Below are 57671 nucleotides of genomic sequence, written 5' to 3'. Positions count from 1 at the left end.
GACATGGCACCCCGTCATTCGTGGGACGCCGGAACGGACGGGCGGAGGGTGTTGAACACGGTCTGCGCAATCGCCCCGCACCTGTTGGCTCCCGGCGGAACCCTGCTGGTGGTCCAGTCCGAGTTCGCGAACATCGAGGCCACACTGGAGTCGTTGCGGTTCAGCGGATTGCGCTCCGAGGTCGTCGCGACCAAGTCCATTCCGTTCGGGCCCGTCCTGAGGCGGCAGAGCGCCTGGCTCGAGGCGCGCACCCTGCTCGAACCCGGACGCCGGACCGAAAAGCTCGCTGTCATCGCCGCACAGCGCCTGGTGGCGGCGGACGGGCCGGGCAGATGAGCGACCGTTCGGCCAGTGACCCGTCGAGGAGTGCTCGGCCGGATGCCGTGCGCGTGCGGGTGAACCGTGGCGGACCAATGATGATCCCCGGTCCCGTCAACATCGAACTACCCGACGGCACGCACGTGACCTCCGACCGGTTCCAGGTCGCGGTGTGCGCCTGCGGTCGGAGTCGCACGTACCCGCTGTGCGACACCAGTCACCGACGACGTCGACCGTCCCCCTCTGCGTAGCGGGGCCCGCGGAGCCGGTTCAGCCGACGGTATCGCCACCTGCCCAGACCTGTTTCAGCCCGGCATCGAAGGCATCTTCGACCAACAGGAATCCGCGGATACCCAGAACCACGTCCGGTTCGAGTTCCGGCTCCGCCGTGAGGAGATCGCCGACGACGTCCGTGCGCAGGACCTGCTCGTGCACCGCGTCGGCCTCCACGTGTTCTGAGTAGAAGTATCGGCATGGCGCGGGAGCGTCGAGGCGCGTCAGTCCCGCGAGGAGTCGCGCAGACCCGGGTGACGAGGTGATCTCGGTTGCTGCCAGGTGACCGACCGCTGCGGCCCGCAGCGCGCGATGTAACCCGAACATCGACATGAGGTTCACCGGCGCGATCGCCCAGCCCGGCGCGCTGTCCAGATAGTGCAGATGGTCGGTGCACAATCCGGCTGCGTCCATCAGGTCGGCGAAGAGTTCCTGGTGCACGGACTCGCCGCGACCGCCGCCGAACTCGTCGAACTCCACGGCGACGAAGGCGGCCTTCGCCGTACGGCGCAGCCGCGGGATGGCCCACGCGTGGGGATCGGCTTCTTTCAGATGGTAGATCGAGCGCATCGCGAAGAGATCCTGGAATTTCTCCCATTCGGGTTCGTCGCGGAGTAGGTACGAGACGCCGTCACCATCCGGAGGGGTGACGCTGAGTGCGTCCATCTCGTCATCGGCAGTCACACCGTCGAGATCACCGACGTCCCGCCGGACGGCATCGAGGAACACCTGCTCGAGCCGACGGCGGAATGCCAGCACCGACACGTCCCATTCGCGCTCGTCGTCGACGCCCTCGAAACCCGCGTAGTGCAACTCGTAGGCGACATAGAGCGCAAGTTGCAGATCGTCACCGTAGGGGTCGGCGTCGAGTCCCTGCTGCACAACGGCCGACACCTCGGCGCCTTCTGCTAGCGCGGTGATCAGTTGTTCCGACAGCGGCCCACGCGGACGCGGCAATCGCGCCCGCGTGGGGGTCCTACTCCCGGCCTCGAGCCCGCGGGCTGGGGCATCGAACCCACGGGCATGCTGCGCGGTAACGGTCACGTCGTCCTCCTGGCATCGGGCAGCGGCATCCTGCCCTCCGTACCAGGCGTACCCCGCGGCACGCAGGATCAAACATCGCGGACACTCAGGCGGGCACCGCCCTGGAACCGAAGCTTCCGACGGGCTCGAATCTGCCCAGCACGTCGTCGGCCGGTTCGCCTGCCACCGCGGAGATGAAACCGAGGACGTCGTCACGATCGCCGAGCGTCAGCAGCGGGTTGGGATCCGACAGCAGCCCGAACTGCGCCGACGCAACATCGGTGTTGACCGCCGCAGCCGGGAACGCCAACTCGAGATGGGTCGCGTAGTCGGGATCGCCGAGATAGAGCCGCGTCACCTCGACAGCGGCGCGGCCCCTTCTCTCCCAATGCTTCTCGAACTCATCGGTCAACCATTGCGCCGTGAACGTGGCCGACGGATCGTCGTCGAGCCGTGTCTTGGCGGCCCGCACCAACTCGGCGACCTGGATCAATGAGTTCTGCGCGCCCTGACCGGCCACGGGGTCGACGGCGATCGCGGTGTCGCCGATCGCCGCCACGACGTGCCCGTTGCGCGTGGTCCCGACGGGCTTGCGAACGGTCGGGGTGACCCCACCCGTCAACCACGAGTACGGATCGGATTCGATGACGCGTAGCTCATGGATCGCAGGCGCGTCGGCCGGGAACCATGTGTCGAAGATGTCGACGATCGCTTGCCGCGCCGACGCCGCGTCGGTGACGGTGTCGATCAGGGGCGCCCACGCGCCGTCGGGTTTGGCGAAGACGATGAACGACCATGTCGCGCCAGCGTCCTTGTGCAAGAAGGGACCGACGAAGATCTCGCCGTTGTCGCTGTCGAGGTTGAACAGTGACTGACGTCCACCCTCGGCTGCGCGGTAGGCGAAGGTGTCGGGGCCGTGGTCGAGCCCGGTCAGCGTGACCTGCAATAGCCGACGCTGTGGCCGGCGATAGTGCGTGCGTTCGTCGTCGACGGGGAAGAAGGAGGCCAACCCGCCCTTGCCCGTGGCGACCAGGGTCAGATCGCTCGCCGCCGCGATCTCGTCGAGACGGTCGGGGTCGACCGCCTCGACCTGGAAGTGTCCGCCGCGTTCGAGGAATCGGCCGAGCCTGTCGTCGGCGCGCAGTCGTAGGTCGACGGCCTGTGCGACATAGCCGTAGTCGGGATTGAACTCGAGGACGTCGACGCGTTCGGCACCCTCCCCCGACGACAGTCGGACGCTGATGCCGGTGGTATTGCCCACCTCGTACAGGTCGTCGATGATCTGTGCGTCCCAGTCGCGGGAACTGCCGAACAAGACTCCGACGCCGGTCGGTGGGACCTTGTCGCGCAACGATTCCCGGTCGCGATCGCTGTAGAGGGTGACGTCGAATCCCGCGTCGAGGAAGCCGAGTGCCGCGCTCGTGCCGGTCACGCCTGCGCCGACGACCGCGACGGACGGGCGGGCGTCGGACCCGCGATTTCGCTCTGCCATGTGTACTCCTTGCTGTGTGGACAACCGGTCGGATCGATGAGCACAGCGTGCGCGACGCACTGTGGCGGGAGAAGGTTTAGAAGCACGACGGCGCAAACCTCCCACGTCGGAGGGGTCCACGGCGTGGGCGTTATGTCGCAGTACCATCGCTGCCTGTGAGTTCCACGCTGTCCGACGCCGGAGTCGCTTCCGGAACCCCGAACGAGGACGCCGCGACCGGCAACACCTCGGGGTACCGGCTCGACCTCGACGGTCTGCGCGGCATCGCGATCGCGCTCGTCGCGATCTTCCACGTGTGGTTCGGCCGGGTGTCCGGCGGTGTCGACGTGTTCCTCACGCTGTCGGGCTATTTCTTCATCGCGTCGTTGCTCAAGCACGTCATTGCGACGAACCCGTCGTCTGTGTCGTGGCGACGTGCGGTCGACCCGTGGCCCAGGTTCTGGCGGCTGGTGCGTCGTCTGCTGCCCGCGCTGCTCGTCGTACTGGTCGTCGTCACCGCACTGATCGCGCTGATCATGCCCAGAACCCGTTGGGGCCCTTTAGCTTCGGAGATCCAGGCGAGTGCGCTGTACTACCAGAACTGGCATCTAGCGTTCGACTCGCAGGATTATGCGGCGGCCGATTCGGCGAACAGCCCGATGCAGCACCTGTGGTCGATGTCGATGCAGGGACAGTTCTTCGTTCTCACGCTGGTCTGCATGCTCGCGCTCGGGGGCGTCCTGAAGCTGCTCGCCCGCCGCTTCACGGTGTTCGCTGAGGCCAGAGTCATCCGCGGTGTCGTCGGTGTCGCACTGTTTGCCGTTGCCGTCGGGTCGTTCGTCTGGGCCGTGTACCGCCACGACGTCAATCAGCCCTTCAACTACTACGACACGGTCGCGCGCTTGTGGGAGCCGCTGGCGGGCGGGCTGCTGGCGGTCGCGATCCCGCAGCGGGTGACGCGTCGCGCCCCCGGGCGCCCGCGACTGTCGATGCCTGTCTGGCTCCGCGACGTCGTCGGAATCGCGGCGCTCGCCCTGATCGTGGGCTGCGGCTGGTGGATCAGCGGGGTGTCGGAGTATCCGGGCGTCTGGGCGTGGGTGCCCGTCGGTGCGACGCTCGCACTCATCTGGACCGGTTCGCCCGCTGCCCGCGACGCGGCGTCGAGCGAGGCGGGCTTTGTCAGCCGCGGGCTCGCGCACCCGAGGCTGGTGTGGCTCGGTTCGGTGGCCTATGCGCTCTACCTCTGGCACTGGCCACTGCTCATCTTCTACCTCGCATGGCGCTACCGCGACGACGTGAGCTGGTATGAGGGTGCGGCGATCCTGGCGGTGTCACTGCTCCTGGCGTGGCTGACGACCCGATTCGTCGAAGCTCCCCTGCGGTCCGGTCGGGACGCAGGTTTCTCCCGCGCCTATCGCGTCACACTCGCCGCCGTGATCGTGGTCGCGACGATCATCGCGGGCACGACAGCCGTTGTGTGGCAACGCAATGCCGCCAATGCGACGGTCAACACCGACAACCTCGACCCTCGGCTCTATCCCGGGGCGCGCGCCTACCTCGACGGCGCACCGACGCCTCACGTCGACCCGCAGCCGAGTCCGGAAGTCGTCGACAAGGACTGGCCGATCACTTCCTACGACTCGGTGATCAGCGGCTGGAAGGACCCGTCGATCAAGGTCGGCGTCTACGGTGACGCATCGGCGACGCGCACGATCGCGCTGGTCGGGGGATCGCACGCGGAGCAGTGGATCACCGCTCTCGACGCCGTCGGCAAGCAGCGCGGATTCCGCGTGACCACCTACCTCAAGGTCGGTTGCGCACTGACCACCTCCCACGTGTTCACCTGGTTCGGGCAGAAGTACTACCAGTGCAACGACTGGTCGCGACGCGTGATGGACCGCCTTGCCGTCGACAAGCCCGACGTCGTATTCACCAACAGCACCCGGCCGGTCGAGAACGGCCCCGGCGACACCGTCCCGACCGACTACACCGACATCTTCACCCAGTTCCGCGATCGAGGGCAGCGGGTCGTCGCGGTGCGCGACAACCCCTGGGCACATGGAAAGCTCAAGCCACCCGAATGCCTGGCGCAGGGCAAGAAACCGCAGGTCTGCGGTGTCGACCGCGATGTGGCGATGGCGCAGTCCGATCCGGCACGAGCGATCGCTCCGCGGTATCCCAACATGTCGTTCCTGGACTACACGGATGCCATGTGCACCGCGATCTACTGCCCGGCTGTCGTCGGGAACATTCTCGTGTGGCACGACTACCACCATCTGTCGGCGACGTTCGTCCGCAGTCTCATCCCCGCCGTCGACGCCGATCTGAGCCGTGCGCTGCAGTGGTGGTGAGGATGGGCACCGATGAGACCCGCTGACAGCGATGTCTCAGGGGGCGTCCAGGCTCCGCTGCTAAGCTCAGACGCGATAACGGAAGGATCACGGCTCATCGACACGATGATGCCGGAGCGCTGAAGCAGGGGCGGGCATCGAGGCTCGGCTACCCCCGGCGGCGACACGGGATCTGGTCCGCGCACTGTCCACGAGAGCTGTCAGGGGCTGAATCTGAGTATGGCGACGACGTTGGTTTCGCGTGCAAACGAGGCGGCTGCCGGTGCCGTCGCCTCGAATCCGCGACCGACGCGCCGCCCCTACCTGCACCACGTCGACCTGATCCGAACGGTCACGTTCTCCCTGGTCATCTTCGTGCACTGCCTGACGCAGACCACCGACGAGTTCACCAGCCTGCCGGTGAACACCACGTCGCTGCTGCTGCACTTCACCCGCAACACGTTCTTCGCTCTGACCGGATTCGTGTTGATGTACCAGAACTTCGACAAGACCGACTTCAGTGCGCTGTCGTTCTGGCAACGTCGGATCAAGCTGGTGATCTACCCATACGTGATCTGGTCGGCGGTCTACTGGGTGGTCAACATGTGGCTGGCGGGCAAGCTGACCGAGATTCCGACGAGCCTGACGAACTTCTTCTACCAGCTCGGCTGGGGCCTGTCCGGATTCCAGATGTACTTCCTGTTCGTCATGCTGCAGGTCTATCTGGTCTTCCCGCTGGTGGTGTGGCTGCTGCGCGCCACTGCCGGACACCACCTGATCGTGGTGGGCGTGAGCCTTGTGCTGCAGTTCGCGATCACCGCGACCATCACTCACTGGAATCCGCCCGCATCGGTGGCGACACACTGGTGGCACCACTACGCCACGTTCATTCCGTATCAGTTCTACATCTTGTACGGAGCCGTGGCGGCGGTACATCGTCAGCGAATCGGCACCTGGCTGCGCGGCAAGGGTTGGTGGTTGTTCGGCGCGCTGATCGTGACCGCCGCGATCGCTGTCGGCTCGTATCTCGGGGGTGTCTGGTTCGCGGGCAAGCCCGTGCACGACAACAACTCCGCGTTCTACCCGACACTGGTCCCGTTCCTGATCGTCGCCATGACCTGTCTGTACGCGGTTGGCCTGCACTGGGCCGAGAATCGACGCGAGCACGCACCTCGATTCGCGCGTGCCGTGAAGTATGCATCGAACCGCTCGTTCCCGGTGTTCCTCGTGCACGTGTTGGTGCTGACGCTGATCATGTACCCGCAGTCGGGCGGTACGTCGTGGGTTCGCGACGTGATCCCCCAGCCGTGGGCGACGCTCGTCGTCTACCTCGCAACGCTCGCGGGTTCGCTGCTGCTGGTCGAGATTCTGCGTCGCCTTCCCGGCGCGCTGTATCTCACCGGGAGGCCGCGGATCCCGTTTCGCAAGGCGCGCACGGATCGCCGGGTCGCATCGGCCCCCTCCACCGAACGTCCGCGTCGCGAGGACGCCGTCGTCAGCTGATCGTCGACCACCCCCACCGGTCGAACACAGGAGCCGTCACGGCCACACAGCGTCGATCAACGCCCGCGGCCGGGCCAGTAATGCCTCACGAAAGTGGTTGCGCGCCAACGTCACGATCGAGCAGTCGCCGCATTGCGCCTCGATGCCGACCGCGTCGACGCCCCGCGACCTGCACAACGCGATCGCACGCCCGAGATGGAAATCCTGGGTCACGATGACGACGTCGCGCGAGGCCTCATCCCGGCCGATCACGTCGGGCAGTCGTCGACAACTGCGCTCGGTGTCGTAGCCTGCAGGGTCGTCGACGATCACGCTCGACGGCACACCGCGCGCACGCAGATAGCTCCGCATGACGGTCGGCTCGTCTCCGGCATCCGCGTCGCCGTTCCCCGAGACGACGATGCGCGTGACCTTGCCGGTCCGGTACGCATCGAGGGCTGTGTCGAGGCGTCCACGCACGTAGGAACCCGGCTCGCCGTCGGACACCAGTGAGCCGAGGACGAGGAGCGTCGAATGTGGAGGCATGCCCTGCGCGTCGACGACCCGCCCGTACGACATCTCATACACACAGGTCGCAGCGATCGTCACCACGAGTTCGACGAGCACGAGGAGCATCAGTACGCACCTGCCGACCATCGTTCTCGTCGCCGTCATCGTCCTCACCGCTCACACCGTAACGACCACCGATGCGTCGAACCCCGATGTGGTCGACCCCGGGTGTGGCTGCCGGGTGCGGTGGATGCCGATGTGATCACCGACGATGCGGCGCGTAGTGTGACCATCATCACCGAGCAGCAACAGGGGGCCTCATGCCATACATGCCCGTCACCGAATCGATGTTCCTGTTCGCCGAGACGCGAGAACAGCCGATGCACGTCGGAGGACTCCAACTGTTCGTGCCGCCGGAAGGGACATCGGCGAGCGAACTCGCCGAGGAGATGGTCGAGCGATTCACCGCTTCCTCCGACGTCCACCCACGGTTTCGCAGGCGCCCGGCGTCGCCTGCGTCGCTGTTCGGACTCGTCGCCTGGACTCACGATGACGAGATCGACTTCGACTATCACGTTCGACGCACCGTGCTTCCCCGCCCGGGACGCATCCGTGAACTGCTGCGCTATGTCTCTCTGCAGCACTCGGCCCTCCTCGATCGCAACAGGCCGATGTGGGAGGCACACATCGTCGAGGGTCTCGCCGATGGCCGGGTGGCGCTGTACACCAAGATCCATCACTCGCTCGTCGACGGCGTGTCCGCACTTCGACTGCTCGAACGCACGCTGACGGCGGACCCGGACGACCGCACGGGTACCGCGCCGTGGGACCCGCGCTTGTTCCGGTCCTCGCGCACACGCACCGAGGATTCTGACGCCGCCTCGGGCGCCGGCTTCTCGATCCCGGGCGTCTCCGCATTGACGGGTGCGCTCGGCGGGGCCGTCGACGTGACGCGTCAGGTCATGGGCGTCGGACCGGCGGCTGCGCGCATCGCGTGGACGGCACTGACCGACCCCGACATCGCCGTTCCGTTCCAGCCGGCACCCAAGACGATCCTCGACGTCCCGGTCGGCGCCGCACGTCGCTTCGCGGCGCAGCAGTGGGAGACCAGCAGACTCCGGGAGGTGTCCGGCGGACTCGGCATCACTCTCAACGACGTCATCGTCGCCATGTGCTCGGGTGCGCTGCGCTCGTATCTCATCGATCGCGACGAACTACCCGAGGCCCCACTCGTCGCGGCCCTTCCGGTGTCGCTGCACTCCGACAACTCCAACTACGGCAACCAGATCACGATGATTCTCGCGAATCTGGCGACAAACCAACCGGATCCGGAGCGTCGGCTGACAACCCTGGTGAAGTCGACGCGCGAATCCAAACGTGTCATCCGCGGACTCTCGCCGCTGCAGTCGCTGGCGTACGGCGCCGCGGCCATCGCGCCGCTCGCACTGGCAACCGTGCCCGGTTTCGTGCGCTACACGCCGCCGCAGTTCAACCTGATCATCAGCAACGTGCCCGGGCCGAGCGAGCATCTGTACTGGAACGGAGCACGACTCGACGGCGTGTACCCGGTGTCGATACCGATGAGCGGGTCGGCGCTCAACATCACTGTGACATCGACGGCCGAGCACGTGAACTTCGGACTGATCGGCGCGCGCAAGGAGTTGCCGAGCCTGCAGCGTCTACTCACCCACCTCGACACCGCGCTCGAGGAGTTGGAGAAGCTCGCGGCCACCGAGGGCGTCTCCCTCTGACCGCCGATCCGTGACCGATTGCTCACGGAGATCTGCTCACGGAGATCAGCCGACTTGGCGTCTCAGCACGGATGAACGTTGTCGGCATAGTCCAACCAGTCCGGTAGGTCACGCACGAACGCCTTTGCGACACCCGGCGCTCCGGCGGCACGCCAATCGACGACGTCCTTGATCTCGACCTCGTACTTTCGCCACTCGAACCAGTTGATCATCTTCACCATGGGATACCTACGCGGGATCTCCGGCGAGAAGACCTGTCGCCACCACGCACTCTTCACCGCCATCTCGGAGGCGCCCTGCGAGGCACGCGAGGGGGTGTAAATCGCCGCGGTCTCCACTATCGCAACCGGCTTGGCATGTTGCACCCCGTAGACCTGGTAGAAGTCGGGAACCCGCCTGTCGTCGCCCGCCGTGCCGTTGTAGGTGCCGGTCAGCATCGCCTGGAACTTGCCGGGCTCGGCGACCTCGTTGTCGCCCCACGGACGCTTGTTTCCCCAGTGGTAGAGCGAGATTCCCACCCAATCGACCGCATCGTCGCCCGGATAGTACGGCGCATAGGAATCGTCGGTCTTGGTCAGCCGTCCGTCGTGGTTGGTGTCGGCGGCAGCGAATTCCGCACTCCCCCTGCGTGCTACATACCTGCCTCCGAGGAAGGGATAGCCGCCTCCGTAGTTCGGCGCCCACATCATCGCCGTACCGGGAGCCTTGCGATGGACCATCGCGGCGACCTCCCGGAACTTGGTGACGTACTTCTCGGGTTGCTGGCCCCATGCGTACCAGGAACCGTTCATCTCGTGGGCGAAGCGGACAATCACCGGGACGCCCGAGTCGTTGAGGCGGTGCAGGTCATCGCCGAGGCGGCCGATGACACCTGCGTCGACGGCGTCGAGTCCGGCGTGGGGCTCCAGCGTCAGCACCATCACGCCACCATTCTCTGCGACCTGCCCGGCCGCATCGATCGTGTGCTGCCAGGTGTCGTTGCTGTACGGAATGTCGGAGAACTGCACGGCAACCGCGGGCGCGTGGCCGAGGTTGGTCGCGTGCTCGGAGAGCTTCTCGGTCTGCCAATCCAGATTGACCCCGAAGAGAGCGCCGGACTTCGGGATCACTCGCTTCGCATCGCTGACCGCGCACGCCGCGACAGGTTCCGGCAGGAAGTGGTGATAGCCGAAACCCGCTGCGGCAACGCCTGCCACCATCGCCGCCGTGGGTATGAGAACCGACCGTCGACGTCGACGACGCTTCGACCAACGAGAAGCGAACTCCTCGTGATCTTCCCGGCCCTCGTCCCTCAACTCGGACGGCATCAATCGATTTGCCATGTCAGACTTTCCCCACGTCTCTTCAGGAGTTGACTTATGCCATTCGGAGAATCACCCTCACGACGTCGACACGCGAGCCTCATGGCGATCCTCGCGGCGGTCACGGTGGTGACCGCCGTAGCCTGTGATTCGCCAGCCGAAACATCGACACCACACCACATCCGTTGGGGCACATACTTACCCGACCTCATGGGGAGCGACATCTCTTCTGACGCAGGAGTTGTCGGAGTGAGTACCCGCGCCAATCGGGCACTTGATCTCATACTCACGTTCAACTCACTCACCGACCCGCCGCCCGTTGCCGAACTCAATCGCATCAGCGCAGCGGGAGCGGTCCCCATACTCACCATCGAGCCGTGGAAGCCCGACGCCGGTCTGCAACAACCCGACTACCGGTTGACCCGCATAGCCTCCGGCACGTTCGACGACGCGCTTGCGAAGTGGGCGAAAGCCATTGCCGATTACGGACTTCCAACAATCGTACGATTTGCACATGAAATGAACGGGAACTGGTATCCGTGGGCGGTCGGTGTCAACGGGAACACAGCCGCGGACTACCGTGCCGCATGGATTCACATGCACGACGTCATGCGCGCCAACGGTGCACGCAATGCCGAGTTCCTCTGGGCGCCGATGACGCCCGTCGGAGGCATCCAGGCATTCGAACAGAGTTTTCCGGGTCACGACTACGTCGACTATCTCGGGCTGGACGGCTACAACTGGGGCGATGACGGTGTACATGGCTGGGCCACACCGGATTACCTTTACTCCGACAGCCTTCGCAGGCTGCGCAAGCTCGACACCGACTCCCCCATTCTCGTTGCGGAAGCCGCTTCGGCCGATGATCCGAACCCGGATCGCAAGGCGCACTGGATTTCTCAATTCGTCACCTTGATGTCGACCACGTCCGGCGTCGACGGATTCATCTGGTTCCAGACCAACAAGGAGCGCGACTGGCGATTCAACTCGACCGCACAGAGCGAACTCGCCTTCCGAAACGCTTTGGCCTCAATACCGGTTCGGTGAGCTCGCCGATCGCCCGCGTGTGCCCCCTCAGAGCGGAATCGCGGTCCGGATGGACCCTGAGCACTCGCGCGAGATCCAAGGCGCGCAGTGCGTCGTCGAACGCCGACGAGTAGCCGTACAACCTGAGGTCTCCTCCGGTCGTACGCATATGACGTACCGCGTGCAGCAGGTCAGCAACCCCTGAAGGGCGGACCGATGTCACCGACGAGACATCGACCAACACCAGCGTTGCGCCTTCGGCACGGGCAGACATCGCCTGGGCCGTCAGACGGGCCGACGTATCGGCGGTTCCCTGAATCCGTGCATCGTGAATTTCGTTGCGAGGATTCGCAATTCCTGAAACTGCTGGCTGTGCTGACATCGTAGATCTCCTTCTGTGCTGCCACGTCTGACAGTTCTCGATCACAGAGGGAGTTGCGCCTCTGTTCACGTGCTGATCGATTCTTGTGCTTGCGTTCTCGCGTGCTCCGCCGTGCCGTTCGTCGGGTCCGATCACCGGTCAGACCGATCCACCCTCCGTTCCGGCCACGGGCGACGCCGACACTCCGACCAACGCCGTGCCTTCGGCCCCGGCGGGAGCACCGTCATGACCGCGATACCTCGCAGCACGGATCACCGCCGCGAGCAGCAGTAGGTCGAGGGCAACCCACGCCAACGACAGATAGGTGGGGAACTCGTCCGCCCTGCCGAGCCATAACCTCACGCCACCGACCACGCAGGCCGCAACGAGTGCCGTCATCGCGATGATCTGAATCGTGACGGGCCGGTAGTCGATCTCGGTGACGCTCCTCGTCTTGGGAGTGACGGAGAATTTGATGTGACGCCGGAGAAACACGGCTGCAGCTGCCGAGAGAGTCGCCGCGATCCAGGTGGGGAACAGTGCGAATGACATCTGCTGGCCGCGCCACAGTCCACCGGAGCCGTGCCCCGCCACCTGGAACAACAGCTGACACGCGATGAAGAAGGGAATGAATCGCGCGAAGAAGTCCAACGGAGTCGCCTCCATCGGGAAGATTCCGGTGGACAGATAGATGATGGGCGCCACGATGTAGACGACGGCAGCGAATCCGTTGAGATACGACGTCATCGTCGAGAGGTACATCAGACGTTGCGGCACTGTCAGTCCGTGTTGGAACAGAGGGTTGTTGGCGAAGAACACCTGCATCGAACCTGTTGCCCACCGCTGGCGTTGCACGAGCATCGTTCGCAGGTCTTCAGGCGCGAGTCCATCGACAAGAACCTCGTGGTGGTAGACGCTTTCCCAGCCCATCGCGTGCAGATGCATGGCCGTTGCCATGTCCTCGGTCACGGTTGCGGTGTTGATGGGTTGAATCGCGAGGGCGTCGTCGATCCGCGACACCTCGACGGACTGCACGATTCCTGTGAGCACGTCCGAGACTCGCCGCGGTAGCGGGTCCCCCTGCCTGATCACCGCGTGAATTCGTGCCTGCAGCTCGGTGATCGCAACGCCCAGATCACCGCGCCGCAGCCCCGACTGGGCGAGTCGCACAGCGGTGAGTGCGTCCTCGAGTGATCGGCGGAAGAACGATGAGGAGCCCAGTTCGTTGATCAGATCCTCGAGTTCCGCCCGCCCACGGCGCAGCGCACGGCGTGCCGCGGGTTCAGCATTTCGCGAGAACGTCTTCAACCCGAGAACCATGAGGGCTTCGCGACGCAAAGCCGCATTGGAACCGCAGAAGAATGCCGCACCCCAGCCGTCCTTGCCCTGCTGAATGGGGCCGTAGAAGAGTTGCGCCTGACTTCCGAGGGGGTCGTCGTCGGGCACATTCCAGAAGTACTGAGGCGTCTGCACGAACGCCACGTTCTCGTCATCGAAGTAGCCGAGGACGCGCTCGAGGAACTCCGGTCGCGGCACCTGGTCAGCGTCGAGGATGGCGATGAACTCGCCCTCCGTGAGGAACAAGGCGTTGTTGATGTTCCCCGCCTTGGCGAAGCGCTGACGCCCGATCCACTCATCACCACGGGTTATGTAGCCGACCCCCAGCCCTGCAGCCGCCTCTCGGAACTCCTCGCGATCTCCGTCGTCGAGGATCCATGTCATGTGCGGGTAGGTGATGTCCCGCGCGGCCCTTGCCGTGGTCAGCACGAGGTCGAGCGGTTCGTTGTACGTCGTGATGAAGACGTCGACTGACTGTCCGGGCGACGGCACCGGCGGGTCGGGCCGACGCTTTGCATTCCACATCATGAAAGCGAAGAAGACCGATTCAGAAAGACTATAAGTCTCCGCAACAACAAGCGGAATAGCAATCCACCAGGCATGCCAGGAAATAGTGTCAGTCCATCTCCAGAAGACATAAATGAAACCAAAAGAGGAAACGGCCACTGCGATTAATCGCACCACTACGAGACGCTTCGAGCCCACGCTCAGCCCCCAGATACTTGGAATCCCAATCAGCTAACTGACCGCATCGTCGCAGTTCAGAACCAATTGTGGGGCCAGAAGCAGTTCGGCGCAACACGACCCTCCCCGTGTCGTACGTAGGAAGGACAGCGTCGAATAGTCACCACGAATTTTGCGCCTCCAAGAACCAGAAATCCATGGTCGCTCAGCCGATTCCTCGCCCCCAGAAAGGGGACAAAAGTATGGTCAACGAACTATAACCAGGATTGTTGAATCACTTATCGACACTTGTGTGACGCACGACATATTCACAAGTGCAAATATGCATCCCCGGTATCGCGACCCCGCAGTCATCCCAGCATGAGGCGGACATCACGATCAGCTTTTCTGACTGGATAGTAAGTTACTCACGAGTATTATCGCCATATCGCAACGCCTGCTGCCACGAGTGAGTTAGGGCAACCTTGGCAGCGCTGGGGAGCCGTGACGAATTACGGTTACCTGAAGTAGACGTCCGACCCCGCGCACGTCAGCCCTGCGCGACTAGGTCGATGATCAACATGAGAGGGGCCGGGACGCCGTGAATGCCACGACGATCACCATCGGCACAATTGCCGCGGTCATCAGCTTGTTCTGCTGGGCCAGTTTCCTGCGCGGCGTGTGGACCATGGTCCGGGCGATCGCCCAGGGACAGAAGGTCGACAGCACCCGGTACTGGCCGGTCGGCCCGCGCCTGTGGACCATGCTCAAAGAGTTTGTCGGACACACCCGCATGGTGAAGTTCCGAACCGTCGGCTGGGCGCACTGGCTCGTCATGTTCGGATTCCTCATCGGAGCGATCTTCTGGTTCGAGGCGTACGGCCAAATCTTCGACCCTGAATTCCACTGGCCGGTGATCGGCGCGTGGAACATCTATATCTTTGCCGACGAGGTACTCGGCCTCGGCACCGTGATCGGCATCCTCGCACTGATGATCATCAGGCAGCTCAACCACCCTCGTGTGCCTACCCGGCTGTCGCGCTTCGCGGGTTCGCGCTTCGGCGCCGCGTATTTCGTCGAGCTGGTGGTTCTCATCGAGGGCCTGGGCATGGTCTTCGTGAAGACGTTCAAGATCTCGTCGGGCATCGAGGATCCACCCATCTGGACGTCGTTCTTCACCCACTACTTCGCGCAGCTTTTCGAGGGATCGTCGGTCTACTGGGTCACCGGGGCCGCGGTGATCAAGCTCATGAGCGGCATGATCTGGCTTGCAGTCGTCGGAGCAAACATCGACTGGGGTGTTGCATGGCACCGGTTCGCGGCGTTCTTCAACATTTATCTCAAGCGTGAGCAGGACGGCGGCGTCGCACTCGGTGCGGCCAAGCCGATGATGAGCCAGGGCAAGGTCCTCGACATGGAGACCGCCGACCCCGATGTCGACGCCTTCGGTGCGGGCAAGGTCGAGGACTTCTCGTGGAAGGGCTGGCTCGACTTCACGACATGTACCGAGTGTGGTCGCTGCCAGAGCCAGTGCCCCGCGTGGAACACCGGTAAACCGCTGAGCCCCAAGCTGCTGATCATGTCACTGCGCGATCACGCACAGGCCAAGGCGCCTTACCTGATCGCCGGTGGACGCAAAGACATGGGCGGCGACGAGGTCGGGCTGGTCGACGCCGACGGCAACGTCGACGAGGCCAAGCTGGCCAAGATCCCCGAGTCGGCACGTGCAGAGGCGTCTCGGAAGCTGGTCGGCGAGTCCAAGGGACTCATGGGCGGCGGCGAGGGCATCGTCGAAGAAGGCGGCGCCGGGAGCGAAGCGAGCGGGCCGAATCACATCGGCGCGTTCGACCCCGAGCAGCTCGGCGCCGTCATCGACACCGAGACGCTCTGGAGCTGCACCACGTGCGGTGCCTGTGTCGAGCAGTGCCCCGTCGACATCGAACACGTCGACCACATCATCGACATGCGCCGCTATCAGGTGCTCATCGAGTCCGACTTCCCGACCGAACTCGCGGGCATGTTCAAGAACCTCGAGAACAAGGGCAACCCGTGGGGTCAGAACTCGTCGGCGCGCACCAACTGGATCGACGAGATGGACATCGAGATCCCGGTGTTCGGCTCCGACGTCGAGTCCTTCGAAGGCTTCGAGTACCTGTTCTGGGTCGGTTGCGCAGGCGCATACGAAGACCGTGCGAAGAAGACCACCAAGGCCGTCGCCGAGCTCCTCGACATCGCGGCCGTGAACTTCATGGTCCTCGGGGAGGGCGAAACCTGCACCGGTGACTCCGCACGACGCGCAGGAAACGAGTTCCTGTTCCAGATGCTGGCGCAGCAGAACATCGAGACCATCAACGGTGTCTTCGAGACGGCACCCGAGCAGCGCAAGAAGGTCGTCGTGACCTGTGCGCACTGCTTCAACACGCTGTCGAACGAGTACCCGCAGCTCGGCGCCAAGTACGAGGTGGTGCATCACACGCAGCTCCTCAACCGTCTGGTGCGTGAGAAGCGCCTCGTGCCCGTCGCACCCATGGGTGAGGGCGTGACCTACCACGACCCCTGCTACCTGGGTCGCCACAACAAGGTCTACGACGCTCCGCGTGAGCTGATGGAGGCGTCGGGGTCGACGCTGCGCGAGATGCCGCGACACGGCGAGCGATCCATGTGCTGCGGCGCGGGTGGTGCTCGCATGTGGATGGAAGAGCAGATCGGCAAGCGCATCAACATCGACCGGGTCGACGAGGCGCTGGACACGCTGGCCCCGGGAAACGCTGCGAACGGCGAGGCACCGCAGAAGATCGCGACCGGCTGCCCGTTCTGCCGCGTGATGCTGACCGACGGCGTCACCGCGCGGACGTCCGGCACCGAGAACGAGGGCAAGATCGAGGTCGTCGACGTCTCGCAGATGCTGCTCGACTCGGTCAAGCGGGGCCTGCCGGAGGTCACGCGTGGTGGACGGTTCCTGGGGCCGAATCGCAAGCCTGCGCCCGAGCCCGAGCCGGAGCCGGAAAAGGTCGCTGCAGCTGCCCCTGCGGCTGCCGCGGCCGGAGCTGCGACGGAGGCAAAGCCGAAGCCCAAGGTCGGTCTCGGCATGAAGGGCGGGAAGAAGCCCGGAGGCGCCGCGAAGGCGCCTGCGACGTCGAGCAGCGCAGCGGCCGAAGAAGCACCAGCCGAGAAGAAGCCCGCCGCAAAGGGATTCGGCATGAAGGGCGGTATCAAGAAGCCGGGTGCCAAGGCAGCGGCCCCGTCGGCCGAACCGGCTCCCGCACAGGCCGAGTCGTCGGCAGCCGTCGAGAACGCGGCGACCTCCACAGCCGATGAGCCGAAACCGGCCAAGGCCAAGGGCTTCGGTATGGCCGCGGGCAAGCGGCCGGGGATGAAGAAGCCCGGCGCGAGCACGAACGCTGCTGCAGCCGGTGCGGGAGTGACCGCTGCCGCCGAGAACAAGGTGGCAGAGACCGAATCGGCACCCGACGCCGCGCCCACCGCCGACACCGAATCGGCAACGGGGGCAGCAGCTGCCACGACCACCGAGGCGAAGCCTGCCGCAACAACGGAGGCGAAGCCTGCCGCAACAACGGAGGCGAAGCCTGCCAAGGCCAAGGGATTCGGCATGGCCGCGGGCAAGAAGCGTCCGGGCGGTGCGTCGGCGCCGAAGGCTGCTCCACAGGCCACTGGTCCGGAGGCCTCGAGTGAGGCACCCGAGGCTGAGGCAGCAGAGCCCGCCGCGGAGTCTGAGGCCGAGCCGCAGAACCCTGCGACGAGCGATTCGACGGAGTCGGAAGCGGCGTCGGGCGTGTCGAGCGAAACCGCCGACGACAGCGTTGCAGAGGCGTCGAACAGCGCGGCGTCGAACGGCGGTTCGGATTCCGACGGCCGCACGATCGCCGAGACGGGCGCGTCGAAGGCCAAGGGCTTCGGTATCGCCGCGGGGAAGAAGCGCCCCGGCCAGCGCTGATCAGCGCACAGTCGACGTATACAAGCGCACAGTCGACAGCAAGAGACGCCCACTCGATGCAGCTTGCGTCGAGTGGGCGTTCTCATGCGTCGAGTGGGCGCTCCTGACGATCCACTGTGCAGTCCGGGCCGTCGAATGGGCGCTTCCGACCGTCGACCGTGCGCGCTACTCGACGGCCCGAAAAAACCCGGTTGCCTGCGGCTGAGACAATTGAACCCGTGAGTAGGCCGTATGTATCGCACCTGAACCAGAACCTCAAGCCGTTGGAGCAGTCCCAGAAGCTGCAAGACGTCTGCTACGAGATCCGTGGGCCGGTGCACGCGCATGCGGCACGACTCGAGGCCGAGGGTCATCGGATCATGAAGCTCAACATCGGCAACCCGGCGTTGTTCGGCTTCGAGGCACCCGACGTGATCATGCGCGACATGATCCACGCCCTGCCGTACTCGCAGGGATACTCGGAGTCGTCGGGCGTGCTCTCGGCCCGGCGGGCGGTGGTCACCCGATATGAGCTGCTCCCCGACTTCCCGTACTTCGACGTCGACGACGTCATCCTCGGCAACGGCGTCTCCGAGCTCATCACCATGACGATGCAGGCGTTGCTCAACAACGGCGACGAAGTACTCATCCCAGCCCCCGACTACCCGCTCTGGACAGCCATGACGGCCCTGTCCGGCGGTACCGCGGTGCACTACCGCTGCGATGAGGACAACGAGTGGAACCCCGACATCGCCGACATCGAAGCCAAGATCACCGACCGCACCAAGGCGATCGTCGTGATCAACCCCAACAACCCCACCGGCGCGGTCTACTCGCGTGAGGTGCTCGAGCAGCTCGTCGACGTCGCTCGACGCCACTCGCTACTCATCCTGGCCGACGAGATCTACGACAAGATCCTTTACGACGACGCCGAGCACGTCAACATCGCATCGCTGGCCCCTGACCTGCTGTGTCTGACGTTCAACGGGCTCTCGAAGGCCTATCGCGTCTGCGGTTACCGGGCGGGCTGGGTGGTGCTGACCGGCCCGAAGGATCACGCCAAGGGCTTCATCGAGGGGCTCGGCATTCTCGCGTCGACGCGCCTGTGCGCCAACGTTCCCGGCCAACACGCGATCCAGGTCGCGCTCGGCGGCTACCAGAGCATCGACGCCCTCGTCGCTCCCGGTGGACGTTTGTACGAGCAGCGCAACGTGACCTGGGAGAAGCTGAACGAGATCCCAGGCGTCAGCTGCGTCAAGCCCAAGGGCGCGCTGTATGCGTTCCCCCGTCTCGACCCCGAGGTCCACGAGATCCACAACGACGAGCTGTTCGTCCAGGACCTGCTACTCCAGGAGAAGATCCTGGTCGTTCAGGGCAGCGGGTTCAACCTCGAGGATCAGCACCACTTCCGTATCGTCACACTCCCCTGGTCACGCGATCTCGAGGATGCGGTCGAACGGATCGGCAACTTCCTGTCGTCCTACCGCCAGTAGCCCGATGGCCGGAGCCGTCGGCGCGATTTCCGACAGTTTCGACGGTTCCGGCGGTCTCCTCCGCGTGCTTATGTGACACTCTACGTTGTCACCATCTCTGGACATAGCTGTGACTCTCGGTTACGTTAACCTGGATCACAGTTCCAGAGGGGTGACGTATGAAGCAGTGGGTCGAACGGCGAACGGACGTCAACGGCGTGCGCCTTGCGGTGTTCGAGTTCGCCGAACCCGGCCGTGTTGCATCTGTCAGTCGCGACGGCGTCGCATCTGTCGGTCCCGACGGCGTCGCATCTGTCGGTCCCGACGGCGTCGCATCAGCCGGCCTCGACGACCGTCCGACGGTCCTGTTCGTGCACGGCTGGCCCGACACCCATCACGTGTGGACACAGGTCGCCGCACAACTCGCCGACGACGTCCGGGTCGTCGCATACGACACCCGCGGGCTCGGCAGCAGCGACAGTCCGCGCGGAGTGTCCGCGTACCGCATCGAAACCCTCGCCGACGACCTGTACGCGGTTGCCAGGTCGGTGAGCCCGGATGCGCCCGTGCACGTCGTCGCCCATGACTGGGGTTCGATTCAGTCGTGGGAGGCCATGTCGCGCGACGACGCTGCGGAGCACTTCGCATCGTTCACCACGATCTCCGGGCCCTGCTTGGACCACGTGGGCGTCCTATTCCGCGAGAACATCTCGCATCCGACGCCACGCCGGGTCCTCGACACCGTGCTGCAGTCGATCTTCTCGACCTACATCCTGCTCCTCCACCTGCCACTGGGCCCGACGCTGATCTCTGCGACCGTCGGCTCGCCCGGCGCGTGGAAACGTTTCCTACACCTCATGGACGGCACCCCAGCCGAGCAGATCGTCGTAGCACCGTCGCTGCGTCGCGACATGCGTTCGGGGGCGCGGTATTACCGGGCCAACATGGTGCGCAAGGTGGCCGCGCCCAACCCCCGCACGACGAAGGTGCCCGTGCTCGAGCTGGTCAACACCCGCGACTTCGCGGTGCGAACCCACCTGCTGCGCAATACCGGTCGCTTCGCCCCGGACCTGACGCGGCTGGAATCCCCGACCCCTCACTGGGTCCCGACAACCAACCCGGGTTACATCGCAGACACGATCAGAGATTTCTTGGGACGCTTCGCTTCCCGTAGATCTACCGTGACCACATCCGACCGCGCTTCGATTCGCTGACCTGCCACGCAAAGGAGCATGCATCGTGCACGCACACGCCGAGAAGGTGGACATCACCTCAGCACATTCTGTTCACGACGACGGGGCGGACCCCGGCGACGTCGAGCTCCATGCGCGCAACGTGGCGTTCGACTGGAGCGACGTTCCGCTGCATTGGATTCCCGAACACCCGATCGCATCCGACTTCATCAGCGTGCTCAATCTGCTTCTCCCCGAGGGCGAGCGGTGGTTCGTGCAGACCTACAACGAAGCGCTTCCGCTCGTGCGTGACGAGGAACTGGCGGCGACCATGCGTGGCTTCATCGGACAGGAGGCCATGCACGCCGAGGCGCATGACCACGTGCTCTGGGAGTTCCTCGATCACCATGGCATCGATCCACGGCCATATGTCCGCCAGATGGAGTGGGTGTTCCGAAAAGTACTCGGCCCGTTGGAGAAGGGCTCGGCAGAGGACAAGCAGAAACACCTCATCGAGCGTCTCTGGCTGATCGCGGCCGTCGAACACTACACGGCGATCCTGGGCGACTTCGCTCTCAACAACAAGTGGACCGAGGCGGGTGCTCACCCGACGATGGCCGACCTGTTCACCTGGCACGGTGCAGAAGAGGTCGAGCACCGAGCGGTCGCTCACGACGTCGCGGTCTATTTCGGCGACAGCTATCTTCGACGCGGCCGCGCGATGTTCATCGCGCTACCGGCGCTCATGATCCTGCTGTTCCGTGGTTTCCGATTCATCACCAGCCAGGACACCTCGATTCGGCACAACAACTATTTCTATCGGCAGTACCACTACATGCGCGGGGTGCGGGCAGGCGTACTGCCGACGATCCGCAGCGTGCTGTTCGCGACGCTGAGCTACTTCCGACCCGGCTTCCATCCGTCCGAAATCGGTTCGACCGCACAGGCCGTGGCGTATCTGGCATCCTCGCCAGCTGCCCGCAACGCCGCCTGAGCCCGCGAGAACCCACGACACTGCCCGAAACCGGCCATCGTTTCCCGCAACCTGCCATCCATCCCCGAGCAGACCGCGAATACCCAAGCACAGACCATGAATCCCTGGAACAGACCATGAATCAGCGTGCACATCCGCACACCACCGAGATGACCTCACCGCCGCCACATCTGTACGGCCGGTGGCGCCACGATCCGCTGATGACGTTCGGGACAGTGCTGTCGAAGACCTGGCTTCCGTTCTGGCGCCCGTTCTCGCCATTGCACCCCACCCCGGAGAGCGATGGTGTCACCACGCTGCGCATCGTGGGCCGAGAGGTCGTCGCGCAGGACGAGAACGTCGTCGCGCTGACGTTCGCAGGTCTCGACGACCAACTCCTCGATCAGTGGCATGCGGGTGCGCATCTCGACCTTCTACTGCCGTCGGGCAGGATGCGTGAGTACTCGCTGTGCGGAGATCCCGCAGATCGCCACACCTACCGCATCGCCGTGCGGCGTATCCCCGACGGCGGCGGCGGTTCGATCGAGGTGCATGACACTCTGCGCATGGGCGATACCGTGCGAATCAAGGGACCACGCAATGCGTTTCCGATCGCACTACCCGGCCACGGCTCGCAGGCTCGCTCTCTCCGGTTCGTTGCTGCGGGCATCGGGATCACACCGATCCTGCCGATGTTGGCGGCGGCGGAGCGATTCGGACTCGACTGGTCGATGATCTACACCGGTCGCAGTATGGACTCGATCCCGTTCCGCGACGAGGTCGCAGAGTTCGGTGACAAGATCACCATCCGCACCGACGACGAGCACGGGCTGCCGACGATGGAAGAACTACTCGGTCCGGTGGATCCCGAGACCGGGAGGGCGCCCTCGGGGCTCGCGGTGTACTGCTGCGGCCCAGTCCCTATGCTCGAATCGTTGCGACGCCATCTGCGCGACCGTCCCGACATCGAGTTGCACTACGAGCGATTCAGCCCGCCACCGGTGGAGAACGGGCGGCCGTTCACGGTCACGATCGGATCGACCGGACAGACGATCGACGTCGGGGCCGACGAGACCCTGCTGTCCGCGCTACGCAAGGAGATTCCGACGGTGCCGTATTCATGCCGTCAGGGTTTCTGCGGTACATGCAAGATCAGGACGTTGTCTGGTGCGATCGACCACCGCGACAACATCCTGACCGAGCCGGAGCGTAACGCGGGCTCCATCCTCACCTGCGTGTCACGCGCGGGTGGCGATCACCTCACCGTCGACCTCTGACGCCTGCTCGGACTCGGGTTCGGTTGTGCGTGAACCGCCCACGCCGCGCAGAAGTACAGCTGCCGCCACGGCTGCCACCGCCGTCACCACAACGGCGACCCACACGGCGCTGTGCAGACCCTCGACGAACACCTCTTGCACGGCAACAGTCATGCGCTCCGACATCGAGGTAGGCGCACGTGATGCCACCTCGGCCCCGCCCATCACCGACTGCTCGGCAATCTCGGCGAGGTGAGCTGGAAGGCCAAGCCCACCAATCCGTTCCGAGACCGACGACGCGTACACAGACGTCAGCACCGAACCGAGCACTGCCACACCGAGGGTGCCGCCGATCTCGCGCGTGGTGTCGTTGACCGCGCTGCCGGCACCGGCTTGCTCCGGTCGAAGCGAATCCATGATCACTTGCGTACACGGACCGGAGATCGCGGCGAGCCCAGCAGCCATCAATGCCATCGACCAAATGATGAGCTCCCAGTAGCCCGACACCCGTGACGAGATCTCCACGAGCGCAAAGCCGGCCGACATCAGGACGGCCCCGGTCGTGACGACCCACCGTGGGCCGACCCTGTGCGCGAGCGCCATCGCGATCGGTGAACACATCGCCGTCACGAGCGCGAAAGGCAGTGTGCGCAGACCAGCTTCGAAAGGCCCGTAGCCCTTGACCGCCTGGAAGAACTGGGTGATGAGGAAGATGAATCCGAAGAGCGAGAAGAACGCTACGGCGATCATCCCTGCTGCGGTAGCGAATCGGCGATTGGCGAACAATCGAACGTCGAGAATCGGATGGGTCACCGTGAGTTCGCGCCACACGAACAGACCGACCACCGCGACCGCGATGACGAGGCCGACAATGGTCCGCGGATCGGCCCATCCGACGTGCGGTCCCTCGATGACCGAGTAGGTCAGCAGCCCGAGTCCGAGTACCGACAAGACCAGGCCGAGGACGTCGAACCGCGCGACCGACTCCGGCCGCGTGCCCGGCACGACCGCGAGCACCGCGAGCGCTGTCACAGCAGCGATGGGCAAGTTGACCCAGAACACCGACGCCCACGAGAAATGCTCGAGCAACCATCCACCGAGTACCGGCCCGATTGCGACCGCGACGCCTGACGTTGCACCCCACACTCCGACCGCGGTCGCGCGTTCGGCACCGCCGGGGAAGATCGCGATGATCAGAGCGAGGGTCGCAGGAAAGACAAGCGCTGCGAACACACCGAGTCCCCCACGCGCGACGATCAGTTCGCTCAGCGTGTTCGACGACGCGGCCAACGCCGACACCGCGGCGAAACCCGCGATACCGGTGACCAGCATCCGACGATGACCGAAGCGGTCGCCGAGGTACCCGCCGGTGAGGAGCAGACCGGCGAACACCAGCGTGTAGGCGTCGACGATCCACTGCAGGCCCGAGGTCCCTGCTTCGAGATCGCGCGCCATGGTCGGCAACGCGACATTGACGATCGTGTTGTCGATCATCACCAACAGTTCGGCCAAACACAGCGCACCGAGCGCCAACCATCGTGAACGCATCAGACTCACCTCCGGTAATGGATTGCTGTTCCACTATTGTAGAACAATGTTCTTATATAGAAGAACACTGTTCTAGTAGGCTGTCAACATGGCCTCTTCCCGAAGTCCGCGTCGTACTCCGGCCACCGAGGTACGCGCCAACCTCATCGCCTCGGGGCGTCGAATCCTCGAACGTGACGGCGCTGCCGGACTCACCGTCCGCTCCGTTGCGACCGAGGCCGGAGTCGCACCGATGGGTGTGTACAACCACTTCGACGGCAAGGAGGGTCTACTCGACGCCCTGGTGAGCGATGCATTTGCCGAGTTCACCCGCATGATCGACGTGACGGACGACGACGCGCGCGACCGACTGGCGCACAGCGGGCGGGCGTATCGGGAGTTCGCGCTCAGGTACCCGATCGTGTATTCGCTGATGTTCGGCTCCGACCACCATCCCGACTCCGACGTCGCCGACCACGCCTTCGAAGTCCTCACCGACCACATCCGCTACGGGCAGAACGCGGGCCTACTCACGAGGGCCGACCCCCACGAGGTGACGATGCAGGTCTGGAGCTGCGTGCACGGTGCGGTGTCGTTGGAATTGGCCGGCACGCATCCGCCGACGATCGATCCTGGCACCAACTACGAGCACGTCTTGGCGATGGTGCTCCGCGGGCTGAGTGCGTGATGCGAGAATGGGCGCGATGAGCAGCGACGACAAGCCCACGACCGAGTACCGGATCGACGATCTGGCGAGGGCAGCGGGTACCACCACCCGCAATGTCCGCGGATACCAGGACCGTGGATTGTTGCCGAGACCGCTGCGTCGTGGCCGTATAGCGATCTACACCGATCTACACCTCGACCGGCTGAAGGTGATCAACGATCTGCTCCGCCGCGGGTTCACCATCCGACACATCGGGGAGTTCTTCAGCGGGATCCAACGCGGCGATGACTTGGCGGATGTCTTGGGACTTCGTGAGGTGGTCGCGGCGCCGTGGGGCAACACGACGACGACCTCGGTCACGGCCGACCAACTGCGCGAACTCCTCAACAACAGCAACCCCGCATACGTCACCCGCCTGATCGACCTCGGATTGATCACTCCCGAAGGGGCGGAAGATCCCCCTGCGTCGTTCACCGTGCTCGATCAGGAGACGATCGACGCCTACGCCCGACTCGTCCGACGCGGCCTGACATTGAATTCCATTCTGTCGGTGCACGAAAAACTCAGCGCACAAATGGACTCAGCCGCAGAAGCACTCATCTCGGCGGGCAGGGCAACGATCGCCGACGAGTACAAGGATGGGTGGATTCCGCAGACCGCCGCCGAATCCGATTGGGCACGCGACCTTCTCGTCGAACTCAGACGCGCGGGGTCGACGATCGCACACAACACGCTCGACCGCGCCCTCGACCGCGACATGGCGCGCCAGCTCGGCGACTATCTCGCCATTGCCGAGCGTGACGAATCGTCAGGGGACGACGATCGGCGGCAATCCACCCGGTAGCGGAATGACCGCTCGCGGTTTGGGTTTCGGTCTCCCGCCCCCGCGTGGCCGGGGCGTTGTGTCCGACTGCTCGGTCTGTGAGGGCGGCGGTGGCGGAGGCGGCGGGACATAGGTTGCCGCGGGTGCACGAGCCTCGTTGAGATCGGCAAGGTCGGCGTAGAGCTGAGTCGTCGTCGGAGCCTGCGTCGTCGTGACGGGGACCGAGGCGGACGGAGCCGCTGCGCCGTCGCTGAGTCCAAGTGCGGTGAGCGCCACCGCAACCCCGATAACGCCTACTGCGCCCACACCTACCGCGATCCTTCTCCGACTGCGCGGCATGAATTTCCCAGCTCCGCCGGCTTCTGCGCCCGGCGGCTGCGAATCCGAGGGTGCGGCAACGAGTTCGTCTGCCGTAGAGCCATTCTCGACCTCACGCCGTATGTCGACGCCCGGCGTTGCCGGGTAGACGAGTCGGTCAGGGTGCGCAGCTTCGTCGCGGGTCGCGAGTCGCGCCGAATACGCCAACGCGATGGGTTCGATCCGGTCGGTCACGTCGAACTCGTTGTCGACCGACCTCCCCTGCTGGGTCGGTGGTTGCGCGGGATGGATAGCAGGCTGACCACTCGGCACGTGCTCAACGGTCGGCGTCTGCGTGACCTGCGGTGGTTGCGTGTAGTCGACCCCGACGATGTCGGTGGTCTCCCCCACGGGTTCCCGTACGATCGTCGGCTCGGGCACCTGCTCGGGCGCCGCCAGCGAGGGCTGCTCGGTGGTCGCGGCCGGAATCGTCAGTGCGACGTCGTCGAGCACCACGATCGGTACGTCGGTGACCGGAGCCAGGATCTCGGGTAGACCCGGCCACGCGTTGTGCGACGAATCGAACACCAGCGCACTGACCCGACGTCCCGTGGACTCCGCGCTCTGCGCGACCGCGTCTGGCACGTGCTCGGCGCGGGCGAGGGTCGATTGCGCAACATCGCGGCGGGTGACGCGGAACAGGCGGACATGCTCCTCGCCCATGATGAATGTGCCGTCCGACTCGGCCAGACGATGCCGGCCCCGATAGCTCAGGAGGCGTAACTCTGCGACCCACTCGTCGGATTCGGGTGCGTCGACGCGTCCCGCACGTACGAGATGATCGGAGATCAGGACGTCGAGATCAGGGCCGCTGGTGCCGGGGGCGAGTCTGTGTGCGAACGCCGCACCCGAGCCGGCGTCGACGAGGGTCGCCGACACGCCCTCCTCGGCGACGGTGATCACCGCGAATGCGTCCACCAGCGTCGAATGTCGGCGGCGGAGATGGTCGGAGACACGCGCGATCACGGACGCGTCGACGACACGTCCGTCCGTGATCACCTCGTTGTCCATAGATTCGGTAGTCCCTACCATCGAGAAACCCCACAAGCCTTCTCGTGAGTCGGGTTCAGTTGCTCCTGTGCCGCGCCCGTTGACCGCTCCCCCGCAGTTCTGAGAGCCAACCTAGCATGACGTCAGTGATGCGCCACTCGTGTCACGCCTTCGTACGACATACCCGCCAATCCGACCGACCCGCGCCGGCCGGCGTCGACAACGCCGTCGGAAGCCGTCGTTCTGCCACCGAGTGCCACATACGACCAGCCCGCCCGGCGCCACGTCTGGGGATCGAGGCAGCGACGACCGTCGACGATGACCCGTGACCGCACAACGGGATCGAGTTCTGTCGGCGCCATGTGCACGAACTCCGCCCATTCGGTGGCGATCGCGACGACATCGGCGTCCTGAGCGGCCTCTGCGGCGGAATCGGCGTATCCGAGCATCGGATACATGCGACGCGAGTTGGCGTTGGCCTTCGGATCGAAAACAGTGACCGACGCCCCACGAAGTGCCAGTTGTCCTGCAACGCTCAGTGCGGGCGAATCACGCACATCGTCACTCTCGGGCTTGAACGCGGCACCGAGTACCGCGATGTTGGCGCCCAACAGTTCACGTGGACATGCCTGCGCGATGAGATCGACCATGGCGGAGCGTCGCCGCATGTTGATCGTGTCGACCTCGCGCAAGAATCGGAGTGCACCGTGCGCACCGAGTTCTTCTGCCCGTGCCTCGAAGGCGCGGATGTCCTTGGGCAGACATCCACCGCCGAATCCCAGTCCCGCGTTGAGGAATCGACGACCGATGCGTTTGTCGTGACCGATTGCGTCGGCCAGTGTGGACACATCGGCGCCGACTATCTCGCAGAGTTCGCTGATCGCATTGATGAACGAGATCTTGGTCGCCAGAAAGGCATTGGCCGAGACCTTCACCAACTCTGCGGTGGACCAATCCGTTTCGATGACGGGAGGGCCGGTCTCGATGATCTCGTGATAGACCTCGCGCAGAACTGTCCGTGCGACATGAGTATCGGAGCCCGGATCGGTACCGATCACCAGACGATCAGGCCGAAGAGTGTCTTCGACGGCGAACCCCTCGCGGAGGAACTCGGGGTTCCAGGCGAGATCCACCGACGCTTTCGACGAGGTCAACGTCTCGATCCGACGGGCGAGTGATGTGGCGGTACCCACTGGCACAGTCGATTTGCCGACGATGAGGTGCTCACCACGCAGATGCGGAACCAGCGCGTCTACAGCAGCCTCGACGTGGGAGGTGTCTGCAGCGTGCCCACGCGCTCGCTGCGGTGTTCCCACTCCGATGAAGTGCACCGATCCGTGTGCGGCAGCGGCAACGATGTCGGTGGTGAACGTCAGTCTGCCCGCAGAGATGTTGCGACGCAGAATATCTGCGAGCCCCGGCTCGAAGAACGGCACCTCTCCCGACGACAGACGGGCCACTTTGTCCGGATCAACGTCGACGCCGAGCACGTCGTGTCCGAGTTCGGCCATACACGCTGCGTGTGTCGCCCCCAGGTATCCACACCCGATCACTGTCAGCTTCATACCTGAAGTGACTACGGGGGCTGATCTTCCATCTCGCTACGAGGACGTGGCCAGTCGCGGGCGCGCGGGTGAATCTCGGATGTGCGCGGTGAACATGCGGGCAACGCGCAGACAACACGACTGGTCAGCCCGACCCGTGTCGTTCGTGCGGTTCAGTGACACAGGGGGTTCAGTGACACTCGCGCAATTCAGTCGCGGATGAAGTTCAGGTACGCCTTCGACGGCGTCGGGCCGCGTTGCCCCTGGTACTTGGACCCGACCGCTGCGCTGCCGTAGGGGTTCTCTGACGGGCTGCTCAGCTTGAACAGGCAGAGCTGACCGATCTTCATACCGGGCCACAGGGTGATGGGCAGGTTTGCCACGTTCGACAGTTCGAGCGTGATGTGCCCGGAGAATCCCGGGTCGATGAAGCCGGCCGTCGAGTGCGTCAGCAGGCCGAGGCGTCCGAGCGAGGATTTTCCCTCCAACCTGCCCGCGAGGTAGTCGGGCAGAGTGCAGATCTCCAGCGTCGAACCGAGCACGAACTCACCCGGGTGCAGCACGAACGGCTCGCCGTCGGCGGGTTCGACGAGGGTGGTCAGCTCGTCCTGGCGCTGTGCGGGATCGATGTGCGTGTAGCGGGTGTTGTTGAAGACCCGGAAGAGGTTGTCGAGCCGGACGTCGACGCTCGACGGCTGCACGAGGGACGGATCGAACGGGTCGATCGACAGGTTGCCGTCGGAGACCTCAGAGCGGATGTCGCGATCGGAGAGCAGCACGTCTGCGAGCGTATCCGACGACGTGGGGTCAGCTCACCGTGCGTTCGGCTATCGCGAGCACCAGTCGACGCGGAGCGAACCGCGCCCCATATGCACCGATCCGGTTGATCAGACCGTCGACGACGCTGGGTTTGCCCGCTTCGAGTGCGGTGAGCGCGGTGTCGACGACCTGCTCGACGGAGCGTCGTTGCTTCATCGCCGAACCGTCGCCCGCGACGTCGAAGAACTCGGTGTCGGTGGCGCCGGGGCAGACTGCCAGAACTCGTACGCCCACGCGGCGCCCCTCCGACCACAGTGCCTCGCTGAGCGAGAGGACGTACGCCTTGGTGGCGGCGTATACAGCCATTCGCGGAATGGGTTGGAAGGCAGCGTTGCTGGCGATGTTGAGGATGGCTCCTTCGCCCACATCGGACATGCGCTGCAGATAGGTGGTGGTGAAGTCGGTGAGTGCGCCGACGTTGAGCGCGACCTCGTCGCGGATGCGTGCGGGGTCGGCTTTGGCGAGGTAGCCGAAGGTGCCGAACCCGGCGTTGTTGACCAGGATGTCGACGCGCAGGCCACGACTGTCGGCCTCGGCGACCACCTTGTCGGCCGCACCGGGGATCGAGAGGTCCGCGGGGATGACCTCGGCTCGGATCTGATGCCGCGACGACAACTCGCCTGCGAGCGCTACCAGCTTGTCCTCACTGCGTGCGACGAGGATCAGATCGGCGCCGCGGGCGGCGAAGACGCGTGCGAACTGCTCGCCGATACCTCCGCTCGCTCCGGTGATCAGTGCTGTGCGGTTGCGGTACTCCATGTGCGGCCCCGTCGTCGTCGCTCGCCCACCTGCCGCGGGCCTTGCTGGCGAGGATAGTCACGCGATCGCGGGTGACCATCCGCTTCGGCGCCGAGGTTTGCTAGGCTGTCGTTCGCGAGTGACCCTCGCACGCCGATGTAGTTCAATGGCAGAACATCAGCTTCCCAAGCTGAATACGCGGGTTCGATTCCCGTCATCGGCTCCGTACAGCCCCGGTCGATCCGTCGACCGGGGCTGTTTCGTTTCTATCGACAGAGCGGGTCGGACATCCAACAACTGGACCACGGTCCGTTTATGTGATCTGCGCGTCATTACAACCGCCTCCGGAAGACCGCCGAGCGGCCTACGGTTGCGATGGGTAGGAGGCCCGAACCGGGCCCGCGAAATGGAAGGAACCAGACATGACCGAGGTAACCGTTTTCGGAAACGGCAACATGGGCCAGGCGATCGCCGGCGTGCTGAGCAACGACGGTGCAAACGTTCAGATCATCGGCAACGGCGACAAGGCTGCGATCACCGGTGACTTGGTCGTCCTCGCGGTGCCCTACCCGCAACTCGATGTCATCGCGACCGAGCGCGCAGACGAACTCGCGGGCAAAGTGGTCGTCGACATCACAAACCCGTTGAACTTCACCACTTTTGACTCGCTCGTGGTTCCCGCCGATTCCAGCGCTGCCGCCGAACTCGCCGCCAAGCTGCCCGAGTCCCGGGTACTCAAGGCGTTCAACACCACCTTCGCCGCAACGCTCAATTCGGGAACTGTCGGCGACTCCGGCCAGGCCACCACGGCGCTCGTCGCCGGTGACGACACTGCAGGCAAGAGCGAGCTCATCGATCTCGTAACAAAGGGCGGATTAAAGGCCGTCGACGCCGGAAGCCTCAAGCGCGCCCGCGAACTCGAGTCACTCGGATTCCTTCAGCTCACTCTCGCGAGTGCCGAGAAGATCAGCTGGGGAGCCGGATTCGCCGTGATCGCCTGAACACCGCGACGCCGCTCACCCCATCGGGTCCCGTGAGCGACACACACGATCGATGATGATCGATCCGGCGACAGACAGAGACAAGGCGACCGCAAACGGAACGGCGGTCACGAACAGGCCGAAATCGGGCATGCACAGCTCGATGGTGCAGACGTACTTGCCGCTGTACTGGTGGATCTGAGTTATCGAGAACGCAATTCCGAGTAGCCACACAATCGCAAAAGGGACGGTCGCGGCAGGGCTTCGCCCAGAGATGCGCAAGAGCACGCCGCTGATCAGCAATACACCCGCACCCAACACCGCCCACCGGTGGAAGTCCGCGACGAGGCGTGCCGACCCATCGATCGACCGCACGTCTGAGCGTAGGTAGTAGACCGCCAGCGCCCACGGAACCGCAACGGTCGCAATTACGTGCGCCACCTCCCACGCCCGACGCGCGGCACCGGTGTGACGCGAGCGGCGAGGTCCCACGCGCATATCGTCGCACGCTACGACGATCACCGTCTGCAGTAACCGGTTTCGACGACCCCCTAGCCTCGGATTCGTGCATTAGGTTAGGGTCACCTAATGCACATGAGGTCTCGATGGTTCACAGTGGCGCTCGCAGCGGTAGCACTCGTGGTCGGCGGCTGTTCGAGCGTCGACTCCGATTCGGAGTCGTCCCCGGGGTCGGCAGCGGGACCGGTGACGATCACACACCAGTACGGCACCACCGAGATCCCCAGCGCGCCGACGCGCCCCGTCACCTTGAATTGGACCTGGGCAGACGCGTTGATCAAACTCGACGTCCCGATCACAGCCGAGTTCGTCATGCAGGGCTACTCGGGACCGAACAACCGGTTCGAGTGGACCCCCGAACACTCATCGACCGTCGTGCCGTACACCACGACACCAGACATCGCGAGTCTCGCGAAGTACAAGCCGGACGTGATCCTCGCCGGATTCCTGCCAGACAAGGCCACGTGGGAGCGGCTACAGCAGATCGCTCCCACCATCCCGGTGCTCAGGCAGGGCACACAGGTCGACAGCTGGGAAGATGTAACCCTCACCGCGGGAAAGATCTTCGGCAAAGAGAAGGCAGCGGCTACCGCGGTTGCGGAGGTCAACGACCAACTCGCACAGGTCAAATCGAAGTATCCGAAGGCACAGGGCAAAACATTCACCTTCGCTCAGCTCAACCAACAGAATCAGCTTGGAGTGGTCACGTCAAAGAGCGACGCGGCGTCGAAGCTCATGGGACAGATGGGATTGGCACTCGACCCGGACGCGCAGGCGCTATCCCCTCAAGGGGAGCGAACCCTGGTCTCACCGGAAAGAATCGATGTCTTCCGATCTGACCTCTTGATCCTCTGGCCGCTCGCCGGTGGTCCTGAGGTGTTCGACAAGGTTCCGGGTTTCTCGACGCTGCCCGCCGTCCAACGCGGCAGCACCGTGTATCTCGACAATTCCAATGCTGCAGCGTTCAGCAGCCCGTCGATCTACTCGGTGCCGTGGGCGATCAAGAAGGTCGAACCCGCGCTGGCGAAGCTGGGCTGATCGGATGACTGACACGATCAAGTCGGGCATTCGCCAACGCGCACATGCCAATCCACCGACGAAGTGCACGTCGACGGTGGTCGACATCACCGAGTTGTCACGCGCGTTCATCCGCCTCGTATTCTCCGCAGACGATCTCGCCGACGTCGACCTCCACCCCGCCGACGCATTCAAGCTGGTCCTACCATCGTCACCGGAGGCATCGCACATCGGACCCGACCGAGGCGCGGACGGCAAACCCGAACAGTCGACGCCAGAGGCTCAGCCGGTCGTGCGTGCACTCACCGTTCGCGCATACGACAAGCACACCGGGATGCTGACGACGGACATCATGCGACATCCGTATGGAGCGCTGGCGGAATGGCTTTCCGATCTCAGCGTGGGCGACACCGTGACCTACGTGGGAATGAGACCGGAGTGGCACCTACCCGTCGACGTCGAGCGCATCCTCCTCGTCGCCGACGGGTCGGCGTTACCGGCACTCGCCGCCATCATCGAGTCGCTTCCCGAACACGTTGGCGGCCAGGCGTTCATCGCGCTCGACGACGACGCCGACCTCGCTCTGGTTCCCGCACACCCGGGAATCACGATCGAACATGTCCGCTCGCTCGGCGAGTTGCAGCAGAAGACCCCTGATGTGGCCGGCTCCGGTGACCGCATCCAGGCGTGGATAGCCGCCGAGACAGATGCCGTGCGATCGCTACGGCGACGTGCCACGCAGGATTGGGGCATCGCCCGCGACGACCTCCTCGCCCGCGCCTACTGGAAGTCAGGAGAAGACAGCACCGCCATCGACTCTGCCCGACTTCCCATGCTTCAGCAGGCGATGGCTGCCGGAGCAGATCTGCACGATCCAGCTCTCGCCGAGCGCATCGACCTCGAACTATCTGTTGGTGAGCCGACACTCTGAGACGTGACCGGTCGTGCCGGCGGTACTCACTGCCCGCGAAGGCACTCGATGACCTCAGCGTCGGTCACCTGATGAAAGTCATGATATGAAAGGCCACCGCACGAAAGGGTTGCGGGATGTCGACGCACACAACGCGATCGACCGACGCGTCGGCCTCGAATCGTTGTAGCGCATCCTGCGGGGCAGTCGGGACGGCAACGACGACGCCGATGGCTCCTGCCGCCCGCACGGCGCGCACCGCGACGGCCATCGTCGCACCGGTCGCGATACCGTCGTCGACCAACACCAGAGCACTGCCCGCGAACGAAGTCGACGGCCGCCCAGAGCGATACGTGTTCTCACGCTCGACGCGCAGCGCGTCCTCGTCTGCGATGATCCGCTGCAGCAGTTCGTCCGATACCCCGAGTTGTTGCGGCACGTCGTCGGTGATCAGGACCTGCCCTGCGGCGAGAGCGCCCATCGCGAACTCCGGCTGACCAGGCGCGCCGATCTTGCGTACCACGAGGACGTCCAGCGGAGCGTCGAGCGCGCGCGCCACCTCACATCCGACGGGCACACCTCCCCGGGCGAGTCCGACGACGACCAGCGGTGGCCGACCCCCGCCTGCAGTTCTGAATCCGCTCCCGCCCAACACGTCAGCGGCGTGGAGACCAAGCACGCGACCGGCGTCGGCCCTGTCAGTGAACACGACCGTGGCCTACATCGGCATGCCCCTCGCCCGTCATAACGCCAGACCGACCGCAGGTCCGGCCTTGACTGAGAAGCTCGGGAGATCCTTGAGATCGACTGTCGCCTCGTACGTCCGTGCGTAACCCGTCGCACTGATCAACCAGCCCTCGTCGGTGCGACGATACGAATCCGAGTAGAAGGCTGCGCCGATCATCATGAACGAGAAGGCCGGCACGATCACACGATCCTGCAGATACCACCGAGCAGTGGCCGTGTCACCGTCGACGATGATCTCGGGATGGTCGACGCGATGCTCGGTGATGACACCCGGCCCGACGGAGCTGCGCATGTACGCGACGAGTTCGCTTCTGTCACCGAACGACAGCGTCGTGCCGTACTCGCCGGTGACGTCCTCGGTCAGTGTCGCCGCGAACTCATCCCAGTCCTTGGTATCGAGCGCCCTCAGGTAGCGGTACTTCAGCGCCTTGATCGCCCCGAGATCATCCATGTTCCACGTGTACTCCGTGCAGACAGCCCGGATGCCCGGATTTGCGAAGTCGGCGAGAACGACGCCGGAGCGAAGACGGTTGGAGAGACCCTCATTTCTTCCTCGTGCCGGGCAGTACCCCGGCGTCGATCACTGCTTTGACGTACGGACGAGTGTCCTCCAGCATGCTCTCGACGTCTGCCCCCGTCCACGCCCGACCGGTGATCGCGTCCGTCTCTGCCTCGATCGTGCGATACAGATCCACGCCGGACTCGGTCAACTCATGCGCATCGTCGGTCCTCGTTGCCAGACCTCGACGGACCAGCCGGTCGACGGACGCATCCCACTGCTCGTCGGACCAGCCTCGGGTCAGTTGCGTGAGCCTGCGGCCCAGAATCCGACGTCGGATCGAGGAGTCGGGCAGCTGTGCCTCATGGAAGGCCGCCGCATCGAGCCCGTCGAGACCGTGGGCGACGAGCACGGCGATGTGGTTGTCGCCCCGCCACTCTCGGAGCACTGCGATCGCATGCCAGAGTGCGAGATGGGGTTCGTCCGGCGGCGAGGTAGCCGCCCAGGCAGCGGCAAGCGCCCTGCCACCAAAGGGAAGATCTGCGGCGATATCGCGATAGCGACCGGCCAGGTCGGCGATCTGCGGATCATCGACCTTCTCCCCGAGGATCTCACTCAGCACCGTGTCGAGCATCTGCTCTCGACGTCGCGCGACCTTCTCAAGCCCTGTGGCCTGCGCCGCGGACCAGGCCGTCGTGATCAGGTCAGGCGAGAAGTTGTAGAACGACGAGATCACCACCGGAGCAGAGCAGTCGCCCAGCGGGGCACCGCGTGCTCCGACGTAGAAGGCATGCGCATCGAGTCCCGTGTCTTCCTGGGCGTCCGACAGACCGGGGTTGAAGTAGGCCAGCACGTGGAAGGGTTCGAGGGTTTCGTAAGCGAGGCGTGCGCGAGCAGCGGAGCCATCATCGACGGTAGTCACCATGAAATCCAGCGTTGCGCCCAACGGGCGGCGAGTCAAGGACGCACCTAATACGTGCTCGGAATACGCAGTGCCGCAACGACTGTGAGAAATTCACGAAATTCTTCTTGACATAACGCAAACCGTGACTAGATTGGAGGTAGAACGTTTGTTCGCATCGGATCGGGGTGGCGATGGATACACACGAGGTAGACGCAGAGGCGATGACCGCCTCGACGCCTGACACGCAGACTCCAATCATGTTGTACGAGCAGCTCCATTCGATTCTCGACCAACTCGACACGGTCGACACCACCACTACTTCCGAGGCCGACGTCGCCGCGATGTCGATCGAGCACGAACGCGCAGCACGGCGCATGATCTCGATCGGTAATGACCGCATGATGGACGTGTCCAACCGCGCCGCCTACCGCTCTGCTGGACAGATCTCATTGCGCGATTTCATGATGGGTCCACTACGTATTCCCAACGCGGGCAAGAGGATGCGTACCATGGAGGTCCTCTGCGAGACCTACACCATCACAGGCGAGAAGAAGTCTCCCGTGTACGCACAGTTGGCTGCAGCACTGCGCGAGGGCACGCTGGGAGCCGAACACCTCAGCGCCGCGCTCGAGGTGATGAACAAGATTCCTGCGGCACTCGAGCCTGAGGACCTGACCCGCGCAGAGACCGAAGTAGTGGACTTCTCACAGAAGCTTGCACCGCGTCAGATCATGGCCGCCGGGACACGCCTACTCGCGCATCTCGATCCCGACGGCACGATCACCGACCACAGAGACCGCAAACGCCAACGTAACCTCACGGTCGGACATCAAGACACACAATCGATGTCACGACTACTCGGCACGCTCGACCCCGCCACTCGAGCCAAGCTCGACGTCGTGCTCGCTGCGTGGGCGGCCCCAGGCATGAACAACCCGGACGACGACACCTCCCCCACCGGTTCGAGTTCCGACGTCGACGCCGAACTACTCACCGAAGCAGCCGCACGCGACAACCGCACGCCCGCACAACGTAACCACGATGCACTCAGCGCGCTTCTCACCACCGTGCTCGACGGCGGCCTCCTCGGTGCGAGCCATCGTGGCCTACCGCCGCACCTCGTTGTGCGGGTCTCCGATACCCAACTGCGCGAGTACGCGGGCTTCGGACAAACCACGACCGGCACTGACATCCCCATGCCCGAACTGATTCGGCTCGCGGCACAGTCGGTCATGCATCTGGCCGTGTTCTCCGAGCACACCGGCGAGCCGCTCTACTTCGGCACTGCCAAGCGGCTGGCGAGTCAGTCACAGCGCTTCATGCTGTTCGCCAATTACGGCGGCTGCTCCAAGCCGGGTTGCCCGGCACCGTTCAGCCACATCGAAATCCATCACGCCGAGCAGGACTGGGCTCACGGTGGACGCACCGACATCGACCAACTCGCTCCCGCCTGCGGGCCCCACAACCGCGCAGTCGGCGAGCGACCCGAGCAGTTCACCACCGAGAAGATTCACGACGGCCCCGATCGTGGCCGATACGGGTGGAGCCCGAACACCAGCCCGCCAGGCCTCGCCACGACGAACCGAACAGCGCAGACAAACCAGACAGCGCAGACAAACCGCATTCACGACCTCGGCGGGATCGTCGACGACAGGCTTCTCCGGCGCCGCGCCGAGTCGTCGGCATCGGTTTCGGACAGAAGAGGCACTGACGGTTGGGGCACTGACAATCGAGGCACCGACAGTCGGCTCGCCCACAGTCGGGGCACCGACGGGCAGCTCATTGAAAGTAGTCAGGCCGAGAGCTACCCCGACGGCACCTACCCTGCCGACGTCGCCGAGAGCATCATCGCCATGTTGCGCGACGGCACACTCGTGAGCATCGGCGAGCTCGAACCCGCCTGACCTGCCACCACTCCTACTACCGGACCGGAGCCCTTCCCGTCCGGTAGGAGTCGTGCGCGCGACGCGCATAGCCCGTTGCCCCGTTGCGCGTCGGTTAAATCGACCGCCCCCTGTTGCGGAAATCGCGTCAATCCCGCACATTTGTCGTCAGTTGACCATATGGTCAACTGACGGGGGGATCGCCGCCGAGGCTCGCAACGGTTGATCGACCCGTCGTAGGTCACGCCGCGCGCACACCACAGCCCGGTGGACGCCACACGCAGTTGAACGAGGGGGACATGTGCGACGGATGACGTTCGAGGACAGACGTCAGGCGCTCATCGACGCCGCCGTCCGTGTCATTGCGCGCGATGGCCTCGCGGCGGCCACCACGAGGGCAATTGTCGGCGAGGCGGGCATGCCGCAAGGGGCGCTCTTCTACATCTTCCCGTCGCGCGACGCGCTGATCAACGAGGTCATCGCTCATATCACCGAGCAGGAGCGACTCACGGCAGTCCTGTCCGCCGACATGATCGCCGACGACGCGACTCTGCACGAGGTGCTCTGCGAGGCCATGCTGGGCTATCTCCGCATGCTCGAGGACGACCCCGCACGCGAACTCGCGCTGCTCGAGGTGGCCACACACGCGATCCGGCACGACCGCGCAGCGGTGAGCAGACAGTGGCAGACCTACCGGACAGCCGTCGCCGACGCGCTGAGCTACCTCGGCGACCGCATGTCGATCACCTGGGAACTCCCCCTGCCGCAGGTCGCGCATCTGGTCACCTCTGCGATCGACGGCCTGACCCTGTCGTGGCTGACCGACCGCGACACCGATGCCGCACGCCGCAACATCGACCTCCTGTCGTCTGCGATCGTCACGCTCGCCGCACCCGCCGAGTCGGAAGCCCATCGAGGGTGACGGTCGAACGCGACTCTGTTCAGGCGCCGACGCTCCCGTGGCAGCGTGTCAGTACACGCTGGGTCGGCCTGTTCGGGCTGTCGTGGCTCGGCATCTGGCTCGCCCAGCTCGCACCGTTCCAGCTCACGCTGCCCGACCAGGTCAACGACTGGCTCGAGATCGGCAACAGCGTCGACGAGAGCAACTGGCAGCGCAGCGTTCTCACCTTCGGCATCGTGTCTGGAATCTCGGCCGTCTTCGCACTCGCCGCGTTTCCGCTGACGGGATCGCTCTCGGATCGGACGACGAGTCGTTACGGCCGTCGTCGACCCTGGATCGTCGGCGGTACAGCACTTTTCGCAGCCGGCCTACTCGGACTCGGCTTCTCCGACAACATCGTCGCCATCACCATCGGCTGGTGCGCAGCGCTGACGGGGTTCAGCGCGGCGTCGGCTGCCCTGACCGCTCTCATCAGCGATCAGGTACCCGTGTTTCAACGTGGCGTGGTGTCGAGTTGGGTATCCGCGCCGCAGGCGATCGGCGCGATCATCGGTATCGCCCTGGTGTCAGCGTTCGGTCTCGGCTTTCTTCCGGCTTATGCACTGTTCGCCGTCGTACTGATCGCGTGTGTGACCCCGTTCGTGCTGTATCTCGACGATCCGCCGTGTACCACCCACGACAAGGGCAGGCTGAGCCCTCGCACGATCTTCTCCGAACTGTGGATCTCGCCGCGCGACCATCCCGACTTCGGCTGGACGCTACTGGGTCGCGTACTGGTGAATCTCGGAAACGCTTTGGGCACATCGCTGCTCTTCTTCTTCCTCAAGTTCGGCCTGCACTCCTCCGACGCCGACAACGACATGCTGCTCGTGTCTGCGGTGTACATGGTCTTCGTCGTCATCAGCGCACTGGTATCCGGCAAGCTCAGCGACGTGGTCGGACGTCGCAAGCCATTCGTGCTCGCCGCAGGTGTCTGCCAGGGGGCCGCAGCGATCTGCATCGCCGCGGTAGCCGATCTGCCGATGACGATGGTGGCCGCCGCCCTCCTCGGTGCCGGATTCGGTGCGTTCCTCGGCGTCGACCAGGCTCTGGCGACCCAGGTGCTCCCCGACGCACAACACAACGGCCAGGATCTCGGGATCATGAACATCGCCATGGCCGTACCACAGGCGCTCGGGCCTCTCGTCGGGGCCGCGGTGGTCGAGGCCACCGGCGGTTTCACTGGATTGTTCGTCACCTCAGCGGTTTTCGGCATTCTCGGCGGATTGTCCGTGTTGTTGGTGCGCACTGTGCGCTGACCACGGGCGTGACGCACGCCATCGTTCCACTCGTCCACGTACTCGTTCCACGTCCTATCAGGGGGTCACAGTTGAGTTCAGCACATCGAGAGTCCACACCCGGCACAGTGAGTCGACGCGGCTTTCTCGGCGCCTCGGCAGGTGCCGTCGGAGCGGGCCTACTCGGCGCAGCGGCGCTCAGCACTGCGGGTAGCGGAACAGCCTCGGCTGCACCAACTTCCGGGTACCTCGTGGGCACCGGCAAGGGCGACCTCACCGGCGCCATCGCCGGCCAGGGCATGATGGGCTACTCCGACCTCAGCCAGGTGGCAACGGGGCTCCTGCAACGGGTCTGGGCACGTGCGTACATCATCGCCGACGCGGCCTCGGGGACTCGAGTCGTCTTCGTCAACGCCGACCTGGCCTGCCTCTTCGAGTCACACCGCGTCGGTGTGATGAAAGAACTGCGCAGTCGATTCGGCAACCTCTACTCCGAGGACAACGTCAACCTCAACGCGACCCACAACCACAACTCCTGCGGAGGCACCGCCTGGGACTACGCCTATGTCCTTGCCGCACTGGGCCATCGCGAGAACTCCTACCGCGCCGAGGTCGCCGGCATCGTCGACGCGATCGTTGCGGCACATCACAGTCTGGCACCGGGGACGCTCGAACTCGGGCACTCCGAACTACACGACGCGAGCGCAAACCGCTCACTGCAGGCGTTCGTGAACAATCCGACTCCTGATCGGCGTCACTTCCCCGAACACATCGACCCGCAGGTGACGTCGCTGCGGCTTCGCCAGGGCGGCAGCGTGATCGGCGAGATCACCTGGTTCGCAACCCATGGCACATCACTGACCGATGCCAACACCCTCATCTCGGTCGACAACAAGGGCTACGCGTCGTACCTCGCCGAACAGCAGAAGCCCGGCGTCGTCGCGTCATTCCCGCAGACAAATGCGGGTGATATGACACCGAATCTCGCTGTGCGCAAACTACACCCGGCAGGCCCCACCGGCGATCACCGGGCCAACTGCACGATCATCGGACAGCGCCAGTTCCGCGCAGGCGAGCGCGCGTTTGCATCTGCGCGGTCGCTGTCCGGTGGAGTCTCGTACGCATACCGCTTTCTCAACCTCTCCGACATCGCGATCGACGGCACGTACACCCCCGATGGACGCCCGGCACGGACCAGTCCGGCCATCATGGGCGCCGCAGCCGCCGCGACAAGCACTGAGGACAACACCCGCAGTCAGCTCTCGTTCCTCAACGAGGGCATGGTGCTGCCGTTCGCCGCAGCGCTGGGCGCGACGTCGAAAGTCACACCGCCCGAGTGGGTTCAGCAGATCCAGGCGCCGAAGGTTCCGTTGTTCCCCCTCGGCTACATGCCACCGCATCCGTGGATTCAACAGGTACTGCCCATCCAGCTGATCCGCCTCGGCGACCTCGTGCTGGCAGCCGCTCCCGCCGAGTTCACCATCACCGCGGGACTGCGCGTGCGTCGCGTCGTCGCGGCAGCATTCACGCTGCCACTGGAAAACGTTCTGTTGCAGGGATACTCGAACGGCTACAGCCAGTACGTCACTACTCCCGAGGAGTATCTGTCACAGCAGTACGAGGGTGGCGAGACCATGTTCGGGCGGTACACCCTGTGCGCGTATATGCAGGAGTTCGACAGGCTCGCGCGGGAGATGGCCGCAGGGAAGTCGTCGTCACGCGGACCGAACCCGCCCGACCAGCGCAGTCCGCAGCCCGACCTGCTGACCCCGGTACCCGCCGACACACCGATCGCGGGCAGGCGTTTCGGCGACGTCGTACGCGCACCGAAGTCGTCATATCGCCCCGGCGAGACGGTCTCGGTGGACTTCTGCGGAGCACATCCCGCCAACAAGGTGCACCGGGTGAGCGCGGGCAGCACCGCGGCCCGCGACGGCTACTTCGTCGTCGAACGCTACGAGTCGGGACGCTGGGTCGCCGCTGCCGACGACGACACCTGGGGTACTGAACTCTCCTGGAAACGACCAGCCGGGAGTTCGACGGCGTCGGTCGTCACGATCGCGTGGACACCCCGATCGGGCACTTCAGGGCGCCACCGTATCCGATACTTCGGCGACAGCAAGCGCGCCAACGGTTCACTCTCGTCGTTCGTCGGAACGAGTCCGGCGTTCGACGTGACATAGCCCCGCACTCGTCAGGTCGGGTTCCAGCAGTGTGGAGCCGCGCGGGGGGCGGGCACCGAGGGTTCGCGCGTGGTCGCCAGCGGGCCGGTTCGTAGCGCAGCACAAGATGGGACGTTCATTTTCTGATCCGGCGACGAAAAGTTCGCAGTGCGCGCGGCGCATGCTTCATCCATGCACGAACTGGTACTCCACGGCGGCCGCGTGATCGATCCCGACAGCGGAACCGACGGCATCTTCGACATCGGGATCGACCGGGGCACCATCAGTGCCGTCAGCGCTGAGCCACTCGACGGACACCGTGTGCCCGACGTGTCCGGCCGGGTGGTCGCGCCGGGCTTCATCGACATGCACAGCCACTGCTTCGGCATCGCCGGGCAACGCCTGCAGGCTCTCGACGGCGTCACGACCGCCCTCGAGCTCGAGGGTGGCGTACACCCGGTCGGCCGCGCCTACGAGCGCGCCGCCATCGAGGGGCGTCCCGTCAACTACGGCTATTCGGCGAGCTGGGCCGCCGCACGGATGCACGTGATGGCAGACGTGACGACCACCGGCCATCCCGCCGACGTCCTGTTCAACATGGGAGTCCCCGCCTGGCAGGCCGAGGCGAACACCGCTGAGGTCGGCCGGATACTGGCACTGCTGGAAGAAGACCTGAGCGACGGCGCGCTCGGAATCGGTGTGCTCGTCGGGTATGCCCCGCGCGTCGGGCCTGCGGAGTACGTCGAGGTCGCGCGACTCGCCGCTGCCCGAGGCGTGCCGACATACACGCACGCACGCGAACTCGTCGAGCAGGATCCAGACACACCGATCGACGGCGCTGAGGAAATCGTCAGGGCGGCAGGCGAAACCGGTGCCCACATGCACTACTGTCACGTCAACAGCACGTCGCTGCGACATCTCGACAGGGTGCACGGCCTCGTTGAGCGCGCACGTTCCCTCGGTTCCCGGATCTCGACAGAGGCCTACCCCTACGGCTCGGGGATGACGGGGATCGGCGCCGCTTTCCTCGAGCCGGATCTGCTCGACCGACGAGACATCACGCCCTTCGCGGTACAACACCTCGTCAGCGGACACCGGTTCACCAGCGCCGCGGACCTGCGAGCAGCGCGTGCGGACGGCACGGGCGGACTGGTCTTCGTCCACTTCCTCGAAGAGGACGACCCGGCCGCTCGGGATCTCATGACACGCGGGCTCGTCTTCGAGGACACCGCGATCGCCAGCGACGCATTCGAACCACTGTGGCGCACATCGACATACGACGACCTGCGCTGGCCGTTGCCTGCCGACGTCGTCACGCACCCGCGCACCGCCGGTACCTTCAGTCGCTCGATCCGCACATTGTGGCGTGAGACCGGCGCACTGAGCCTGATGGAAGTGATCCGACGCGCAAGTCTCCTCCCTGCACAGATCCTTTCGCCATCAGTTCCGGACATGGCGCGTAAGGGCCGGATTCAGACGGGCGCGGATGCCGACATCGTCGTCTTCGACGCCGCCGCGGTCACCGACCGTGCCACCTACACCGACACGATCGCACCGTCGACCGGATTCGACCACGTCCTCGTCAACGGGGTCGAGATCGTCAGCGGCGGCGAGATCCGTATCGACAGCCTGCCGGGTAAACCAGTTCGCGCCTGACCATTTCGCGCTCCGGCATCCGGATTCGTCGAGCGATCAGAACTCCCGACGAAACACCGACAACTGAGGATGAACACCATGACAACCATTCGGACCACGAGGACACTGTGAATACCACCCCGCCGAGCGCCCGACAGTTCGACACCGTCGTCATCGGAGGCGGTATGGCCGGGGTGTCGATCGCCTACGAACTTGCCGCACACCAATCGGTTGCCGTCGTCGAGATGGAATCGACCCTTGCCTACCATTCGACGGGACGGTCGGCAGCGGCATTTCTCGAAAGCTACGGCAACCAGACGATCCGCCTACTGACAACCGCCGGCCGCTCGTTCTTCGCCGACGAGGACGGGCATTTCGACGTCCCCGTCGCACGGCCGCTGGACCTGCTGATGATCGCAAACGACGACGAGCAGCACGCGCTCCGCGAGCTCCACCACGAGATCAGCGCCCGAAACGATCTCGTCGAACTCGTCAGCGGCGATACCGCGGAGCAGCTCAACCCGCTCCTGCGTCCCGGCTGCACGACGTTGGGGATGATCGACCGTTCCGCACTGGAACTCGACGTGCACGCACTGCACCAGTGGTATCTGCGCGGCTTTCGCGCACGCGGGGGCACTGTTGTGAGATCCGCGGGCATCGTCGACGCAACGCACACCGGCCACGGATGGGATCTGACCGACGCGGCGGGTGCGGGCTACCGAGCCCAGGCGGTCGTCAATGCGGCGGGCGCGTGGTGCGATCGGGTCGCCGGAGTGCTGGGAGCCAAGCCCATCGGTATCCGCCCGCTTCGTCGAACCGCATTCATGGTCTCCGCCCCACCTGAAATGACCGACGCTGCGATCCCGTTGACGATGGCGGCGTCGGAGACCTTCTACGTCAAACCTGATGGCGCACAGTTCTTGTGCTCACCTGCCGACGAGACCCCGCAGGCGCCCGGTGATGCGCGCCCCGACGATCTCGAGATCGCTCGCGCGATCGAGTCGATCAACGACGCGACCACCCTGGGCATCCGCAGCGTGAACTCCGCGTGGGCGGGACTGCGCAGTTTCGTCGCCGACCGCACGCCGGTCGTCGGCCCCGACACCACGGTCGACGGTCTGTTCTGGCACGCGGCACAGGGCGGATACGGCATCCAGATCGCGCCGGCGCTCGCACGGTTCGGCGCAGCTCTGGTCACCGGCGAGCCGCTCCCGACCGATCTGGCCGACCTCGGCCTCACACCGTCGATGCTCGGTCGCGACCGGACAACCCTCGCCACGATCGGCGACAAGTGATGTACCAAGCAGGACAAGGACTCAACTCATGACCGCGCACACGTCGGTGAGCATCGACGAGGACGGGCGCCGCCACTTCACCAGCCCGAATGCCAAGGGACCGTTCGCAACCGCCATCGAATGCGGTCCGTTGCTCGTCATCTCGGGACAGGGCGGGTTCGCCACGGACGGCAGCATCCCCGAAGGCATCGCTGCGCAGACCCACGCGACCCTGCACAACGTCCGGACGATCTTGGAGGACTGCGGCTGGGAGCTGTCAGATCTCGTCCAGGTCACCTGCTACCTGGCCGACATCGACGAATGGGCCGCGATGAACTCGGAGTATGCCGACTTCTTCGCCGATCACCTCAGCGTCCCCACCCGCACCGCGATCGGCGTCGCCGGTCTACCGCTCGGACTCCGCGTCGAAATGACCTGTGTCGCAGCCAGGAACTCACCGACGGCCCGGTAACTTGGCTGAACAGCCCACTGTGCAGGCGAGAGGTGACCGTCATGGCCGAGCAGTTGCCGCGGTCATCCCTCGGCAGGATTCTCGCCGACCTGGGCAATACGTTCCTGGAACCCCTCTGCGCACCGGTAGGACTGTCCGTGCCCGTCGGAGGTGTCGGTTTCTACGATCCGCTGGACGACTCGGCGCAACCTGATGAGGCCATCGTGCTCGGGATCGGTATCCACGAACCCGGTGACATCGTGTCTGCGCTCACCACTCTGCAACGAGAGGGACAGCGGGGCGCCGCGGCGCTCGTCGTGCGCTCACCGGTAACCCTGACCGGCGAGGTCGAGAGCGCTGCCGCCGCCTCCGGAATCGCACTACTCGGCCTGGCCCCCGGCGCGTCGTGGATGCAGTTGGCCACGATGATCCGCGCCCTCATCGCCGACGACACCGTCGGCCTCGGCGAATCGGACCGCCTCGGTGGCGTCGTCTCCGGCGACCTGTTCGCACTCGCCAACTCGATCACCGCCCTCATCGACGTTCCGATCACCATCGAGGATCGTGATTCACGCGTAGTGGCGTTCTCGGCCCGCCAGGACGAGGCGGACTCCTCGAGAGTGGAGACGATCCTAGGGCGCCAGGTGCCTGACAGATTCACGCACGCCATGGTCGAGCAGGGGGTGTTCCGCGAGCTGTACGCCAGTGACGAGCCGGTCTGGATTCACCCCGAGCCCGCGGCGCCGGACCAGCTGCCACGCGTGGCGGTCGCCGTCAGAGCCGGCGACGAGGTGCTCGGATCGATCTGGGCCGCGGTACGCGAACCGTTGAGCGATGACCGACTTCGAGCACTCACGGACGCCGCAAAACTCGTCGCCCTCCACATGATGACCATTCGCAACGGCGACGACGGTGCGCGTCGCCTCAAGGCCGATCTGGTCACCACGGCACTGCGCGGCGGACCCGGCACGCGCGATGCCCTGCGACGACTCGGCATGGGTGACCGTCCGGTCGCGGTGCTGGCCATGGACCTACTCGACTCCGACTCCGAAGACGACATCGGAGGTGACGGCGGCGGTGGTGCGGGCAGCAGCGGTGGTGAGGGCAGCAGCGGTGGTGAGGGCGGAGACGCGGGCGGTGCCGGCGACCTTGCCCCGACGAGATCACCGGCGGCAGCGGACCGGGCGGCCATCAAGCAACGGCTCACGTCCGGATTCGCACTGCACATCAGCGCATCGCACCCGCGCGCGGCGGTCGCCCTGATCGGCGATGTCTGTTACGCGCTGGTGCCGCTCGCCGACGGCCCCCGAGCACGACGCCACGCCATCGACGTCGCGGCAGAGTTCCTGAATCGAGCAGGCGACGGGTCGCACGCGGTCATCGGAGTGGGGACGGTCGCCTCGCGCCCGGAAGAGCTCGCCACCGCGCGATCGAACGCCGACCGCGCACTACGAGTCCTCCTCGATCGACACCAACCCGGCCTCGGGCAGATCGCCGAATTCGACGATGTGCACATGCACTCGCTGCTCATCGACCTCAAAGACATGGTCGCGGCGCGCGGCGACGAACCGTCCGGGCCGATCGGCAGGCTGATCGCCCACGACGCCGGGCACAACACGATGTTGGTCGAGACCCTGCGGGCATGGCTCGACGCATTCGGTGACGTCCCCGCTGCAGCGGCCACGCAATTCGTCCACCCCAACACGTTTCGGTACAGACTGCGCAGGGCTGCCGAGATCAGCGGAATCGATCTCTCCGACCCGGAGGCCCGATTCGCCGCGATGCTGCAGTTGCGAGTCATCGATGTCGCACCGCGCACGACGCGTCGATGACCGACACAACGCGCTCGGTCGACAAGCCGGATCGCGCAACCTGTGATTGGGTCTCTTGGTGACAACCAACGCCACTCGATCAGTCCACCGTGGCCGCATCATGCACATCGCGGGGTCGCCGACGGTGTCCGACGCCGACGCCGCGCTCGTCGACATCCCCGACGGAGCACTCGCCATCACCGCAGACGGACGCATCGACTACTGCGGCCCTTACGCCGGGCTGACCGCGCAACCGGGCGACACCGTCGTCGACCACCCCGACGCCTTTCTACTGCCGGGCTTCGTCGACACCCACGTGCACTTCCCGCAGACCTACGAGCTGAACGCCTACGGCGGCGGTCAGTTGCTGGAGTGGTTGAACAACTGCATCTTTCCCGCGGAGTCACGGCTGGCGGATCCAGACTTCGCCCGCGCCATCGCCCGCGACTTCACGCGCGCCAGGATCGCCGCGGGCACCACGGCTGCCATGGTGTTCGGCTCGGCCTTCCCCGGCGCACAGGACGAATTGTTCGCCGCCACCCAGCGGGCCGGGCTACGTATCGTCAGCGGCCGCGGTATCCAGACGCAGGGGCCCGAGTCGGCTGCACCACTGCTCACGTCGGAGGCAGACGCGATCGCGTTGACGACCGCCGAGATCGACCGGTGGCACGCGGCCGACACCGGTGACCCCGACACTGCGCGACTCCTCACGGCGATCGTGCCGCGCTTCACGCTGTCGGTGACCACCGAGACGCTGGCCAACCTGGGCAACCTGTACGCCGACGTCCGTGATCGTGGTGTCTACGTCCACACCCACCTCAACGAGAACAATCGGCCCGGCACCGGGGAGATCGATCTGATCAAACAGCTCTTCGAGGTCGAGTCGTACCTCGACACCTATGACGGCAAGTTCCTGCCCGGCTCTGCCGTCGGCGGTGAGAGCCTGCTCGGCCGACGCACCGTGCTCGCCCACTGTGTGCACTGCACCGACGCCGAACTGTCGCGGATGGCGCAGACCGGAACCTCCATCGCGCACTGCCCAACCTCGCAGTTGTTCCTCGGCTCCGGCACGATGCCGTGGAAGCGCACCGTCGACGCCGGGGTCACCATCGCGCTCGGCAGCGACTGCGGCGGTGGCGACGAATGGCTCATCGCCAAGGTCGCGGGCGACGCCTACAAGGTGCACATCTCCGAACCCGGCGAGGCGAGCGTCGCCATGCATCCGGCACAGATGCTGTTCAGCGGAACCCTCGCAGGCGCACGGGCACTCGACGCCGAGTCGCGCTTCGGCAACTTCGACGTCGGCAAGGAAGCCGACTTCTTGGTGATCGAACCGTCCCGGTGGCCTCCCCTGGAACGCATGCTGCGCAACGGGGTTCGCGACGACGACCCCGGAAGAGCGCGTGACCAGACACTTTTCGCACTCCTGATGGGCATGCGCGAACCCGCCATCGCGGAGGTCTACGTCCGGGGCAATCGCGTCGACGCCGACGCCGTCTGACCCCGGCGACCATCAGGCCCGACGACCATCAGGCCGGGCAACCATCAGGCCGCATCGCCGTCAGATCGCGTGGCGCTCACATCGGGCGCCACCCAGAATCGGGGTGCCGTCAGATCGGGTGGCCGTCCCATTCGTGGTCATGCATGAACCCCTCGGCGAGACCGACGTGGTAGCGGCGGCAGTCGCGCAGGATCGACGCATAGGCCACCGGCAGCATCACGCCGGGCTTCATGTCGTCGCGCTCGAAGATCACGTCCTCGGAATCGCGGAAGTCCTTCCAGAACTGACGCATCGGCCGACCCTGCCGTGACGCTTTCGTCCACCCGTAGAGCAGCATGCCGAGACCGATCATGCGGTCGACGTCCGAGTCGGGAACGATCAGGTGGTCGTTGTCACCGAAGAACGCCGACGGTACGTCGTTGTGCGGCCTGAACATCATGATCCCGCTGGTCGAGCGCGGATTGCACTCGATGCAGTAGAGGCTGCCGTCGGCGCCCTCGATGAAGTCGAATCCGGCCTGGCCGCTGAACCGTTCCGCCGCAACGAATTCCGATACCCAGTCGAATATCGCCTGATGCTTGATCGAGGTGAACGACAAGCACGAACTGCCGCCGATCGCATAACTGACGGGATAGGTTGCGTGCGCATTGACCTTGCCATCGCGGCACACCGAGTACGTGCAGTAGCGCTTGCCCTCTTTCCACTCCTGCGCCAACCACGGGTTCGTCGGGTCGTACTCGACCCAGTCGAGGTTCTCGCCGGGCATGATCTTGTGGACCTTCTGCGAACCGCGCGAATAGCACTGCTTGAGCGCAAACGGAACGTCAAAGTCGAGAGCCGCGGCGTCGTCCCGATTCTCGACGACGGCGAACTTGAGCGTCGGTATACCCATCGACACCAGTTCACGCTGGAAGTCGTACTTGTTGTGGAGCTTGTTCTCGGTGTCGAAGTCAGACAGGAACACCTCGCAGTCCGCGGGGAACAGCCCCACCATCATCGAGAGGATGTCGGTCTCCTCATGGATGGGGATGACCATGTCGACCTTCTCGTCGGTGACGATGCGGGCCAGTTCACGGCAGTAGTCGCGGGGCTCGAACTTCGGCGCGGGCACCTTGTGAAAAGCGTCGACCGCATTGGAGAAACGGCTGACACCGATGGGAATGCTGTCGACGACGGTCATCCGGTGGCCTGCCGCTGACATCAGTCTCGCCAGGTTCAGCGTGAGGAAAGATCGGCCGAAGGTGATCAGAACATGCTTCTTCGGTGAGGACGCCACACCGCGAGTCTAGTCAGTACCCGACGCACGTCCGAGGTGGGCGGTGGTGTGGTTGTCAGACCCGCCATGGATACTGAGAGAGGAATAATAACTCACTTGCCGACCGTTGAGGCGATGAGTTGTGGTTGCCGGGGAGGTCCACATTCAGCGGGTGACGCTTTCGCCCCCGCCCACCGGGCGGAGCGCCGGGCGACCCCACCGGACAACGAGCAGCCGGACAACGAGCAGCCGGGCGACGATCCGACTGCGATGAACAACCGCGGACGACACGAGAGGTGGGTCGCATGTTCCTCATCGGCGTCATCGCGGCGAGTCTCGCCGCGGTGGCATACGGCATGTCGACGGTGCTGCGTGCCCTCGGGGCCCGCCGCGCCGCGCAGACCGAACGCGATGAGGGCATAGAAACCACCAACGCCGCAGGTGGCCCTACCCTTCGCTCCACGGCGTCGACCTTTGTCGACCCGGCATTCATCCTCGGCACGGTCCTGGTGACGGTCGGGTTCGCCGGTGGTGCGGTCGCTGCGCGCTACCTGCCACTGTTCCTCTCGCAGACCATCGTCTCGGCCAACCTGGTGATCACCGCACTGTTGGGCACCATCATGCTCAACATCGCGCTGCACACCAGGGACTGGGTCGCGATCTGGCTCGTCGTTTTCTCGCTATGCCTACTAGGTATGTCGTCGTCTCATCAGACCGGCGATTCCGGCGGGCGCGGTTTCCACTGGATGCTGTTCTTCGCCACCGTCGTCCTGAGCGGGCTGGCATTGCTGTCGGTGTACCGCCTCGGCCGGCATGGCGCGATCGCGGGTGGCGCCGCGGCAGGTCTGTTGTTCGGGGTCATCGCCATAGCGGTGCGGATCCTCGACGGCATCCACCCCTTCGACCCCGTTCGACTCCTTCTCGACCCCGCAGCGTGGACCATCGCAATCGCCGGTGCCGTCGGATTCTTCGTACAGACCGTCGCCCTGCAACTCGGCGCTGTCAATGGCGTCACGGCTGTGCTTGTGGTCGGCGAAACAGCAGGCCCGAGCCTCATCGGCGTCATGTTCCTCGGCGACCAGGCGAAGCCGGGCTTCGGCTGGCTCGCACTGGTCGGCTTCGTCGGAGCGGTGGTGGGTGCCGTTCTGGTCGCCTGGTACGGCTCCGGGGACCCCGACCACTTCGGTGAGGCGCCCCCGATGAAGGGCGGATGGCGGCGCGGACGTGAAGACGACGACTCGACCGACACCGATCTGGCCGACGATCAGTCCGAGTCGGGCGCGACCGCCGACGAGATCGACTCGTTCGGCTTCGCCCCGGCCGACTTCGACGACGATGACGACGAGGTCGGCGGGGACGAGGTCGGCGGGGCTCACGGTGACGGCACCTCTCAGCGCGACACATCCCCGCGCGGCGGCTCTCCGCGGGACAGTGACGACAACGGGACCAGCAAGAACACCACAGGCGCGAAAGCCGCCAACGCCGACAGCACCCTTGATGGACCCGCGAGGTCGGACATCGACTTCACCGAGATCGGCGTCGACGACCGCCGGCACTCGCAGCGTTACTCTAGCTGATCGGCTCGGTCGGTCGGTTCCTGCCCCGCGGCAGCCCGAACAGCGGTGCGTAGGCTGCGTAGCGCTCCGAGTCGCCATGCCGTGACAAACCACGCCACGATCACGAACGGCGCTATGCCGAGCATCGTCCACAGACAACTCTGCGCGGGCAGCACATCAGCCACCACCTTCGCTCTCGGCACACCGTCGACCTCCGCGGGCAGCCACGCCTCAAGGATGTTGCGCGTCAGCTTCACCGGGGCGAACGGCCCCGCCGTCGACGCGAGGTAGAACGAGACCAACACGATCAGCAGCGAACCCAGCCATCCGATCACCCGTACCTGCGACCCGAGGATCTCGGCCGCGGTCCTGACCGACTCGACGGTGAATCCGAGCATCAGCACGAGGAGCAGACACGCGACCTGTGCGGAGAGCAACTCCTCGATGATCGACGATTCGTCGTCGCTCGACGTGAGGTTCGGCAGTCCGATCGCCAGCGAGACCAGTCCCGAGATGAGCGCCACGAGCGTCACTGAGCTGGCCGCCCCCTCGATTCGCCCGAAGGAGCCGCGCACCGCTGACTCGGTCGCCGCGCTTGCCACACGGGGACTCGCGTCGTAGACGATCAGCACCACGAAGCCCGAGATCAGCGCGCTCAGCACCCAGGCGACAGCAGTGGTACACACCGCCGCCAGCGCGAACGACCCGATCAGCGGCCCGAACAGGCTGTCGGCGCTGTCGGAGAGTCGGGTCCCGACCAGCGGAAGGACTCCGACGACAGCAACGACAACACCGCCGGCAAGAAGTGGTCCGGAGAACTCCGAGATCTCGACCGGGTCGAGGTCCGGGTCACGCCCGCGGATCACATGCCATTCGGCAGCGGTCAGCGCTCGCAGTCCGCTCCCCCACCGGGTACGTCGACCATCGGCACCGGGCCTTCTGTTGCCCACAACACACAGACTAGGTACCCACGGCCCGTTGTCGGGGCAACAGCGCCGAGATGACGGCACTGTGGGTGGCTCGAATGAACTACCCGGCGTCGCGTTTGTTCACCGCGAGTACGCCGAGCGCGAAGACGATCGCCGCGAAGATCGCGAAGTAGACCAGCGAGACCCACGAGTTCCAGTGATAGCCGTCGCCTGGGAAATCGCCGTCGAGGAATCGGGAACCGTTGCGGAAGGGCAGGAACGGCCCGATCCGACGCCCGACAACCGGTAGGGCGGCTGCGACGTTCTCGATCACCAGCATCCACACCAGCACCACCGAGACCGCACCCGCGGTCTGGCGCACGAGCGCACCGACCCCGATTCCCACCACGACGCACAGTGCGGCCCAGACTGCGGTGCCCCAGATCTGTCTGATGACGTGCTCACTGCCGAGGGTCATCCCCGACGAACCGTCGGATAATCCGATCACGAGCAGGATGGCGCACAACGACAACGGCACCACGACGACGAAGGTCAGCGCGACGTACACCAACGCCTTGGCACACAACACATTCCACCGATGAGGGATGGCCAGGAAGGACGTGCGGATGGTGCCGTACCGGAACTCGGTGGTGACCCCGAGCACTCCCATGATCATCAGGATGACCACACCGAAGAAGTTCACGCCGATCAGATACACCGACGCCGCACCGATCTGATCGGCCGATCCGTCGGCGCCCATGTCCTGGGGTTGATCGGCGACCGTGTCGGCACCTCGGGTGACGAGCGCGATCAGGCAGGCGATGCCGAGCCCAAGGATCACGACCGCGGCGACGCACCACCACGGCGCACGTGTGCTGGTCAGTTTGATCCGCTCGGCCCGCACGGCGCCCATCAGCGCTGTCCCCCTCGGTAGTCGATCGACTCGGCAGTGGCAGCCATGTAGACGTCCTCGAGCGACGGTGTGTCGGAGACCAACTCGTGCAGCCCGATTCCCGCCGCGGCCGCGACGTCGCCGACCTGATCGGTCGTCGCGTCGGCAACGGTGAGGTAGACCCGACCGTCCTGCCCCGAGACAGGTGTCACCGACAGCCCCGCGACCTCGAGTGCCCGATGGAGCTCCGCAGGCTGTGGCGTGCGTACGCGAGCGACCGGCCGTGCCCGCGAGGTGAACTCCGAGATCGAACAGTCGGCGATCAGTCTGCCCCGGCCGATGACGACAACGTGGTCGGCAGTCAGGGACATCTCGGTGAGCAGATGGCTCGACACGAAAACCGTTCTGCCCTCGGCGGCGAGTGCTCGCATGAAGTTGCGGACCCAGACGATGCCCTCCGGATCGAGGCCGTTCACCGGTTCGTCGAGGACGAGGGTGTGCGGATCGCCGAGCAGTGCACCTGCGAGCCCGAGCCGCTGCGACATGCCGAGCGAGAAACCACCGGCACGTTGATCGGCGACAGGCGTGAGCCCCACCATGTCGAGCACCTCGTCGACCCTGCGCGCCGGTAGGTCGTTGGTCGCGGCCATCCACCGGAGATGATTCCGCGCACTCCTGTTGGGGTGCACCCATCGTGCGTCGAGGAGCGCACCCACCTGGCGGAGGGGATCGTCGAGGTCGCGGTAGAGGCGTCCTCCTATCATCGCCGTACCCGACGTCGGCCGATCGAGGCCGAGGATCATGCGCATCGTCGTGGATTTCCCTGCCCCGTTGGGGCCGAGGAAACCCGTTACGCGTCCGGGCGCAACGGTGAAATTCAGGTGGTCGACGGCCGTCACACCGCCGAAGGTCTTGGTCAGATCGGCCGCGGCAAGCATCGCGTCGACCATAGCAACCCACGCACCGTCGGTGACGGATCTCGACGCGCCGGTCGCGCCCGCTCCCGCCGAATGGGTTCGCCAAATGGGTTCGCCGGAATGTGTCCGTCGAATGGGTCTAGACCACCCGCTCCGGCGACGACGCCCGCGCCCAGAAACGCGTCGGGATGCGCCCTGCGCCTGAGGCCAACCGGCCCGCGATCACGGCGTGCCGCATCGCGGCAGCCATGCGTTCCGGATCGTCGGCGCGGGTCACCGCCGACGCGAGTAGCACACCGTCGCATCCGAGTTCCATGGCCAGCGCCGCGTCGCTCGCGGTGCCGATCCCGGCGTCGAGAATGATCGGAACCTGAGCCGCGGAGACGATCATCTCGATGTTGTGGGGATTGGAGATGCCGAGCCCGGTACCGATCGGCGACCCGAGCGGCATCACCGCGGCAACGCCGAGATCGGCAAGCCGCGCTGCGAGAACCGGGTCATCGTTGGTGTAGACGAGCACCGTGAACCCGTCATCGACGAGTTCCCTTGCGGCATCGACGAGTTCGATGGGGTCGGGCAGCAGAGTGCGGTCGTCGGCGACCACCTCGAGCTTCACCCACGATGTCTCGACCGCTTCACGCGCAAGCTGTGCGGTCAGGACCGCCTCCGCTGCGGTGTGACAGCCCGCCGTGTTGGGCAATACGTCGATCTCCAGACGCCGCAACAGATCCAACACCCCAGTCGTCGAGCCCGCGTTGATCCGTCGCATCGCAACAGTCGTCAATTCGGTACCCGAGGCGATCAGCGCCCGTTCGAGGACCGCGAGGTTCGCTGCACCACCGGTGCCCATGACGAGTCGAGAACCGAACCGACGGTCGGCTATGCGTAGTCCGTCCGAATCATTCTCGGCAACAACGTTTTCTGTCACCACGTCTGCTGTGCTCATCTCAACCACCCTGTACTGCCGTGACAACCTCGACGACGGCATCGGCAGGAACAACGCGTCCCCATCGACCCCTCGGAACCACCGCCCCGTCGACGGCCACCGCAATGCCGCGGTCGGGGAGCCCGAGACGTCGGACGAGGGTGTCGACGGTCGGTTGTGCACCCCACTCGTGAAGCTCTCCGTTGACAGTGAAGCTCATCGCGTCTCCTCGTATCGGGTTTCCTCGTATCGTGTTTCCGGGGATGCGTCTGTCGAATATCCGCGACCACCGACGCCGTCACCGTCGTTGCGCTGCAACAGTTCCAGAACCCGATGTGCGGTGTACGGCGCGAGGACGATTCCATTGCGGCCGTGCCCTGCCGCGACGATGACGCGGTCGTCGGCACGACGTATCAGCGGCAGCCCGTCGACCGAGCACGGGCGGTATCCCACACCCACCTCGGTGAGCGTGTAGCCCGCGAGCCCTGGCATCACGGTCAGCGCATCGTCGAGCAGATCGCGCACGCCGGAAACCTCGGCGCCAGGCTCATGCGACTCGTATTGTGTTGCGCCGACGACAATTCCGCCCGAACGCGGTACGAGGTACACCGCGCGGCCGTCCACCCTGGCGCGGACGACGTGACGCGGTGGTGGCACGGACCAGCGTGTGCGCGACAGTCGAAGGATCTCACCCTTCGCGACATGGATGGCGGCATCCGGCAAGAGCTGCGACACACCCGCCCCGGCCGCGAGCAGCACCTGTCCGCCTGCGACGTCGCCGAGATCGGTGATCGTGTCATTGCACAGCACGGCGCCCGCATCCCGCAGTGCGCCGCGCAGCCGCGCGAGGAGTACTCGATTGTCGACGGCCCCCTCACCCACAGCGACGAATCCGCCGCGCAGACGCGACGTCAGTGCACCCTCTAGCTCGCGGATCTCGGCGGGCCCCACGCGCCTGACCTCCCGCCCGTCGACCAGGGACGGCTTCCACGCCTTGTCGGCCAACCGACTCAGGTACTCGAGGTCGGTGGCCGTCGTCGCAACGAACAGTGAGTCACCTGCGACCGCGATCGTCGCGCCCGTGTCCGTTTCTCCGACATCTCGCCTGTCCGGTGCCTCTCGCGTGTCCGGTGCCTCTCGCTTGTCCGGGTCGCCGAGACGCGTGAGCAGCAACGGCCATCGCGCAACCGATTCCGACGTCGCTTCGAGCAGCGCTTCTTCGCCGGGCAATCCCTCGCCGAGTGAACCGAGCATGCCGCCTGCGACGTGCGAGGCCCGATGCTGCGGCCCTGCGTCGTGGACCACCACGCGCATGCCCGCATCCACTGCAGCAAGAGCGCAGGTCAGTCCGATGACTCCACCGCCGACGACGGCGAGGTCGGGGGTCTGGCTTCCGACAGTCAACGTCTCGAGATCCTTCCTTCGCCGGCATGACCCGGATCAGGTGCGACGGTCAGCGGGGGCGTCCCGCACTCTCAGCCCGCCGTTCCGCGGACTCCCGTGTCTGTCCTCTCCACCCTACTGCGGCCATCTTCCCTGCTGCGACCATCTCCCTCCTGCGGCCATCTCCTTCCTGCGGCCAGTCCAACGCGAGCGGTGGCCGACAACGTGGCTACGCTGGCGACGGTGACCGGCAAGCACACGCGCACCACCCGACTGGAGTCCTCGACGCTCTACCTGTGCACCGATGCACGACGCGAACACGGTGATCTCGCCGAGTTCGTCGACGCCGCACTCGCGGGCGGCGTCGACATCGTGCAGTTGCGCGACAAAGGATCTGCGGGCGAGAAGCGCTTCGGAGCACTCGAGGCACGCGAGGAGTTGGAGCTTCTCGCGATCCTGCGGGAGTTGACACACGCGCGCGATGCGCTGCTGGCCGTCAACGACCGCGCCGACATCGCGACGCTCGCCGGTGCCGACATCCTGCACATCGGGCAGGACGACCTTCCTCCTGCAGCGGCCCGGCGGATCGTCGGCGCAGACGTGCTCCTCGGCCGGTCGACGCACGATGTCGACCAGGCAGCAGCAGCCGAGGCCGACCTCGACGTCGACTATTTCTGTGTGGGTCCGTGCTGGCCGACACCCACCAAACCGGGGCGCCCGGCTCCCGGTCTCGATCTGGTGCGCGAGGTCGCTGCGAGCGAAGCTGCGCAGAACCCCCGACGACGCAAGCCGTGGTTCGCGATCGGCGGCATCGACGAAGCCCGGGTGCCAGAGGTCACCGCGGCGGGTGCACGACGGATCGTCGTCGTGCGTGCGATCACCGCAGCGTCGGACCCGGAGGCCGCGGCGTCACAGCTGCGCGCAGGACTCGCCTGACCGCGGATGATTCTGACGTCATCCGGTTGCGCTGAGCCCGGTGGGCAGCGCTAGAGTAAACGTCACCATGTTGTACGCAGCGAGCGCTCTCGTAATCCGCCGCAGCGGGGTCTAGTTTCGACCGACCCCCCGCTGCGGGGTCGTCGTGCGCTCGTCGGTCACCGTTTCTTTCACCGGAATGACCTTCAGCGATGCACAACCTTCATCTTTCCCAGACATGCTGTGACAGCAATGCCGCAGATCCGCTCTGGCAGCGGATCGGCCACGCACTTCCCCGCGGAATCCGTCAGGAGGCAGCAGGTATGACGG

General features: G+C 65.1%; 49 protein-coding genes and 1 tRNA gene (1 of these 50 running past the window's edge). 28 read left to right on the top strand and 22 right to left on the bottom strand.

Annotated elements, in window-relative coordinates:
- On the top strand, positions 1–336 hold the 3' portion of the coding sequence (locus GOACH_RS17310; protein WP_005177509.1) for a methyltransferase. It extends 435 nt beyond the left edge of the window; only the last 336 of its 771 coding nucleotides appear in the window; its start codon lies off the left edge, out of view; its stop codon occupies positions 334–336.
- Positions 333–569, top strand: a complete 237-nt coding sequence (locus GOACH_RS17305; protein ID WP_052004052.1) for a CDGSH iron-sulfur domain-containing protein — start codon at positions 333–335, stop codon at positions 567–569. Before GOACH_RS17310 ends, GOACH_RS17305 begins: the two co-directional genes overlap by 4 nt.
- A 19-nt stretch (positions 570–588) precedes the next feature.
- Here the strand turns inward: GOACH_RS17305 and GOACH_RS17300 are convergent, their stop codons facing one another.
- Positions 589–1548, bottom strand: coding sequence for an iron-containing redox enzyme family protein (locus GOACH_RS17300; RefSeq protein WP_052004051.1), 960 nt, complete (start codon positions 1546–1548; stop codon positions 589–591).
- Between the two features lie 172 nt (positions 1549–1720).
- Positions 1721–3106 carry a styrene monooxygenase/indole monooxygenase family protein gene (locus tag GOACH_RS17295; RefSeq protein WP_005177506.1) on the bottom strand — a complete coding sequence of 462 codons (1386 nt, stop codon included), beginning with the start codon at positions 3104–3106 and terminating at the stop codon, positions 1721–1723.
- Positions 3107–3261: 155 nt separating this feature from the next.
- Between GOACH_RS17295 and GOACH_RS17290 the strand changes: the two genes are divergently transcribed.
- Positions 3262–5436, top strand: a complete 2175-nt coding sequence (locus tag GOACH_RS17290; protein WP_005177499.1) for an acyltransferase family protein — start codon at positions 3262–3264, stop codon at positions 5434–5436.
- 219 nt (positions 5437–5655) lie between these two features.
- Positions 5656–6918 (top strand): acyltransferase, encoded by a 1263-nt coding sequence (locus GOACH_RS17285; RefSeq protein ID WP_005177497.1) that lies wholly within the window; start codon positions 5656–5658, stop codon positions 6916–6918.
- A gap of 36 nt (positions 6919–6954) precedes the next feature.
- Here the strand turns inward: GOACH_RS17285 and GOACH_RS17280 are convergent, their stop codons facing one another.
- Positions 6955–7572 (bottom strand): SanA/YdcF family protein, encoded by a 618-nt coding sequence (locus tag GOACH_RS17280; RefSeq protein ID WP_245551935.1) that lies wholly within the window; start codon positions 7570–7572, stop codon positions 6955–6957.
- 155 nt (positions 7573–7727) lie between these two features.
- Between GOACH_RS17280 and GOACH_RS17275 the strand changes: the two genes are divergently transcribed.
- Complete coding sequence (locus GOACH_RS17275; RefSeq protein WP_005177494.1) at positions 7728–9158, top strand: WS/DGAT/MGAT family O-acyltransferase; 1431 nt, start codon at positions 7728–7730, stop codon at positions 9156–9158.
- A gap of 62 nt (positions 9159–9220) precedes the next feature.
- Here GOACH_RS17275 and GOACH_RS17270 read toward each other — a convergent pair whose 3' ends face one another.
- A complete protein-coding gene (locus tag GOACH_RS17270; protein WP_245551934.1) occupies positions 9221–10480 on the bottom strand; it encodes a glycoside hydrolase family 26 protein in 1260 nt (419 codons plus the stop codon).
- Between the two features lie 228 nt (positions 10481–10708).
- Here GOACH_RS17270 and GOACH_RS17265 point away from each other — a divergent pair, with 228 nt between their 5' ends.
- Positions 10709–11506, top strand: a complete 798-nt coding sequence (locus GOACH_RS17265) for a glycoside hydrolase family 26 protein (protein WP_157227813.1) — start codon at positions 10709–10711, stop codon at positions 11504–11506.
- On the opposite strand, the gene GOACH_RS24645 is transcribed toward GOACH_RS17265, so the two are convergent.
- On the bottom strand, positions 11442–11867 hold the full coding sequence (locus tag GOACH_RS24645; protein ID WP_005177489.1) for an STAS domain-containing protein: 426 nt from the start codon (positions 11865–11867) through the stop codon (positions 11442–11444). The two genes, GOACH_RS17265 and GOACH_RS24645, sit on opposite strands and share 65 nt — an antisense overlap.
- Before the next feature lie 138 nt (positions 11868–12005).
- Positions 12006–13712 carry a glycosyltransferase family 2 protein gene (locus GOACH_RS17260; protein ID WP_245551933.1) on the bottom strand — a complete coding sequence of 569 codons (1707 nt, stop codon included), beginning with the start codon at positions 13710–13712 and terminating at the stop codon, positions 12006–12008.
- 736 nt (positions 13713–14448) lie between these two features.
- Here GOACH_RS17260 and GOACH_RS17255 point away from each other — a divergent pair.
- The 5 genes from GOACH_RS17255 (at position 14449) to GOACH_RS17235 (ending at position 22675) form a co-directional block, all read left to right on the top strand.
- Positions 14449–17802 carry a (Fe-S)-binding protein gene (locus tag GOACH_RS17255; RefSeq protein WP_005177484.1) on the top strand — a complete coding sequence of 1118 codons (3354 nt, stop codon included), beginning with the start codon at positions 14449–14451 and terminating at the stop codon, positions 17800–17802.
- 218 nt (positions 17803–18020) lie between these two features.
- Positions 18021–19274, top strand: coding sequence for a pyridoxal phosphate-dependent aminotransferase (locus GOACH_RS17250; protein WP_040519042.1), 1254 nt, complete (start codon positions 18021–18023; stop codon positions 19272–19274).
- Positions 19275–19432: 158 nt separating this feature from the next.
- Complete coding sequence (locus GOACH_RS17245; protein WP_005177478.1) at positions 19433–20467, top strand: alpha/beta fold hydrolase; 1035 nt, start codon at positions 19433–19435, stop codon at positions 20465–20467.
- Between the two features lie 25 nt (positions 20468–20492).
- Positions 20493–21419: a metal-dependent hydrolase gene (locus tag GOACH_RS17240; protein ID WP_005177475.1), complete on the top strand. Its 927-nt coding sequence runs from the start codon at positions 20493–20495 to the stop codon at positions 21417–21419.
- 116 nt (positions 21420–21535) lie between these two features.
- On the top strand, positions 21536–22675 hold the full coding sequence (locus GOACH_RS17235; RefSeq protein WP_005177473.1) for a PDR/VanB family oxidoreductase: 1140 nt from the start codon (positions 21536–21538) through the stop codon (positions 22673–22675).
- Here GOACH_RS17235 and GOACH_RS17230 read toward each other — a convergent pair.
- Positions 22637–24202, bottom strand: coding sequence for an MFS transporter (locus GOACH_RS17230; RefSeq protein WP_005177465.1), 1566 nt, complete (start codon positions 24200–24202; stop codon positions 22637–22639). The two genes, GOACH_RS17235 and GOACH_RS17230, sit on opposite strands and share 39 nt — an antisense overlap.
- 88 nt (positions 24203–24290) lie before the next feature.
- On the opposite strand from GOACH_RS17230, the gene GOACH_RS17225 reads away from it, so the two are divergent.
- Positions 24291–24869 carry a TetR/AcrR family transcriptional regulator gene (locus GOACH_RS17225; protein WP_005177461.1) on the top strand — a complete coding sequence of 193 codons (579 nt, stop codon included), beginning with the start codon at positions 24291–24293 and terminating at the stop codon, positions 24867–24869.
- Positions 24870–24885: 16 nt separating this feature from the next.
- Entirely contained in the window at positions 24886–25692 is an 807-nt protein-coding gene (locus tag GOACH_RS17220) for a MerR family transcriptional regulator (protein WP_005177460.1), read from the top strand.
- Here GOACH_RS17220 and GOACH_RS17215 read toward each other — a convergent pair.
- From GOACH_RS17215 to GOACH_RS17200, 4 genes are all read right to left on the bottom strand, one after another.
- Positions 25657–27039, bottom strand: a complete 1383-nt coding sequence (locus GOACH_RS17215; protein WP_005177458.1) for a hypothetical protein — start codon at positions 27037–27039, stop codon at positions 25657–25659. The two genes, GOACH_RS17220 and GOACH_RS17215, sit on opposite strands and share 36 nt — an antisense overlap.
- Before the next feature lie 122 nt (positions 27040–27161).
- Positions 27162–28583, bottom strand: coding sequence for a UDP-glucose dehydrogenase family protein (locus GOACH_RS17210; protein ID WP_040519041.1), 1422 nt, complete (start codon positions 28581–28583; stop codon positions 27162–27164).
- A 188-nt stretch (positions 28584–28771) separates the two neighbouring features.
- Positions 28772–29341, bottom strand: a complete 570-nt coding sequence (gene dcd, locus GOACH_RS17205) for a dCTP deaminase (RefSeq protein WP_005177454.1) — start codon at positions 29339–29341, stop codon at positions 28772–28774.
- A 28-nt stretch (positions 29342–29369) separates the two neighbouring features.
- Positions 29370–30140, bottom strand: coding sequence for an SDR family NAD(P)-dependent oxidoreductase (locus GOACH_RS17200; RefSeq protein ID WP_005177452.1), 771 nt, complete (start codon positions 30138–30140; stop codon positions 29370–29372).
- A gap of 131 nt (positions 30141–30271) precedes the next feature.
- Between GOACH_RS17200 and GOACH_RS17195 the strand changes: the two genes are divergently transcribed.
- A tRNA-Gly gene (locus tag GOACH_RS17195) sits at positions 30272–30342 on the top strand.
- 199 nt (positions 30343–30541) lie between these two features.
- The gene (locus tag GOACH_RS17190; RefSeq protein ID WP_005177449.1) at positions 30542–31120 is read left to right on the top strand and encodes an NADPH-dependent F420 reductase; all 579 of its coding nucleotides are present in this window, start codon (positions 30542–30544) and stop codon (positions 31118–31120) included.
- 15 nt (positions 31121–31135) lie between these two features.
- Here GOACH_RS17190 and GOACH_RS17185 read toward each other — a convergent pair whose 3' ends face one another.
- Positions 31136–31597, bottom strand: a complete 462-nt coding sequence (locus tag GOACH_RS17185) for a hypothetical protein (RefSeq protein WP_005177447.1) — start codon at positions 31595–31597, stop codon at positions 31136–31138.
- Positions 31598–31693: 96 nt separating this feature from the next.
- Between GOACH_RS17185 and GOACH_RS17180 the strand changes: the two genes are divergently transcribed.
- Both GOACH_RS17180 and GOACH_RS23150 read left to right on the top strand, forming a co-directional pair.
- Positions 31694–32656, top strand: a complete 963-nt coding sequence (locus GOACH_RS17180) for an ABC transporter substrate-binding protein (RefSeq protein ID WP_005177445.1) — start codon at positions 31694–31696, stop codon at positions 32654–32656.
- A 4-nt stretch (positions 32657–32660) separates the two neighbouring features.
- Positions 32661–33566: a siderophore-interacting protein gene (locus GOACH_RS23150; protein ID WP_005177443.1), complete on the top strand. Its 906-nt coding sequence runs from the start codon at positions 32661–32663 to the stop codon at positions 33564–33566.
- Positions 33567–33630: 64 nt separating this feature from the next.
- On the opposite strand, the gene GOACH_RS17170 is transcribed toward GOACH_RS23150, so the two are convergent.
- The 3 genes from GOACH_RS17170 to GOACH_RS17160 all read right to left on the bottom strand — a co-directional run bounded on the left by GOACH_RS17170 (position 33631) and on the right by GOACH_RS17160 (position 35716).
- Positions 33631–34254: a phosphoribosyltransferase gene (locus GOACH_RS17170; protein WP_245551932.1), complete on the bottom strand. Its 624-nt coding sequence runs from the start codon at positions 34252–34254 to the stop codon at positions 33631–33633.
- Positions 34255–34287: 33 nt separating this feature from the next.
- A complete protein-coding gene (locus tag GOACH_RS17165; RefSeq protein ID WP_005177439.1) occupies positions 34288–34743 on the bottom strand; it encodes a nuclear transport factor 2 family protein in 456 nt (151 codons plus the stop codon).
- Positions 34744–34834: 91 nt separating this feature from the next.
- On the bottom strand, positions 34835–35716 hold the full coding sequence (locus GOACH_RS17160) for an SCO6745 family protein (RefSeq protein WP_052004050.1): 882 nt from the start codon (positions 35714–35716) through the stop codon (positions 34835–34837).
- Between the two features lie 236 nt (positions 35717–35952).
- On the opposite strand from GOACH_RS17160, the gene GOACH_RS17155 reads away from it, so the two are divergent.
- The 9 genes from GOACH_RS17155 to GOACH_RS17115 all read left to right on the top strand — a co-directional run bounded on the left by GOACH_RS17155 (position 35953) and on the right by GOACH_RS17115 (position 48590).
- Complete coding sequence (locus GOACH_RS17155) at positions 35953–37599, top strand: HNH endonuclease signature motif containing protein (protein ID WP_245551931.1); 1647 nt, start codon at positions 35953–35955, stop codon at positions 37597–37599.
- Positions 37600–37888: 289 nt separating this feature from the next.
- The gene (locus GOACH_RS17150) at positions 37889–38500 is read left to right on the top strand and encodes a TetR/AcrR family transcriptional regulator (protein WP_040519040.1); all 612 of its coding nucleotides are present in this window, start codon (positions 37889–37891) and stop codon (positions 38498–38500) included.
- Positions 38497–39777 carry an MFS transporter gene (locus GOACH_RS17145; RefSeq protein WP_005177428.1) on the top strand — a complete coding sequence of 427 codons (1281 nt, stop codon included), beginning with the start codon at positions 38497–38499 and terminating at the stop codon, positions 39775–39777. Before GOACH_RS17150 ends, GOACH_RS17145 begins: the two co-directional genes overlap by 4 nt.
- A 107-nt stretch (positions 39778–39884) precedes the next feature.
- On the top strand, positions 39885–41939 hold the full coding sequence (locus GOACH_RS17140) for a neutral/alkaline ceramidase (RefSeq protein WP_005177418.1): 2055 nt from the start codon (positions 39885–39887) through the stop codon (positions 41937–41939).
- A gap of 147 nt (positions 41940–42086) precedes the next feature.
- On the top strand, positions 42087–43574 hold the full coding sequence (locus tag GOACH_RS17135) for an amidohydrolase family protein (RefSeq protein ID WP_281168908.1): 1488 nt from the start codon (positions 42087–42089) through the stop codon (positions 43572–43574).
- 107 nt (positions 43575–43681) lie between these two features.
- Entirely contained in the window at positions 43682–44848 is a 1167-nt protein-coding gene (locus GOACH_RS17130; RefSeq protein WP_005177413.1) for an NAD(P)/FAD-dependent oxidoreductase, read from the top strand.
- Positions 44849–44876: 28 nt separating this feature from the next.
- Positions 44877–45299 carry a RidA family protein gene (locus GOACH_RS17125; RefSeq protein WP_005177411.1) on the top strand — a complete coding sequence of 141 codons (423 nt, stop codon included), beginning with the start codon at positions 44877–44879 and terminating at the stop codon, positions 45297–45299.
- A 41-nt stretch (positions 45300–45340) separates the two neighbouring features.
- Positions 45341–47110: a PucR family transcriptional regulator gene (locus GOACH_RS17120; RefSeq protein ID WP_005177407.1), complete on the top strand. Its 1770-nt coding sequence runs from the start codon at positions 45341–45343 to the stop codon at positions 47108–47110.
- A gap of 58 nt (positions 47111–47168) precedes the next feature.
- Positions 47169–48590 (top strand): guanine deaminase, encoded by a 1422-nt coding sequence (locus GOACH_RS17115; protein WP_281168907.1) that lies wholly within the window; start codon positions 47169–47171, stop codon positions 48588–48590.
- A 109-nt stretch (positions 48591–48699) separates the two neighbouring features.
- Here GOACH_RS17115 and GOACH_RS17110 read toward each other — a convergent pair whose 3' ends face one another.
- The gene (locus GOACH_RS17110) at positions 48700–49866 is read right to left on the bottom strand and encodes an ATP-grasp domain-containing protein (protein WP_005177404.1); all 1167 of its coding nucleotides are present in this window, start codon (positions 49864–49866) and stop codon (positions 48700–48702) included.
- Between the two features lie 284 nt (positions 49867–50150).
- On the opposite strand from GOACH_RS17110, the gene GOACH_RS17105 reads away from it, so the two are divergent.
- On the top strand, positions 50151–51422 hold the full coding sequence (locus tag GOACH_RS17105; protein ID WP_005177403.1) for a DMT family transporter: 1272 nt from the start codon (positions 50151–50153) through the stop codon (positions 51420–51422).
- On the opposite strand, the gene GOACH_RS17100 is transcribed toward GOACH_RS17105, so the two are convergent.
- The 6 genes from GOACH_RS17100 to GOACH_RS17075 form a co-directional block, all read right to left on the bottom strand.
- On the bottom strand, positions 51410–52351 hold the full coding sequence (locus tag GOACH_RS17100; RefSeq protein ID WP_005177402.1) for a hypothetical protein: 942 nt from the start codon (positions 52349–52351) through the stop codon (positions 51410–51412). The two genes, GOACH_RS17105 and GOACH_RS17100, sit on opposite strands and share 13 nt — an antisense overlap.
- Positions 52352–52430: 79 nt before the next feature.
- Complete coding sequence (locus GOACH_RS17095; protein WP_005177400.1) at positions 52431–53222, bottom strand: ABC-2 transporter permease; 792 nt, start codon at positions 53220–53222, stop codon at positions 52431–52433.
- Complete coding sequence (locus tag GOACH_RS17090; RefSeq protein WP_040519049.1) at positions 53222–54139, bottom strand: ABC transporter ATP-binding protein; 918 nt, start codon at positions 54137–54139, stop codon at positions 53222–53224. Before GOACH_RS17090 ends, GOACH_RS17095 begins: the two co-directional genes overlap by 1 nt.
- A 118-nt stretch (positions 54140–54257) precedes the next feature.
- On the bottom strand, positions 54258–55064 hold the full coding sequence (locus GOACH_RS17085; protein ID WP_005177395.1) for a thiazole synthase: 807 nt from the start codon (positions 55062–55064) through the stop codon (positions 54258–54260).
- Position 55065: 1 nt separating this feature from the next.
- Positions 55066–55263, bottom strand: a complete 198-nt coding sequence (gene thiS / locus GOACH_RS17080) for a sulfur carrier protein ThiS (RefSeq protein WP_005177392.1) — start codon at positions 55261–55263, stop codon at positions 55066–55068.
- Positions 55260–56447: an FAD-dependent oxidoreductase gene (locus tag GOACH_RS17075; protein ID WP_005177389.1), complete on the bottom strand. Its 1188-nt coding sequence runs from the start codon at positions 56445–56447 to the stop codon at positions 55260–55262. Before GOACH_RS17075 ends, thiS begins: the two co-directional genes overlap by 4 nt.
- A gap of 222 nt (positions 56448–56669) precedes the next feature.
- Between GOACH_RS17075 and thiE the strand changes: the two genes are divergently transcribed.
- Entirely contained in the window at positions 56670–57362 is a 693-nt protein-coding gene (thiE, locus tag GOACH_RS17070; RefSeq protein WP_040519047.1) for a thiamine phosphate synthase, read from the top strand.
- The last annotated feature ends 309 nt before the right edge of the window (positions 57363–57671 follow it).

The organism is Gordonia aichiensis NBRC 108223 (assembly GCF_000332975.1).
Classification (GTDB): domain Bacteria; phylum Actinomycetota; class Actinomycetes; order Mycobacteriales; family Mycobacteriaceae; genus Gordonia; species Gordonia aichiensis.
This window is presented reverse-complemented; position numbering and strand designations above follow the sequence as displayed.

Bases quoted from the DNA above. Each gene is read 5' to 3' on its own strand.
- thiS (WP_005177392.1), bottom strand. From the start codon at position 55,263: ATGAGCTTCACTGTCAACGGAGAGCTTCACGAGTGGGGTGCACAACCG.
- GOACH_RS24645 (WP_005177489.1), bottom strand. From the start codon at position 11,867: ATGTCAGCACAGCCAGCAGTTTCAGGAATTGCGAATCCTCGCAACGAA.
- GOACH_RS17245 (WP_005177478.1), top strand. From the start codon at position 19,433: ATGAAGCAGTGGGTCGAACGGCGAACGGACGTCAACGGCGTGCGCCTT.
- GOACH_RS17190 (WP_005177449.1), top strand. From the start codon at position 30,542: ATGACCGAGGTAACCGTTTTCGGAAACGGCAACATGGGCCAGGCGATC.
- GOACH_RS23150 (WP_005177443.1), top strand. From the start codon at position 32,661: ATGACTGACACGATCAAGTCGGGCATTCGCCAACGCGCACATGCCAAT.
- GOACH_RS17150 (WP_040519040.1), top strand. From the start codon at position 37,889: ATGACGTTCGAGGACAGACGTCAGGCGCTCATCGACGCCGCCGTCCGT.
- GOACH_RS17095 (WP_005177400.1), bottom strand. From the start codon at position 53,222: ATGGGCGCCGTGCGGGCCGAGCGGATCAAACTGACCAGCACACGTGCG.
- GOACH_RS17225 (WP_005177461.1), top strand. From the start codon at position 24,291: ATGGCCTCTTCCCGAAGTCCGCGTCGTACTCCGGCCACCGAGGTACGC.
- GOACH_RS17230 (WP_005177465.1), bottom strand. From the start codon at position 24,202: ATGCGTTCACGATGGTTGGCGCTCGGTGCGCTGTGTTTGGCCGAACTG.
- GOACH_RS17185 (WP_005177447.1), bottom strand. From the start codon at position 31,597: ATGCGCGTGGGACCTCGCCGCTCGCGTCACACCGGTGCCGCGCGTCGG.
- GOACH_RS17220 (WP_005177460.1), top strand. From the start codon at position 24,886: ATGAGCAGCGACGACAAGCCCACGACCGAGTACCGGATCGACGATCTG.
- GOACH_RS17200 (WP_005177452.1), bottom strand. From the start codon at position 30,140: ATGGAGTACCGCAACCGCACAGCACTGATCACCGGAGCGAGCGGAGGT.
- GOACH_RS17155 (WP_245551931.1), top strand. From the start codon at position 35,953: ATGTTGTACGAGCAGCTCCATTCGATTCTCGACCAACTCGACACGGTC.
- GOACH_RS17305 (WP_052004052.1), top strand. From the start codon at position 333: ATGAGCGACCGTTCGGCCAGTGACCCGTCGAGGAGTGCTCGGCCGGAT.
- GOACH_RS17090 (WP_040519049.1), bottom strand. From the start codon at position 54,139: ATGCTTGCCGCGGCCGATCTGACCAAGACCTTCGGCGGTGTGACGGCC.
- GOACH_RS17085 (WP_005177395.1), bottom strand. From the start codon at position 55,064: ATGAGCACAGCAGACGTGGTGACAGAAAACGTTGTTGCCGAGAATGAT.
- GOACH_RS17235 (WP_005177473.1), top strand. From the start codon at position 21,536: ATGAATCAGCGTGCACATCCGCACACCACCGAGATGACCTCACCGCCG.
- GOACH_RS17160 (WP_052004050.1), bottom strand. From the start codon at position 35,716: ATGGTGACTACCGTCGATGATGGCTCCGCTGCTCGCGCACGCCTCGCT.
- GOACH_RS17180 (WP_005177445.1), top strand. From the start codon at position 31,694: ATGAGGTCTCGATGGTTCACAGTGGCGCTCGCAGCGGTAGCACTCGTG.
- GOACH_RS17275 (WP_005177494.1), top strand. From the start codon at position 7,728: ATGCCATACATGCCCGTCACCGAATCGATGTTCCTGTTCGCCGAGACG.
- GOACH_RS17270 (WP_245551934.1), bottom strand. From the start codon at position 10,480: ATGGCAAATCGATTGATGCCGTCCGAGTTGAGGGACGAGGGCCGGGAA.
- GOACH_RS17285 (WP_005177497.1), top strand. From the start codon at position 5,656: ATGGCGACGACGTTGGTTTCGCGTGCAAACGAGGCGGCTGCCGGTGCC.
- GOACH_RS17210 (WP_040519041.1), bottom strand. From the start codon at position 28,583: ATGAAGCTGACAGTGATCGGGTGTGGATACCTGGGGGCGACACACGCA.
- GOACH_RS17165 (WP_005177439.1), bottom strand. From the start codon at position 34,743: ATGGATGATCTCGGGGCGATCAAGGCGCTGAAGTACCGCTACCTGAGG.
- GOACH_RS17105 (WP_005177403.1), top strand. From the start codon at position 50,151: ATGTTCCTCATCGGCGTCATCGCGGCGAGTCTCGCCGCGGTGGCATAC.
- GOACH_RS17280 (WP_245551935.1), bottom strand. From the start codon at position 7,572: ATGACGGCGACGAGAACGATGGTCGGCAGGTGCGTACTGATGCTCCTC.
- GOACH_RS17125 (WP_005177411.1), top strand. From the start codon at position 44,877: ATGACCGCGCACACGTCGGTGAGCATCGACGAGGACGGGCGCCGCCAC.
- GOACH_RS17120 (WP_005177407.1), top strand. From the start codon at position 45,341: ATGGCCGAGCAGTTGCCGCGGTCATCCCTCGGCAGGATTCTCGCCGAC.
- GOACH_RS17260 (WP_245551933.1), bottom strand. From the start codon at position 13,712: ATGATGTGGAATGCAAAGCGTCGGCCCGACCCGCCGGTGCCGTCGCCC.
- GOACH_RS17215 (WP_005177458.1), bottom strand. From the start codon at position 27,039: ATGGACAACGAGGTGATCACGGACGGACGTGTCGTCGACGCGTCCGTG.
- GOACH_RS17295 (WP_005177506.1), bottom strand. From the start codon at position 3,106: ATGGCAGAGCGAAATCGCGGGTCCGACGCCCGCCCGTCCGTCGCGGTC.